The 55,450-nt window shown below is 55.2% G+C and carries 59 protein-coding genes and 3 tRNA genes (1 of these 62 cut by a window edge); 37 read left to right on the top strand and 25 right to left on the bottom strand.

The window, feature by feature from the left end; translation table 11 throughout:
- The 3 genes from BJL95_RS19915 to BJL95_RS19905 all read left to right on the top strand — a co-directional run.
- Positions 1–763, top strand: partial view of an ABC transporter permease gene (locus BJL95_RS19915; protein WP_071160449.1) — the 3' portion only. The gene continues 428 nt to the left of window position 1, outside the view; 763 of the gene's 1,191 nt are visible here — the last part of the coding sequence; its start codon lies beyond the left edge, outside the window; it ends in the stop codon at positions 761–763.
- Entirely contained in the window at positions 760–2,565 is a 1,806-nt protein-coding gene (locus BJL95_RS25820; RefSeq protein ID WP_071160447.1) for an ABC transporter ATP-binding protein, read from the top strand. Before BJL95_RS19915 ends, BJL95_RS25820 begins: the two co-directional genes overlap by 4 nt.
- 114 nt (positions 2,566–2,679) lie before the next feature.
- Entirely contained in the window at positions 2,680–3,459 is a 780-nt protein-coding gene (locus tag BJL95_RS19905) for a hypothetical protein (protein ID WP_139306350.1), read from the top strand.
- Between the two features lie 1,815 nt (positions 3,460–5,274).
- On the opposite strand, the gene BJL95_RS19890 is transcribed toward BJL95_RS19905, so the two are convergent.
- Complete coding sequence (locus BJL95_RS19890; RefSeq protein WP_071160440.1) at positions 5,275–6,018, bottom strand: YkgJ family cysteine cluster protein; 744 nt, start codon at positions 6,016–6,018, stop codon at positions 5,275–5,277.
- A 537-nt stretch (positions 6,019–6,555) separates the two neighbouring features.
- On the opposite strand from BJL95_RS19890, the gene BJL95_RS19885 reads away from it, so the two are divergent.
- Positions 6,556–7,488 (top strand): PEP-CTERM sorting domain-containing protein, encoded by a 933-nt coding sequence (locus tag BJL95_RS19885; RefSeq protein ID WP_071160438.1) that lies wholly within the window; start codon positions 6,556–6,558, stop codon positions 7,486–7,488.
- 56 nt (positions 7,489–7,544) lie between these two features.
- Positions 7,545–8,186, top strand: a complete 642-nt coding sequence (locus tag BJL95_RS19880) for a phage tail protein (RefSeq protein WP_071160436.1) — start codon at positions 7,545–7,547, stop codon at positions 8,184–8,186.
- A gap of 227 nt (positions 8,187–8,413) precedes the next feature.
- Here the strand turns inward: BJL95_RS19880 and BJL95_RS19875 are convergent, their stop codons facing one another.
- Positions 8,414–9,028: a hypothetical protein gene (locus tag BJL95_RS19875; RefSeq protein WP_064029269.1), complete on the bottom strand. Its 615-nt coding sequence runs from the start codon at positions 9,026–9,028 to the stop codon at positions 8,414–8,416.
- 57 nt (positions 9,029–9,085) lie between these two features.
- Entirely contained in the window at positions 9,086–9,421 is a 336-nt protein-coding gene (locus BJL95_RS19870; RefSeq protein WP_064029561.1) for a DUF1508 domain-containing protein, read from the bottom strand.
- A gap of 481 nt (positions 9,422–9,902) precedes the next feature.
- On the opposite strand from BJL95_RS19870, the gene BJL95_RS19860 reads away from it, so the two are divergent.
- Complete coding sequence (locus tag BJL95_RS19860; protein ID WP_071160432.1) at positions 9,903–10,442, top strand: hypothetical protein; 540 nt, start codon at positions 9,903–9,905, stop codon at positions 10,440–10,442.
- A 145-nt stretch (positions 10,443–10,587) separates the two neighbouring features.
- Here BJL95_RS19860 and BJL95_RS19855 read toward each other — a convergent pair whose 3' ends face one another.
- The 5 genes from BJL95_RS19855 to BJL95_RS19835 are packed head-to-tail and all read right to left on the bottom strand — an operon-like array spanning position 10,588 to position 16,548.
- The gene (locus BJL95_RS19855) at positions 10,588–10,806 is read right to left on the bottom strand and encodes a formate dehydrogenase subunit delta (protein WP_064029275.1); all 219 of its coding nucleotides are present in this window, start codon (positions 10,804–10,806) and stop codon (positions 10,588–10,590) included.
- 3 nt (positions 10,807–10,809) lie between these two features.
- Positions 10,810–11,649, bottom strand: coding sequence for a formate dehydrogenase accessory sulfurtransferase FdhD (fdhD, locus tag BJL95_RS19850; protein WP_071160430.1), 840 nt, complete (start codon positions 11,647–11,649; stop codon positions 10,810–10,812).
- A gap of 13 nt (positions 11,650–11,662) precedes the next feature.
- Positions 11,663–14,512 (bottom strand): formate dehydrogenase subunit alpha, encoded by a 2,850-nt coding sequence (gene fdhF / locus BJL95_RS19845; protein ID WP_064029280.1) that lies wholly within the window; start codon positions 14,510–14,512, stop codon positions 11,663–11,665.
- Between the two features lie 21 nt (positions 14,513–14,533).
- Positions 14,534–16,072, bottom strand: coding sequence for an NADH-quinone oxidoreductase subunit NuoF (locus BJL95_RS19840; RefSeq protein WP_071160427.1), 1,539 nt, complete (start codon positions 16,070–16,072; stop codon positions 14,534–14,536).
- Entirely contained in the window at positions 16,072–16,548 is a 477-nt protein-coding gene (locus BJL95_RS19835; RefSeq protein WP_071160425.1) for a formate dehydrogenase subunit gamma, read from the bottom strand. The genes BJL95_RS19840 and BJL95_RS19835 overlap by 1 nt, the downstream gene beginning before the upstream one ends.
- 240 nt (positions 16,549–16,788) lie before the next feature.
- Between BJL95_RS19835 and BJL95_RS19830 the strand changes: the two genes are divergently transcribed.
- On the top strand, positions 16,789–16,974 hold the full coding sequence (locus BJL95_RS19830) for a bacterioferritin-associated ferredoxin (protein ID WP_064029286.1): 186 nt from the start codon (positions 16,789–16,791) through the stop codon (positions 16,972–16,974).
- A gap of 74 nt (positions 16,975–17,048) precedes the next feature.
- Here the strand turns inward: BJL95_RS19830 and BJL95_RS19825 are convergent, their stop codons facing one another.
- Genes BJL95_RS19825 through BJL95_RS25310 form a run of 5 tightly spaced genes read right to left on the bottom strand, consistent with a single transcriptional unit; the run spans position 17,049 to position 19,295 of the window.
- On the bottom strand, positions 17,049–17,996 hold the full coding sequence (locus tag BJL95_RS19825; RefSeq protein WP_071160423.1) for a peptidylprolyl isomerase: 948 nt from the start codon (positions 17,994–17,996) through the stop codon (positions 17,049–17,051).
- 1 nt (position 17,997) lies between these two features.
- Positions 17,998–18,273, bottom strand: coding sequence for a BolA family transcriptional regulator (locus BJL95_RS19820; RefSeq protein ID WP_071160421.1), 276 nt, complete (start codon positions 18,271–18,273; stop codon positions 17,998–18,000).
- Entirely contained in the window at positions 18,270–18,572 is a 303-nt protein-coding gene (locus BJL95_RS19815; RefSeq protein ID WP_064029293.1) for a YciI family protein, read from the bottom strand. The genes BJL95_RS19820 and BJL95_RS19815 overlap by 4 nt, the downstream gene beginning before the upstream one ends.
- The gene (locus BJL95_RS19810) at positions 18,572–19,114 is read right to left on the bottom strand and encodes a septation protein A (RefSeq protein ID WP_064029296.1); all 543 of its coding nucleotides are present in this window, start codon (positions 19,112–19,114) and stop codon (positions 18,572–18,574) included. Before BJL95_RS19810 ends, BJL95_RS19815 begins: the two co-directional genes overlap by 1 nt.
- 28 nt (positions 19,115–19,142) lie before the next feature.
- Entirely contained in the window at positions 19,143–19,295 is a 153-nt protein-coding gene (locus tag BJL95_RS25310) for a hypothetical protein (protein ID WP_175463763.1), read from the bottom strand.
- A gap of 279 nt (positions 19,296–19,574) precedes the next feature.
- Between BJL95_RS25310 and BJL95_RS19800 the strand changes: the two genes are divergently transcribed.
- From BJL95_RS19800 to BJL95_RS19785, 4 genes are all read left to right on the top strand, one after another.
- Positions 19,575–19,880, top strand: a complete 306-nt coding sequence (locus tag BJL95_RS19800; protein ID WP_071160417.1) for a DUF1244 domain-containing protein — start codon at positions 19,575–19,577, stop codon at positions 19,878–19,880.
- Positions 19,877–20,608, top strand: a complete 732-nt coding sequence (locus BJL95_RS19795) for a class I SAM-dependent methyltransferase (protein WP_071160415.1) — start codon at positions 19,877–19,879, stop codon at positions 20,606–20,608. The genes BJL95_RS19800 and BJL95_RS19795 overlap by 4 nt, the downstream gene beginning before the upstream one ends.
- Before the next feature lie 61 nt (positions 20,609–20,669).
- Positions 20,670–22,406 carry an SPOR domain-containing protein gene (locus BJL95_RS19790; RefSeq protein ID WP_071160414.1) on the top strand — a complete coding sequence of 579 codons (1,737 nt, stop codon included), beginning with the start codon at positions 20,670–20,672 and terminating at the stop codon, positions 22,404–22,406.
- A 5-nt stretch (positions 22,407–22,411) separates the two neighbouring features.
- On the top strand, positions 22,412–23,323 hold the full coding sequence (locus tag BJL95_RS19785) for a 5'-nucleotidase (protein ID WP_071160413.1): 912 nt from the start codon (positions 22,412–22,414) through the stop codon (positions 23,321–23,323).
- Here the strand turns inward: BJL95_RS19785 and BJL95_RS19780 are convergent.
- Positions 23,301–24,803 carry a hypothetical protein gene (locus BJL95_RS19780; protein ID WP_139306349.1) on the bottom strand — a complete coding sequence of 501 codons (1,503 nt, stop codon included), beginning with the start codon at positions 24,801–24,803 and terminating at the stop codon, positions 23,301–23,303. The two genes, BJL95_RS19785 and BJL95_RS19780, sit on opposite strands and share 23 nt — an antisense overlap.
- A gap of 128 nt (positions 24,804–24,931) precedes the next feature.
- Between BJL95_RS19780 and lnt the strand changes: the two genes are divergently transcribed.
- The 5 genes from lnt (at position 24,932) to BJL95_RS19755 (ending at position 31,420) form a co-directional block, all read left to right on the top strand.
- The gene (gene lnt / locus BJL95_RS19775) at positions 24,932–26,425 is read left to right on the top strand and encodes an apolipoprotein N-acyltransferase (protein WP_071160566.1); all 1,494 of its coding nucleotides are present in this window, start codon (positions 24,932–24,934) and stop codon (positions 26,423–26,425) included.
- A 118-nt stretch (positions 26,426–26,543) separates the two neighbouring features.
- Positions 26,544–28,061 (top strand): alkaline phosphatase, encoded by a 1,518-nt coding sequence (locus BJL95_RS19770; protein WP_071160411.1) that lies wholly within the window; start codon positions 26,544–26,546, stop codon positions 28,059–28,061.
- A gap of 62 nt (positions 28,062–28,123) precedes the next feature.
- Positions 28,124–28,840 carry a hypothetical protein gene (locus BJL95_RS19765; protein ID WP_071160410.1) on the top strand — a complete coding sequence of 239 codons (717 nt, stop codon included), beginning with the start codon at positions 28,124–28,126 and terminating at the stop codon, positions 28,838–28,840.
- A gap of 281 nt (positions 28,841–29,121) precedes the next feature.
- Positions 29,122–30,561, top strand: a complete 1,440-nt coding sequence (locus tag BJL95_RS19760) for an alkaline phosphatase PhoX (RefSeq protein ID WP_071160409.1) — start codon at positions 29,122–29,124, stop codon at positions 30,559–30,561.
- Positions 30,562–30,694: 133 nt separating this feature from the next.
- Entirely contained in the window at positions 30,695–31,420 is a 726-nt protein-coding gene (locus BJL95_RS19755) for a PEP-CTERM sorting domain-containing protein (protein WP_139306348.1), read from the top strand.
- Between the two features lie 74 nt (positions 31,421–31,494).
- Here BJL95_RS19755 and BJL95_RS19750 read toward each other — a convergent pair whose 3' ends face one another.
- Both BJL95_RS19750 and BJL95_RS19745 read right to left on the bottom strand, forming a co-directional pair.
- The gene (locus BJL95_RS19750) at positions 31,495–32,268 is read right to left on the bottom strand and encodes a ParA family protein (RefSeq protein ID WP_071160408.1); all 774 of its coding nucleotides are present in this window, start codon (positions 32,266–32,268) and stop codon (positions 31,495–31,497) included.
- 58 nt (positions 32,269–32,326) lie between these two features.
- Complete coding sequence (locus BJL95_RS19745) at positions 32,327–32,815, bottom strand: zinc ribbon-containing protein (RefSeq protein ID WP_071160407.1); 489 nt, start codon at positions 32,813–32,815, stop codon at positions 32,327–32,329.
- A 91-nt stretch (positions 32,816–32,906) separates the two neighbouring features.
- Here BJL95_RS19745 and leuS point away from each other — a divergent pair, with 91 nt between their 5' ends.
- From leuS to holA, 3 genes are read left to right on the top strand one after another with little or no spacing between them, the layout of a single operon-like run.
- A complete protein-coding gene (leuS, locus tag BJL95_RS19740; protein WP_071160406.1) occupies positions 32,907–35,495 on the top strand; it encodes a leucine--tRNA ligase in 2,589 nt (862 codons plus the stop codon).
- Positions 35,488–35,997: an LPS assembly lipoprotein LptE gene (lptE, locus tag BJL95_RS19735; protein ID WP_254786853.1), complete on the top strand. Its 510-nt coding sequence runs from the start codon at positions 35,488–35,490 to the stop codon at positions 35,995–35,997. The genes leuS and lptE overlap by 8 nt, the downstream gene beginning before the upstream one ends.
- A 2-nt stretch (positions 35,998–35,999) precedes the next feature.
- A complete protein-coding gene (gene holA, locus BJL95_RS19730) occupies positions 36,000–37,025 on the top strand; it encodes a DNA polymerase III subunit delta (RefSeq protein ID WP_071160405.1) in 1,026 nt (341 codons plus the stop codon).
- Between the two features lie 33 nt (positions 37,026–37,058).
- Here the strand turns inward: holA and pepA are convergent, their stop codons facing one another.
- Complete coding sequence (gene pepA, locus BJL95_RS19725; RefSeq protein WP_071160403.1) at positions 37,059–37,877, bottom strand: flocculation-associated PEP-CTERM protein PepA; 819 nt, start codon at positions 37,875–37,877, stop codon at positions 37,059–37,061.
- A 263-nt stretch (positions 37,878–38,140) separates the two neighbouring features.
- Between pepA and BJL95_RS24240 the strand changes: the two genes are divergently transcribed.
- Positions 38,141–38,311, top strand: coding sequence for a rubredoxin (locus BJL95_RS24240; protein ID WP_082885552.1), 171 nt, complete (start codon positions 38,141–38,143; stop codon positions 38,309–38,311).
- 80 nt (positions 38,312–38,391) lie between these two features.
- Here the strand turns inward: BJL95_RS24240 and BJL95_RS19720 are convergent, their stop codons facing one another.
- Positions 38,392–40,143 carry a proline--tRNA ligase gene (locus BJL95_RS19720; protein WP_071160401.1) on the bottom strand — a complete coding sequence of 584 codons (1,752 nt, stop codon included), beginning with the start codon at positions 40,141–40,143 and terminating at the stop codon, positions 38,392–38,394.
- Between the two features lie 170 nt (positions 40,144–40,313).
- Between BJL95_RS19720 and BJL95_RS19715 the strand changes: the two genes are divergently transcribed.
- Positions 40,314–40,952: a response regulator gene (locus BJL95_RS19715; RefSeq protein WP_064029334.1), complete on the top strand. Its 639-nt coding sequence runs from the start codon at positions 40,314–40,316 to the stop codon at positions 40,950–40,952.
- A gap of 25 nt (positions 40,953–40,977) precedes the next feature.
- On the opposite strand, the gene BJL95_RS19710 is transcribed toward BJL95_RS19715, so the two are convergent.
- From BJL95_RS19710 to BJL95_RS19700, 3 genes are all read right to left on the bottom strand, one after another.
- Positions 40,978–41,883 (bottom strand): NAD(P)-dependent methylenetetrahydromethanopterin dehydrogenase, encoded by a 906-nt coding sequence (locus BJL95_RS19710; protein ID WP_064029336.1) that lies wholly within the window; start codon positions 41,881–41,883, stop codon positions 40,978–40,980.
- 45 nt (positions 41,884–41,928) lie between these two features.
- Positions 41,929–42,837 carry an NAD(P)-dependent methylenetetrahydromethanopterin dehydrogenase gene (locus BJL95_RS19705; protein ID WP_064029338.1) on the bottom strand — a complete coding sequence of 303 codons (909 nt, stop codon included), beginning with the start codon at positions 42,835–42,837 and terminating at the stop codon, positions 41,929–41,931.
- Positions 42,838–42,924: 87 nt separating this feature from the next.
- On the bottom strand, positions 42,925–43,719 hold the full coding sequence (locus BJL95_RS19700) for an inositol monophosphatase family protein (protein ID WP_071160399.1): 795 nt from the start codon (positions 43,717–43,719) through the stop codon (positions 42,925–42,927).
- Between the two features lie 95 nt (positions 43,720–43,814).
- Between BJL95_RS19700 and BJL95_RS19695 the strand changes: the two genes are divergently transcribed.
- The 6 genes from BJL95_RS19695 to BJL95_RS19670 all read left to right on the top strand — a co-directional run bounded on the left by BJL95_RS19695 (position 43,815) and on the right by BJL95_RS19670 (position 48,114).
- Positions 43,815–44,543: an RNA methyltransferase gene (locus tag BJL95_RS19695; RefSeq protein ID WP_071160563.1), complete on the top strand. Its 729-nt coding sequence runs from the start codon at positions 43,815–43,817 to the stop codon at positions 44,541–44,543.
- A gap of 7 nt (positions 44,544–44,550) precedes the next feature.
- Positions 44,551–45,300, top strand: a complete 750-nt coding sequence (gene cysE, locus BJL95_RS19690; protein ID WP_071160397.1) for a serine O-acetyltransferase — start codon at positions 44,551–44,553, stop codon at positions 45,298–45,300.
- Between the two features lie 179 nt (positions 45,301–45,479).
- On the top strand, positions 45,480–46,064 hold the full coding sequence (locus BJL95_RS19685) for a class I SAM-dependent methyltransferase (protein ID WP_083386174.1): 585 nt from the start codon (positions 45,480–45,482) through the stop codon (positions 46,062–46,064).
- Between the two features lie 123 nt (positions 46,065–46,187).
- A complete protein-coding gene (gene iscR / locus BJL95_RS19680) occupies positions 46,188–46,673 on the top strand; it encodes a Fe-S cluster assembly transcriptional regulator IscR (RefSeq protein ID WP_064029346.1) in 486 nt (161 codons plus the stop codon).
- A complete protein-coding gene (locus tag BJL95_RS19675) occupies positions 46,673–47,788 on the top strand; it encodes a cysteine desulfurase family protein (protein WP_071160393.1) in 1,116 nt (371 codons plus the stop codon). The genes iscR and BJL95_RS19675 overlap by 1 nt, the downstream gene beginning before the upstream one ends.
- Positions 47,789–47,790: 2 nt before the next feature.
- Positions 47,791–48,114, top strand: coding sequence for an iron-sulfur cluster assembly accessory protein (locus BJL95_RS19670; protein WP_064029351.1), 324 nt, complete (start codon positions 47,791–47,793; stop codon positions 48,112–48,114).
- Positions 48,115–48,318: 204 nt separating this feature from the next.
- Here BJL95_RS19670 and BJL95_RS19665 read toward each other — a convergent pair whose 3' ends face one another.
- The gene (locus BJL95_RS19665) at positions 48,319–48,657 is read right to left on the bottom strand and encodes a hypothetical protein (RefSeq protein ID WP_064029353.1); all 339 of its coding nucleotides are present in this window, start codon (positions 48,655–48,657) and stop codon (positions 48,319–48,321) included.
- 184 nt (positions 48,658–48,841) lie between these two features.
- Between BJL95_RS19665 and def the strand changes: the two genes are divergently transcribed.
- The 8 genes from def (at position 48,842) to BJL95_RS19625 (ending at position 52,608) form a co-directional block, all read left to right on the top strand.
- The gene (def, locus tag BJL95_RS19660; protein WP_071160391.1) at positions 48,842–49,378 is read left to right on the top strand and encodes a peptide deformylase; all 537 of its coding nucleotides are present in this window, start codon (positions 48,842–48,844) and stop codon (positions 49,376–49,378) included.
- Positions 49,378–50,295 (top strand): quinoprotein relay system zinc metallohydrolase 2, encoded by a 918-nt coding sequence (locus tag BJL95_RS19655; RefSeq protein WP_071160389.1) that lies wholly within the window; start codon positions 49,378–49,380, stop codon positions 50,293–50,295. The genes def and BJL95_RS19655 overlap by 1 nt, the downstream gene beginning before the upstream one ends.
- Before the next feature lie 25 nt (positions 50,296–50,320).
- Positions 50,321–51,154, top strand: coding sequence for a quinoprotein dehydrogenase-associated SoxYZ-like carrier (locus tag BJL95_RS19650; protein ID WP_071160387.1), 834 nt, complete (start codon positions 50,321–50,323; stop codon positions 51,152–51,154).
- Entirely contained in the window at positions 51,151–51,495 is a 345-nt protein-coding gene (locus tag BJL95_RS19645; RefSeq protein ID WP_231883677.1) for a DUF2845 domain-containing protein, read from the top strand. The genes BJL95_RS19650 and BJL95_RS19645 overlap by 4 nt, the downstream gene beginning before the upstream one ends.
- Positions 51,496–52,076: 581 nt before the next feature.
- Positions 52,077–52,268, top strand: a complete 192-nt coding sequence (gene csrA / locus BJL95_RS19640; protein ID WP_064029361.1) for a carbon storage regulator CsrA — start codon at positions 52,077–52,079, stop codon at positions 52,266–52,268.
- A gap of 10 nt (positions 52,269–52,278) precedes the next feature.
- A tRNA-Ser gene (locus BJL95_RS19635) sits at positions 52,279–52,369 on the top strand.
- 60 nt (positions 52,370–52,429) lie between these two features.
- A tRNA-Arg gene (locus BJL95_RS19630) sits at positions 52,430–52,506 on the top strand.
- 26 nt (positions 52,507–52,532) lie between these two features.
- Positions 52,533–52,608: transfer RNA gene (locus tag BJL95_RS19625), tRNA-Asn, on the top strand.
- A 143-nt stretch (positions 52,609–52,751) separates the two neighbouring features.
- Here BJL95_RS19625 and BJL95_RS24235 read toward each other — a convergent pair.
- Both BJL95_RS24235 and BJL95_RS24230 read right to left on the bottom strand, forming a co-directional pair.
- Positions 52,752–53,369 carry a hypothetical protein gene (locus BJL95_RS24235; protein WP_083386173.1) on the bottom strand — a complete coding sequence of 206 codons (618 nt, stop codon included), beginning with the start codon at positions 53,367–53,369 and terminating at the stop codon, positions 52,752–52,754.
- Positions 53,370–53,463: 94 nt separating this feature from the next.
- Positions 53,464–53,652, bottom strand: a complete 189-nt coding sequence (locus tag BJL95_RS24230; RefSeq protein WP_175463762.1) for a hypothetical protein — start codon at positions 53,650–53,652, stop codon at positions 53,464–53,466.
- A 135-nt stretch (positions 53,653–53,787) separates the two neighbouring features.
- Here BJL95_RS24230 and BJL95_RS19610 point away from each other — a divergent pair, with 135 nt between their 5' ends.
- Entirely contained in the window at positions 53,788–54,081 is a 294-nt protein-coding gene (locus BJL95_RS19610) for a transposase (protein WP_071160381.1), read from the top strand.
- Positions 54,082–54,227: 146 nt separating this feature from the next.
- Here the strand turns inward: BJL95_RS19610 and BJL95_RS19605 are convergent, their stop codons facing one another.
- Complete coding sequence (locus BJL95_RS19605; protein WP_071160380.1) at positions 54,228–54,518, bottom strand: hypothetical protein; 291 nt, start codon at positions 54,516–54,518, stop codon at positions 54,228–54,230.
- Positions 54,519–54,680: 162 nt separating this feature from the next.
- Between BJL95_RS19605 and BJL95_RS25975 the strand changes: the two genes are divergently transcribed.
- Positions 54,681–55,450: calcium-binding protein (locus tag BJL95_RS25975; protein WP_139306347.1), on the top strand; the 770-nt coding region annotated here is incomplete at its 3' end.

Raw genomic sequence — 55,450 nt, 5'->3', positions numbered from 1 at the left:
ACCCTATGCTCCCGGCGATTATTTACGCGATCTGGGCAGCAAGGGCCTGGAGGCGCCGTTCGCCAGCGCGGGCCACACGCATTGGCTAGGCACCGAGGAAAACGGCGCCGACGTGTTGAGCCGGATGATCCACGCCAGCCGCATTGCGCTCAGCATAGGCTTCATCGCCACCGGTATCGCGCTAGCCATCGGCATCGTGGTCGGCGGACTGATGGGCTATTTCTCCGGCATCGTCGACATGCTGGGCATGCGGCTGGTCGAAATCTTCGAAGACATTCCCACGCTGTTTTTGCTGCTGACCTTCGTCGCCTTCTTCGGCCGCAGCCTGTACATGATGATGGTGATTATCGGCGTCACCGGCTGGTCCGGTTATGCCCGTTACGTGCGCACCGAGTTTCTGAAATTGCGCAAGCAGGACTACGTGCAGGCCGCGATTGCCAGCGGCTTGCCGCTGCCGTCTATCCTGTTCCGCCATATGCTGCCCAACGGCGTCGCGCCGTTACTGGTCGCGGTCAGCTTCGGCGTGGCCGGGGCGATCTTGTCGGAAGCCACGCTGAGCTTTCTCGGGCTTGGCGTGGTCGATGCGCCGTCCTGGGGGGCGATGCTGGATCAGGCGGTCAAGTCTTCGACCTTCAATTGGTGGATGGCGGTGTTTCCGGGCGGCGCGATTTTCATGACCGTGTTTGCCTACAACCTGATCGGCGAAGCCTTCAGGGATGCGATCGATCCGAAACTGGCGCGCCGCAACGGAGGCGAGTCGTGAATCGGCCCTTGCTGCAAGTCAAACACCTGCGCACCTATTTACAAACCGGCGGCGAGCCGGTCAAGGCCGTCGAGGACGTCAGCTTCGATATTCCGCAAGGCGAAACCTTTTGTCTGGTCGGCGAATCCGGCAGCGGCAAGTCGATCAGCGCCTTGTCGGTGATTCGCCTATTGCCGGACGGCATTGCCGGCCATCCGAGCGGCGAAATCATTTTCGACGGCCGCGACCTGCTGGCCTTGCCCGACGCCGACATCCGCCAGGTGCGCGGTGCTCAGATCGCGATGATTTTTCAAGAGCCGATGACTTCGCTGAATCCGGTGCTTAGCGTCGGCGAGCAAATTATCGAAGCGTTGCACCTGCATTTTCCAAACATGAGCGCGGAAGAAGCGGAGCAACGCGCGGTCGTGGCGTTGACCCAAGTGCAAATCCCCAACCCCGGCGAGCGCTTTCGCGATTACCCGCACCAATTGTCCGGCGGCCAGCGCCAGCGGGTGATGATAGCGATGGCCCTGGCCTGCCGGCCCAAGCTGTTGATCGCCGACGAACCGACCACTGCGCTGGACGTCACTGTGCAAGCCGAAATCCTGCGCCTGATGCGGCAATTGCAGGACGACACCGGCATGAGCATGCTGTTCATCACCCACGACTTCGGCGTCGTCGCGCAAATGGCGCACTGGGTCGGCGTGATGCAGTTCGGTCGTCTGGTCGAGGCCGGCCGCTGCCGCGAAGTGCTGGGTAGTCCGCGACATCCGTATACCCAAAAGTTGCTGGCCTCGGTGCCGGAAAATCTCGCCAAACCAGAAGCCTCCGCACCGCCAACTACCGTTCGCGCTGAGCCCGTCGAAGCGCCAGCTATTGAAGGCTCTCACCGCGCCTGCGCTGAGAGCAGCGTCGTCAAACTAAGCCGCTTGCTGAGCGGAGTCGAAGCAAACGGCGTTAGCTCCGCTCAGCCGGCGATTTTCGCGAAGACAAGTTCCGGCAATACGCCGTCCCAAGTGGCAGTGCAGTCTCAAGCCTTAATCCAAATCCGCAACCTGAAAGTCTGGTTTCCGGTGCGCAAGGGCTTGTTGCGCCGGGTGGTCGATCACATCAGGGCTGTCGATGATGTGAGCCTGGAGATTCCGCGCGGCGAAATCGTCGCGCTGGTCGGCGAATCCGGCTGCGGCAAAACCACGCTGGGCCGGGCGGTGTTGCAACTGGAGCCGCCGACCGCCGGGAGCATCAAGATAGCCGGCCGGGAACTGGTCGGATTATCCGCAAAAGAATTGCGGCCGATGCGCCGGCAGATGCAGATCGCCTTTCAAGACCCGCAATCGTCGCTGAATCCGCGCCTGCTGGTCGAAACCACGTTGACCGAACCGATGCAGGTGCACGGCATCGGCGCCAGCCGCGACGAGCGCATCGCGCTGGCCGAGCAGTTGCTGGACGACATGCAGCTGGGCCGCGAGTCGCTGTGGCGCTACCCCCACGAATTCTCCGGCGGCCAGCGCCAGCGCATCGGCTTGGCGCGGGCCCTGGCCCTGAATCCGGAATTCATCGTCTGCGACGAAATCACCAGCGCGCTGGATGTGTCGGTGCAGGCGGAAATCCTGCAACTGCTGTTGGACATCCGCCGCCGGCGCAATCTGACTTTGCTATTTATCACCCACAATATTGGGGTGGTGGAGTATTTGAGCGACCGGACGGTGGTGATGTATCAGGGGAAGATTGTTGAAGAAGGATTGACTGCTAAGGTTTGTCGGGCGCCGGAGCATGAGTATACGCAGAGGTTGTTGGGGGCGGTGCCGAGGTTGGTGGTTTAGGGGGCTGGAATGATAGATAGAAATCCTTTATTTATTTGTTAGCCGTCTATGTCGCGAAATCCCTATATTACTGTTGGGCAGGAACCGAGCCTCCGACATTCGGTTTTCGTGTTTATGGACATACTTGGCTATTCTGAACTGATTGTGCAGTCGCAGAATACAGGAACACAGCAAACAGTATTAAGGGACCTTCACAAGGCCCTGTCTGAGAGTCGGCGTCGGCTTGAAGGTCATGATCTTCCGATTGAATTTAGAAAACTCGGCAAAAAAGACTTCTTTGCGTTGAAGGCCTTCACAGACAATATTGCTATCGGGTGGCCAGTACACTCTGACGCCGAAGTAGAATTAGGAAGTGCTTGTATGAAGCTAGCCTATTTCCAGTTTGAAATGGCAATTCAAGGTTATTTTGTTCGGGGCGGTATTTCCCTGGCGCTAGCCTATATAGACGAAGTAGCTGTATTTGGTGATGCTCTGACCGAAGCCTATCATGGTGAAAGTAAGCTAGCCCGCGATCCAAGGATAATATTGACTCAGTCAGCCGTTACCGCTGCAAAGAAACACCTTGATTTTTATTCTAAACCTAGCTTCTCACCCCATGTGCGATTCCTTCTCAAGGACGCAGATGGACAATGGTTCCTCAATTATCTTCACTCTGTTCTCATTGCAGAATATGAGAATGGTCCGTTCTACTCCGAATTTCTTCGGCATAAGGCCGCAGTCGAAGTGAAACTTGCTGAGCACTCCGCAAATCCATCTGTTTGGGCTAAATATGCTTGGGTTGCGAATTACCACAACTACTTTTGCGATCTCCATTCAAAATATTTCGATGAAAAACATTGTGTTAATGTCGAGTTATTTAAGTCGCCCCCTTCTCTTATTGTCGACGAAGATTAACTTGGGGGCAGGGTAGGATCACTTTTTGTGCCCACGTGGGAAGGGCCATAGGATGTGCTGAACAAAGTGAAGCGCATCGGTCGAGTGACCGTTTGTATCGTGTTGAATTGCCACGACCTGTTTTAATGTCGGGTCTCGGTCCGACAGCCGAGTTTCTTTCTTTTGTTTGGCCAAAAGAAAGAAACCAAAGAAAAGGCCACCCCATGCCGCTTCATCCTGCGCGCCGGTGATTTTGGCGAGGGTTTTCGGAAGGGCTGTCCTAGCCCTCCGAAAACGAGCGGCATCCCTGCCGCTCCCCTGGTGGGCAACTCTCGCCAAAATCCCCGGTGCTCGGCGCGGCATCAGGGGGGAGAAAACCGTCCCGAAATTTAACGTTGCGTAGGGTGGGCACGGTCTTTGTGCCCACGCGAAAATAGCCCGCGTAGGTACGATTAGGTCGTAAGGCTCTATCCCGCCCACCTGTTGAGATCATTCAGCCTGAGGCATCCTGTGATTTTTTGATCAGGAGTAGCGATGGCCGTTACATCGAAATGGCGTCAGCATATTGAAGAATGGCAAGGCAGTGGTTTGTCGCAGGTTGAGGCCCATAGGATGTGCTGAACAAAGTGAAGCGCATCGGTCGCGTGACTGTTTGTATCGTGTTGAATTGCCAGGATCTATTTTAATGTCGGGTTTCGGCCCGACAGCCGAGATACTTTTCTTTGCTTGTCCAAAGAAAAGTATCCAAAAGAAACGACACCCCATGACGCTTGTTCACTCGGCACATCCTTGTGCCTCGCCCTTCGGGTGCTATCGCATGCAAATCGGCTATCCTGCCGATTTGTCCTGCGCGCCGGCGATTTCGGCGAGGGTTTTCGGAAGGGCTGTCCTAGCCCTCCGAAAACGAGCGACATGCCCGAAAAGCGGGGCAGGCTCTCCCTGCCGCTCCCCTGGTGGGCAACTCTCGCCAAAATCCCCGGTGCTCGGCGCGGCATCAGGGGAGAAAACCATCCCGAAATTTAACGTTGCGTAGGGTGGGCATGGTTTTTGTGCCCACGTGGGAAGTCGGGTTTCGTGTCTTGTTATCGCTGACGCGACTGATGGTTTTTGTGTCGGTTTGCGAGGAGGACAAGGCTGTAAGGCGCAATTCGTAGGGCGTCAATAGGCGAAGCCGTATTGCGCCGTATTGCGCCGTATGTTGGCCTTAAATCATTCGGCGCATTATGCTATCGCCAATGCCCTACAAAACTGGCTATCCGGGCTTTCTTCTGAAAGCATCGGGCTTTTTTCTCAAAGGTTCTCCAAAATAACTCGGGCATTCTCACGGCGAGCTCGAACGTTGGAGCAATTTTCTATAAGCGCCGAGTTCCGAACGAGAATGGCCGACAAATTTTATAGATCGATGCGGTTTTCCGGCAAAACCGCAAAGCTTTTTTCTCGGCCATTCTTTGAAATAGCTGCGGCATTCGCGCGGCAAGCTCGAACCTTGGAGAAATTTTCTATAAGCGTCGAGCTACGGACGAGAACGGTCGACAAATTTTATAGAGCGCTGCCGTTCTCCGACAAAGTTGCCGAGGTTTTATACCCGTCGCAGTTGTGTAGGGAGGGCACGGTTTTTGTGCCCACGCGGAAATAGACTTCTAAGTCTTGTATCGCTAGCGCGACGGCTGGTTTTAATGTCGGTTTGCGGTCCGAGAGCCCGCGATACTGCCTCGACCCCCTTACGCCCTGCGGGTCGCGGGATTGTGATCGCACGGTTCGTGCTCGACGATCAAAATGGCTTGGCGTCGAGCGAGTCTTTGGTGACGACGGCAGGCGAGGTGCGCATAGCCGCTGCTACGGATTCGCTAGATAGTTAAAAAATTCCCGCAGCCAATCCTGACCGCGTTTTTTCGGAAATTGGTTGGGATGCCGCTTGACCCATTTCAGCGCGTAAATCATCGGCACCGAATCCAAATCCTTGATGTGGTTGGTCCGCCAAAGCTTGCGGACGATCTTGGATACTTGAAACTTCAACTCGATGTGCTTGACGTGTTCCGGCGTCGGATTTCGGCAATGTTCGGCTGGCGAGGTGACCAAATACTCCCGACAAGCCAGCGGCCGAACCGGGTGAATCGAACAGCTTTCCGCTTCCAAAAACGGGCAGGCCACGCCAGAATGAAAATAACGTAGCGCGTGCGTCTGGACCGCTTCGTGCGTCGTTCCCTCTGCCAGCATCCGTTCCAATTGGCCCAGCCAGTCGATCTCGTCCAGTTTGGCGCAGCCGTCGGCAAATCGTTGCTTGATCGCCGAACGCCTCGGCTCGGGCATTTGTTCAACCAGTCCGGCGATCTGATAGGCCTCGAACTCCGCCAACGGTACCACTTGCCGGCAGCAAGCGCCGCAGCCGGCTTGGCAGGAAATGGTTTCGTTGTCCGCGACGAATACCTCGACCGCGGTTTCGACGACGGCGTTGTTGATGCGATGCAGCGCCGGCAGGATCGCGACCGGCGTGACTTTTTCCGCCGGTGCGCTGAGTTCCAATTCTATCGGTTTGCCGTAAAGCGTCAGTTTGATGTTGGCGGGCGTGGTTTTGCGCATAGGCTCTGCTCAAGGAATCGGAAAACTGTCTCCGGTATGCCGGCGACGATGGACGGCAAGCGGCGGGTGCTTGGGGTTATTTACCGTTCGCCAAGCGCTACCAGCATAGAAGCTTTTACGAAAAATCGATACTTCGGCTTGCAACTCTCCGACAGCGCCACGGATTGCCTTGCTGAATAGCCTCTTATGACGGCATAACCAAGGTTTTCATACCTCGCCGAAAGCGCTCGCTCCGGACATACGGCATTTCGTAAACAAGACGGCATCTCGTGGCGATATCCAGAAATTCCAGCCGGCCTAGTCGGTGGCGGTCGGCGCCAAAACCAAAAAATAACTTTCAAATACAGCCGCTTAAAAATTTAAAAATCCGGCGACCGGCTTTGGCACGGCAATTGACTCTATTCCTTCGAACTCAACCGTAAGGCGAACAAATCCGGTAAAGCCCCGAGAACGCGGCGGTACCGGCCTTGTTGACCCGGATATTCAACATATTGCAACCCATTCGACCCTATAACGAAATCATTCAAGAGGCGCGTCATGAAAACCATAGAAAGCACACTATCGAATCCCCAAGCATCGGCTGGCAAACCATCATTCAAACGACTTCGCTTCGGCGTTTCCGCTCTGGTTTTGGCCATCGGCGGGCTGGGGATGGCCCAACCGGTCGCGGCGGCCGTGTTCAATCCATTCATCAATATTACCGGTAAGGTGGAATTCGATAGCTTAGGCACGCCGACCTTACCGACCAACGCCACCCAAAACGGGGAATTGATCCGCGTCGTCGGCGGCGCGACCACCACTACCAGCTTAATCAACGATCAGATTGTCGGCGACGACCCGCTGAGTGGAAGTTTATCCGACATCGGCGATGGTTTCGGCATCAAGCTGCACGCCGAAGGCGGTTCGAAAGACGAGCCGTCGTTTATGAGTTCGCTGTTCGGCGACTTGGCCTTGTCCATCAAAAACAGCTCGGCGGTCGACACGTTTTTGGTGAGCTTGAAATTCGATTTCAGCCATTTGGTTGCGGCTCCCGAGACCAAAACCATCAAAGGTAACGGCGATTTTGCCCAATCGATAGTACAGCTCCATAAAAAGGACAACAGCGAATTGCTGTTCAGCAAACTCATTTCGGATACGGTATTCGGCAACGAAGCCCGACCCGCAAGCGCGCCGGACCAAAATACGGCCAGCGGCTACGGCGGAAAGTTGGTCGACAGCGGTTCGCGCTTGCTGACCTTCATTCTACACCCCGGCGAATTGCTGGAACTGGGCGACGACAGTCCGGAGTTAACGTTGTTCGGCGGTGCCGATCCGGGCGCTTTCTTCCTGGCGGACACGTCAGCCTTTCTCAGCGTCGCCGAGGTCACTCGACAAACCACCAACACCGTGCCGGAGCCGGAAACCTTGCTGCTGATGGCGATCGGCTTGCTGTCGTTCGGCCTGTCCAAACGCCGCGCAAGCACTTGCTAAAACAACACGCTTTAAATCGACGAATTACTCAACATCACTGAATAAAGGTACTTCCCATGTCTAAAAAATCCTTGAAAACCCTATTGGCCCTGACCATCGCAAGCTTGAGCGGCTCCGCCGCCGCCTGCGGCTCGCAACCTTATATCGGCGAAGTATGCACCTTTGCCACCACCTATTGCCCAATCGGTTATGCAGAAGCCGACGGACGCTTGTTATCGATAGCTCAAAACCAGGCGCTGTTCGCCTTGTTAGGCACTACTTACGGCGGTAACGGACAAACGACATTCTCATTGCCGGATTTACGCGGCCGCAATCCGATCGGCGTCGGCGTCGGCCCGGGCTTGGCGCCGGTCGATTTGGGCGAGATCAGCGGGCAGGAGAACGTAACATTATTCCAGCCGAATATGCCGTTTCATAGCCACGCGGCTAATACCATCGTCACCGCGAAATTGCATGCCGTCAACAGCAACGGTAACAGCACCAATCCGAGCGGCAAGTTTCCGGCCGTCTCCGCGAATCGGGATAACATTTATTCCAACTCGCCCTCGAACGCTGAGTTGGCGACGGATGCCGTTACCGTCAACGCCAGCACGACGGTGGGCGCTAGCGGAGATAGCCATCCATTTTCAGTACGCAATCCCTACGTCGGCATGCGTTATTGTGTCGCGACTGTGGGCATCTTTCCTGGACGCGAGTAGCATCAAACCCCCAAGAGCGCGGCTCAGGCCGCGCCTTTTGTGTTTGCGGGTAAGAGACGTGGTCCTATTGGTATTAACAGGAAATTGATGGATGTAAGGTTGCGGCAGAGGAAGTATTCTAGACTTAAAGCCATCGAACAGCTGCTGAGTTAACTGGCGGTCAGGCGCGGTACCGACAGCGCCCCCTTGTCGTCGCGATCTACGGCGAAACGGCTGGACCGTTCAGTCTAGCCGGTACTTTCCAGGCGCCGGGGCTCGGCTTTCGCTTCGCCGGTTTCCAGCAAACCATAAAACGGACGAAACGCCATCATCAAGGCTCGGTAAATGGCAAAGGCGTCGGTCGGATCTTTTTGCTTGAGTTCGGCGATTTCGTTCAGGTAACGATGTAGCATTTTTACCAGATTCTCGATCGTCATCGCCAGCCAGGCGTCGTTGGTAATCCATTTGTCGATAAATTCGTCCAGGCGGGCGAAAGTCATTTTCAGCAAGGGATAGGCGGTTTGGGTTTCCTTGAATTCCCGAAGCGCCACGTACTCGATGTAAGCCCGGTCTGAGGCTAGTCGCGGTCGGTTGGTAATCGTTAAATACGTGGCTTTGTAGTCAGCATGGAGGGTGTCGAATTTCTCGCAAAATTCGGCTTCGCTGGTCATTTCTAACCACGGTTGAAGAATCGTCACCGTGATGGCGTAGCATTCGTCGATCGCGTCCGCCATCTTGTCGAATTGTTCGACAAAGTCAGGCTTTTTGAGCTCGTCTTTAATTAAGCTTGCGATCGCGGCCAACTCGCCCGCGGTGACGCAAACTGTCGCCAATTCCCGAACAATTTTAAGTTCGCCTGCCATGGTGTCGATACCTCATTGCTGTCTGGTAGAAAATGAACAATCGCCCCGATACGAGGCTTATGCGGTCAAATCGACGATTTCGGCGATGCAGGCATTGTCCTTGACCGTGTGCAGGGCGTTGTCGAACAGCATGTTCGAGTTATATAAAACGCTTTTAACAATGATGTTACCCACCGTATCCTTGATGACAAAGAAGGTATCGCCCTCTGGTACCCGGCTGGCGGCGATTTGGTGGCTCATTAACGAACCGGTGCGGACTTCTTTAATGCCCTGTATTGCTTCTTCCTTATTGGGGTAATCGCCGCTCATCAATATCAGTTCGCCCTTGCTGCTCAGGAAGTTGAATACATATTGATTGTCTTCGTTGGTTTTCAGTTCAAAGGTCGCTGGCATGATCTGCTCCGGAGTTGGTCGGTTGAAGGGGGGCGTCGCCGGTTGAATGCCGGGTTTCCAAGTCCCGATACGCTTTAAGACAGCGAGGCGGACGGAGAACCTGGGTACGGCGGTGGGCGCTAGCTATCCAAACGCAAGCATTGTGCCAAGAAAAAAAACATTTAAAATCAATAGGCAATCTGGATGTGCTGGCGCAATTGTCGGGTTCGCGACACAACAACGGCGGCGGTTCGATTACGAAATAGGGCATGCTTTAGCGGAAACTTAATAGCTTGGTTGCCGGACAAGAAGCTACGCTTGGCGTGGGTTTTGAAAATGATGGAATTTGTCTTCTCCGGAAGAGGTTGGCTTAGGTTGAACCGGCGCGAATGCGGCTCGCGTTTCAGGGTTAACGGCACTTGGTGGATTTTCAAGAAATGCGGATTATCCGAAGCTACGCTAAGCTTCGCTTTCAATACCCGGTTCGGACTTTTTTGTGCTTATGAAGCTCCAAGTCTTGCTACTCTTTACGGTTATAACCGCTACATCGGCCGAAGGCGCTGAATTCCTTGAGACTCATCTTGAAGAAAATGGAGCGAGATTGACACTTACCCGGTCCGACGGAAGTAACTTTCCAGCGCCGAGGATCGAAGATCAAGATGGCTTTAGTAAGCCTGCAGTGTCCGCCAACAAGCGATACGCCGGTTGGTTAGCCATGTATCGGAATCAGGGAACTTCCTATCCGCAGCCCATCCTTCTTGCCGTCTTGGGGCCGGAGAGCCGTCTGAGAAGATTCACAGGGGATTTCGGCATGATCTACGGTTGGTGCTTTACGGGCGATAGCAGGAGTGTGGTCTATAAGTACCAGTTTCCGCACGGGGTTTCGCCCATCGGCTTTGAAATGCGGCGTCTGGCGGATGGCAAGCTTCAGCGAAAGATTCAGATTACGCCGATCGCGCCCGATGCGAACGAAGATGAGGTCATTGGCGGGAGCGCGCCAGCCTGGACACAGTGCGCTCAAGCAAGCAGCATTGCGGAATAAGGAGTAGCGGGTTTTTAAAGGCGCAATTTGCGGAGAGTCTTGCTTGATATGCGCATTCCGTTCGCGGGGGATGCGGCGGCACACGTCGCCAAAAAAGCCCGATCCGTTTGCCGCGGATCGGGCCAGTTTGGGTGTTATAAGCCTATCAGGGTTTTTGCGAGATGCGCTTGACCGCTTCGGCGACGATGTCCAGCAGTTCGTTGCCGCCGTGCTGCAAGTATTCGACGATTTGCTTGCGCATTCTGGGTTCCCAGAAATTGCGGATGTGGGTTTCGACGCCGCTGACCGCGACATCGTGTTCCGGCTCGGATTGGAAAAACGCGCCGATGTTATTGGCCATTTTGACGAGATTGCTGTTATCCATGAGTTATGCGGCAGATTCTTGATAATGTTGTAAACGAAAGGGGTGGGTATAAATCGTGTGGTTTTCGTTGCGGGTGAAGCCGACCAAGGTCAGGCCGCATTCGTCCGCCAGCCGTATCGCCAGCGCGGTCGGTGCCGAAATGGCCGCCAGTAGCGAAATGCCGACGCTGGCGGCCTTTTGGACCATTTCGTAGCTGGCGCGACTGGTTACCAATAGCCAGCCGGCAGAGAAGTCGCAACCGGTTCTGGCGAGCGCGCCGATCAGTTTGTCCAGGGCGTTGTGGCGGCCAACATCTTCCCGCACCATCGCTATGCCGCGTTCCGGCTCCAGCCAGGCGGCGGCATGTACCGCGCCGGTCAGCAAATTCAGCGCTTGCTGCTGCTGCATCGCTTCGAAAGCCCGGCTGAGCAGCGCGGCGTCCAATATTGAACCATCGCCGACCCGGCGGGCCGGGCGGATGGCTTGTTCCAGCGTGGTTGCGCCGCACAGGCCGCAACCGGTGCGGCCGGTCATGTTCTTGCCCTTGCCGTGCAGATTGTCGAAGCGTGCCTCCGGGATCTGCATACGGACTTCGACGCCTTTGGCGCGCTGCACTACTTTGACCGAAAGCAGTTCGGCTGGGTGGCGGATGATGTCTTCCGTCAGGCTGAAGCCGAGACCGAAGTCTTCCAGATTTAGCGGCGTGGTGAGCATGACAACGTGAGGGATCGTGTTGTAGACCAGCACTACCGGTACTTCCTCGGCCACGTAGTCTTGCTTTCGGCTATGGATGGGGCCGCGCCAGCTATCGAACGTGCCGGTTCGATAGCTGGTCCAGCCCAGTTCCTCTGGGACCGGGTCCATGTTGCCTCGGTTTTTAGCCGGCGCCGATGCGGTTGTCCAGCAGCGATTGCTGGTCGTCGGAGAAGGCGCGGTATTCACGTTGCCAATCGGACGGTTGAGCGACCTTCGCCACGTGTACCGCCGTCACTTTGTATTCGGGGCAGTTGGTCGCCCAGTCCGAGTTGTCGGTGGTGATGACGTTGGCACCGGAATGCGGGAAGTGGAAGGTGGTATAGACCACGCCCGGTTGCATTCGGTCGGTAATCAGCGCCCTCAACACGGTTTCGCCGGTGCGGCTCTTGACGCCGACCCAGTCGCCGTCGGCCACGCCCAGGACTTCGGCGTCGTGAGGATGGATTTCCAATTTGTCTTCGGCGTGCCAAGCGACGTTGTCGGTGCGGCGAGTCTGCGCGCCGACGTTGTATTGCGACAGAATACGGCCGGTGGTCAGGATTAGCGGGTATTTGCTGCTGGTGCGTTCCGCTGTCGGAATGTATTCCGTCAACAGGAAACGGCCCTTGCCGCGCACGAAATGGTCGGCATGCATGATTGGCGTGCCGTCCGGCGATTCGTCGTTGCACGGCCACTGGATGCTGCCCATCTCGTCGATTTTCTCGTAGCTGACGCCGGCGAATTGTGGGGTCAGGCTGGCGATTTCAGCCATGATTTCCGACGGGTGACTGTAATTCATCGGAAAGCCCAGCGCATTGGCCAAGTCTTGGGTGACTTGCCAATCTTCCTTGCCGCCCAGCGGTGTCATCACCCGGCGTACCGGCGAAATTCGCCGCTCGGCGTTGGTGAAGGTGCCGTTTTTCTCCAGGAACGAAGAGCCGGGCAGGAATACGTGGGCGAACTTGGCGGTTTCGTTTAAGAAGATGTCTTGCACCACGATGCATTCCATTTCCCGCAAGGCATGATGGACGTGGTTGATGTCCGGGTCGGATTGCGCGATATCTTCGCCTTGCACGTACAGGCCCTTGAAGCTGCCTTCTATCGCTGCGGCGAACATGTTGGGAATGCGCAGGCCGGGCTCGGACGCCAATGTCACACCCCAAGCCGCTTCGAATTGCGCGCGGGTGGCGTTATCCGAGACGTGGCGGTAGCCGACGAACTCGTGCGGGAACGAGCCCATGTCGCATGAGCCTTGCACGTTGTTTTGACCGCGCAACGGGTTGACGCCGACGCCTTCGCGGCCGATGTTGCCGGTGGCCATCGCCAGATTGGCGATGCCGATCACGGTCGTCGAACCTTGGCTATGCTCGGTGACGCCCAACCCGTAGTAGATCGCGCCGTTGCCGCCGGTCGCATACAGGCGAGCGGCGCCGCGCATCGCTTCGGCGGGTACGCCGGTCAATTCGGCGACGGCTTCCGGCGAATTTTGCGGCAGGGCCACAAAGGTTTTCCATTTGTTGAACGATTCGACGTCGCAACGTTCCAGCGCGAATTGCTCGTTGATCAAGCCTTCGGTAACGATGACGTGGGCCAGCGCGGTGACGACGGCGACATTGGTGCCGGGACGAAGTTTCAGGTGGTAGTCGGCCTTGACGTGTGGGCTGTTACGTACCAAATCGATGCCGCGCGGATCGACGACGATCAGTTTGGCGCCTTGACGCAGACGGCGTTTCATCAGCGAACCGAACACCGGATGGCCGTCGGTCGGGTTAGCGCCTATGACCAGAATGACGTCGGATTTCAATACCGAATCGAAGGTTTGAGTGCCGGACGATTCGCCGAAGGTGGTTTTCAAGCCGTAACCGGTCGGCGAATGGCAGACCCTGGCGCAGGTATCGACGTTGTTGTTGCCGAAGCCGGCACGGATCAGCTTTTGTACCAGATAGGTTTCTTCGTTGGTACAACGCGACGAGGTGATGCCGCCGATCGAATCCTTGCCGTATTTGGCTTGCAATTGTTTGAAGCGGTCGGCCGCGAATTGAATGGCTTCTTCCCAACTGACAACGCGCCAGGGGTCGCTGATTTTGTCGCGTACCATCGGCGTGGTAATGCGGTCTTTATGGGTGGCGTAACCGAAGGCGAAGCGGCCCTTGACGCAGGAGTGACCGTGGTTGGCCTGGCCGTTTTTGTCCGGCACCATCCGCACCAATTGCTCGCCCTTCATTTCGGCCTTGAACGAACAGCCGACGCCGCAATAGGCGCACGTGGTAATGGCGCTGTGCTCGGGCTGGCCGTGGTCGATCACGGCTTTTTCCATCAAGGTCGCGGTCGGGCAAGCTTGTACGCAGGCGCCGCAAGACACGCACTCCGATTCCATGAACGGTTGGTCTTGGCCCGGCGATACGTGGGACTCGAAACCTCGGCCGTCTATCGTCAATGCGAAGGTGCCTTGCACTTCTTCGCAGGCGCGGACGCAACGCGAGCAGACGATGCATTTGGAGGGGTCGAAAGAGAAATAGGGGTTGCTGTTGTCTTTTTCCGCTTTCAGGTGGTTTTCACCTTCGAAACCGTAACGGACTTCGCGCAAACCGACTTCGCCGACCGTGTCTTGCAATTCGCAATTGCCGTTGGCGGAGCAAGTCAAGCAATCCAATGGGTGGTCGGAAATATAGAGTTCGGCGATGCCTTTGCGCAGTTTGGCGAGCTTTTCGTTTTGGGTAACGACTTTCATGCCTTCGCCGACCGGTGTCGTACAGGATGCAGGGTAACCGCGCGCGCCTTCGATTTGCACCAAGCACATCCGACAGGAGCCGAACGGGTCGAGGTGGTCGGTGGCACACAGCTTCGGTATGCTGATGCCGGCTTCGGCGGCGGCGCGCATGACCGAGGTGCCGGCGTTGACGGTCACCTTATGGCCGTCGATTTCAAGGTTGACGGTTTGTTGGGACGCGCTGGCCGGCGTTCCGTAATCGACTTCGTTGTTGAGTGACATAAGCTACCTCCGGGGGATCGGTTAGGCTTTGGTGGCTTGGAGGCCAAAGTCTTCAGGGAAATGATTCAGCGCGCTCAACACCGGGTAGGGTGTCATGCCGCCCATGGCGCACAAGGAACCGCACGTCATTGTGTCGCATAAATCACGCAGCAGTTCGGTGTTCTTGGCTTTGTCGACGTTATCGAGGATACGGTCGATGACTTCGACGCCGCGAGTAGAGCCGATCCGGCATGGCGTACATTTGCCACAGGATTCTTCGACGCAGAATTCCATCGCATAGCGGGCCATGTCGGCCAGGCTGGTGGTGTCGTCGTGTACCACGATGCCGCCGTGGCCCAAAACCGCGCCGATCGCGGCGAAGGCTTCGTAATCGAGTGGGGTATCGAACTGGCTTTCCGGCATATAGGCACCCAACGGACCACCGACTTGCACGGCCCGGATCGGCCGGCCGCTGGCGGAGCCGCCGCCGTAGTCGTACAGCAATTCTCGCAATGTGACGCCGAATGCGGCTTCGAACAGGCCTCCGTGCTTGATGTTACCGGCCAATTGAATCGGCAAGGTACCGCGCGAACGGCCTAGCCCAAAATTTTTGTAGTATTCGCCGCCTTTATCCAAAATGACCGGAATCGAGGCCAGCGAAATGACGTTGTTGACGATAGTGGGTTTGCCGAATAGGCCGACGATGGCCGGTAGCGGCGGCTTGAAGCGGACCAGGCCGCGTTTGCCTTCCAGACTTTCCAGCAGCGATGTCTCTTCGCCGCATACATAAGCGCCGGCGCCGCTACGGACTTCCAGATGGAAGGTCTTGCCGCTGCCTTGAATGTTTTCGCCGAGGTAGCCGTTTTCATAGGCGGCAGCGATAGCTTGGTTCAGGGCAATTTTGGCGTGGGGGTATTCGATGCGCAGATAGATGTAGCCTTGGGTGGCGCCGACGGCCAAGCCGGCAATCGTCATGCCCTCGATCAACACGAAGGGGTCGCCTTCCATGATCATTCGGTCGGAAAAGGTGCCGGAGTCGCCTTCGTCGGCGTTGCAGACGATGTATTTTTGTTCGGCAGGGGCGTTTAACACGGTATTCCACTTAATGCCGGTCGGGAATGCGGCCCCGCCTCGGCCGCGCAGACCGGATTCGGTAACTTGTTTAACTATGTCGGCAGGTTGCAGCGCCAGCGCGTTTTTCAAGCCGCGGTAACCGTCGTGGGCCAGATAATCGTCCAAGCTGACGGGATCGGTGATACCGACGCGGGCGAAGGTCAGGCGGTTCTGGTTTTTAAAATAGGGAAGGGCTTCTATATCGCCCAGATATAAGGGGTGTTGTTTGCCTTCCAAGAGGCCGGATGCTAGCAGGGAGGCGACATCTTCCGGTTGTACTGGGCCATAGGCGACACGGCCGGCGTCGGTTTCGACCTCGATTAGCGGTTCCAACCAGAACAAGCCACGTGAACCGTTGCGGATGATTTCAATGTTTTGGCCGGCGGTATGCCGTTGTAGGGTCTGAGCGACAAGTTCAGCGCCCAATGACAGCGCTGTGGAGTCGCGGGAGATAAACAGGCGGGTCATTATTCGGTACCTTTAAAAGTGGCTAGCAACTGATCGAATTTTTCCGGCGACACTCGGCCGAACACTTCGTTATCTATGGTGATAGCGGGGGAGCACGCGCAATTTCCGAGGCAGTAAACCGGTTCTAGCGAAAACATTCCGTCTGCGGATGTCTCGTGAAAATCGATGTTCAGCGTTTGTTTTGCGTGGGTTTCCAGAGTTTTACTGTTCATGGACTGGCAGGACTCGGCGCGGCAGATGCGTATCGTATGCTTGCCCGGCGGGGTAACCCGGAAGTAATGGTAAAAACTAACGACTCCGTGAACTTCCGCCTTGGAAAGGTTGAGTGCCTTGGCGATATCCGGCACTGCGTCGGGCGGAATGTAACCCAAGGTGTCTTGAATACCATGCAGTATCGGCAACAGATTCCCCGGCATCTCTCGATGAGCGTCCAGTATCTTCAACACTGTGGGTTGTTGGGTTTGATAGTCTTGCATCACTGGCCCTGTAGTTAATGACAAAATAATTAGCACGCTATTTAAACATGAACGAAGCGAAGTTTGCAATTGGTTGTCATGCCTCAAAGCCGCGAATTTCCTCAACTTGGGGTGGCAATCGTCTGTTCGACCCGGTCCGGAATTTTTAGTTCTGATCGATTCAAAATCGAATTTTAGCGCTTTACTTCCAAATGATAATTGTTATCATTACATGCAGATTGTATTTGCCGAGAGGATTCCATGTACATTTGTGTTTGTAAAGCGGTCACGGATAGGCAGGTAGAGCAAGCTTTGAACGAAGGTGTATGCAGTCGTAAGCAGATTATGCAATGCACCGGAGCGGGTGGGGTTTGCGGTAAATGCACCGCCAGTATAAAAGCCTTGATCGACGAAAATTTGCGCAATCAACCGGCGCAAGCCGCTTAGGCTATAGAGGAACGGGTCCGGCTAACGCCGGAGGGGTGAAGGCACAGGGCTGGTTAGCCCTGTGCAATAGCGGACTATTTTGCTGCGGGGGCCGTTTCAGAAGGTTGGCCTTCCGCCGGTTTGTCGGCCGTTGGCGCCGGTGCTGGGTCGGTGGGCTCAGCTGCTTGAGGTGCTTCCGGTTGTTTTGCCGGTTCCGGCGGCAACATGATTTCGACCTTCGCACTTTTCCGCAGGTTTTCAATCATGGCCTGGGCTTTTTGGCGCTGCAGCATCGGCCGCAACTGTTCCTTGACGGCGTCGAACGGCGGCGGAGTAACCGCTCTGGAGTCTTCGCGGAATATCACGTGCCAACCGAATTGAGTCTGAACCGGTTGTTTAGTGTATTTGCCGTTTTCCAGCGCGACTACGGCTTCGGAGAATGGCGGCACCATGCGGTCGGCGGTAAACCAGCCTAAATCACCGCCTTCGGAACCCATTGGGTCGATAGAGTTTTTCTTGGCCAGCTCGGCAAAGTTGCCGCCTTTATCCAATTCGGCGATCAATTTTTTCGCCTCGTCTTCGGTTTTTACCAAAATGTGGCTGGCTTTGTACTCGTTGCCGGCATTGGCCATTTTGGAGTCGTATTCTGCCTTGATTTCTTCGTCCGAGACCGGATTGGATTTCAAATAGTCCTGTAACGCCGCTTGTGAAAGCAAGGAGTTACGAATCGTGGCTAGGCGCTCCATCACTTCGGGACTTTTATCGAGTTGCTTTTGCACGGCCAATTGAATCAGCAATTCGCGTTGAATCAATTCTTCCAGTAGCTGCTCTTTTGGGAAGGACTGGCCTTGGCTACGCTCGGAGATTTCTTTTTCCAGAGTCTCCAAGGTTTTTTTGCCGATGTAGGTGCCGTTGACCGACGCGACGGCGTCTGCTTTACTGACGGTCGGCGCGGCCGGCGCTGCTTCCTGAGCCTTCTCTTGGGTGCAGCCGTAGAGCAGAGCGGTACCGGCCAGGATCAGCGGGATGAGTTTTAATTTCATATCAAGAATTTCCTTTGCTGTTTTCGGTAGGGGTTAAGGCATTGATGCCGAGGGCGTGAATTTCGTCTTTCATCATGTCGCCCAGCGCTTGATAAACCAACTGATGCCGCTGGACCAACGATTTGCCGTCGAACGCGGTGCTCACTAGCGTAACGTAGAAATGCCCTCCGCCCTGATTGCCGGCATGCCCGGCGTGGGCGGCGCTTTGATCGATGATTTCGATTAAGTCGGGCTGAAAGGCGGCTTCGAGTTTTTGGCGAATGTTGTCGGTGGTCATTGGGGAAATACTTGTTTAAAAGGTTTGACGGTAACGCTGGCGTATACGCCAGCGGAAAAATACGGATCGGCATCGGCCCAGGTCCGGGCGCTGTCGAGATCGGCGAATTCCGCGACAATCAGGCTACCGCTGAAGCCGGCGTCTCCCGGATTGTCGCTGTCGATGGCCGGGTGAGGGCCGGCCAAGATCAAGCGCCCTTCGTCCTGCAAGCTTTGCAGTCTCTCCAAATGAGCCGGTCTGGCGGCCAAGCGCTTAGGCAAACTGCCCGGACGGTCTTCGGCGATAATCGCGTAAAGCATTATTTTTTGGTCTCCGGCGCAGGTACGTGCTTATACAAAAAGGCCATTTGCACGACGATGAAAACCACCATTAGGCCGGGTACGCCGAAGGTTTTGAAGCTGACCCAGTCGTCGGTGCTGTAATGCGCCATCACGTAAAGATTCAAAAAGCCGACGCCGATAAAAAACAAGGACCAGCTTAGATTCAACCGTTTCCAGATACGCGTCGGTAACTCAAGGTTGGCGCCCATCATGCGTTCGATAAAGGTTTTGTTGCCGATAAATTGGCTGACCAAAAACGCACCGCCGAATAGCCACTCGATAATCGTCAATTTCCATTTGATGAATTGTTCGTCTTGCAAGTACAGGGTGGCGCCACCCATCACCAGAATCAATCCTAATGTGATCCAGTGCATCGTTTCCACCTTGCGATAGAGTAGCCAATAGGCCGCGACTTGTACGATTGTCGCAACTATCACTACCGCCGTGGCCACATAAATATCGTAAAGTTTGTAAGCCACAAAAAATAAGACGATAGGAAAGAACTCTAAAACGGGCTTCATACGTAGGTCGGTAGTGAAAAAGAAACGGTTAGGCGTATAAATCGATTCCGGTTACCAGTTCGGCGACGCGTTGGCGATTCGATTGGTTAATGGTCTGGCTATAGGCATTCAAGGCTTTTCGGGCTTTAGGATCCGCGATCACGTCTTGTTCATCGATCTTACCGAGCGGATTCTTAGTCAAAACCGAGTCGATCGTTGCCGGCTCGGATGGTTTTGTCACGAATGCGGGCGGCTTGCCCGTATTGCTTTCCAACGTTGCCCGCGACCGATTTTGCTCCGCATTGCCCGGCGACGGCTTCTGGTAGCCGGTCGGATAAAATGCCAGAGATGAACTGTGTATCGTGTTCACGGAGCGATGCAGGGGCCAAATCGACGGAAGCGCATTGTAGATTCTTTAGCCCCAATTGTACATGAGGCGGCTGGTATTGCTGGTAAAATGCGGCTTTTACGGGAGGAATTCATGGCAAACGACATTCACATAGAGCTGGAAGCCGCCGCGTTCCGGCAATTGCTTGAGCATCTGCAAACCCATACCGAAGTTCAGAATATCGAACTGATGTTGCTGGCCGATTTTTGCCGTAATTGTCTCGCGAAATGGTACGCCGCCGCCGCCGCCGAACGCGGCGCGAAAGTGGATTACGAACAGGCAAGGGAAATCGTGTACGGCATGCCCTATCGGGAATGGAAGGAGAAATTTCAGATCGAGGCCACGCCGGAGCAGTTGGCGGCCTACGATGCCAAGTTGAAATTAAAGGTGGCGCCATGACGGCCGATACGCCTTTCGACGCGATGTTTTCCGGCGTAATTGGCCGAGAATATCAAATGCTGAAGCTGATTTGCCCGTTCGCGGCCGAAATGAGCCGTTTGGTCGGTGCCGAAGTCGGCACATACTGTCGCACGCGGGATACGCTGGCGCAAGTTGTCGAATTGGGCGGCGGTACCGGCATTACCACGTTATCGATCTTGACGGCCGCCGACAATTTGACGGTATTTAGCGTGGACAACGAACCGACGATGCAAGCGCAAGCCCGCGAAAGCTTGAGTCACTGGGCCGACCTGGGCCGTCTGGCGTTTTGTGGCGACGACGCCTTGACCGCATTGCGCGGGTTGGCGACGGCCAGTGTCGATGTCGTGGCATCGGCATATACCTTGCATAATTTTCAATGCGATTACCGCCGCGATGTATTGGTGGAAATTTACCGGATTCTGAAAAACGATGGCCGATTCGTTTGCGGCGACCGTTACGCCTTGGACGACATTCCGGCGCATACCCGCAATACCCAGCGCGAGGTGGCCGGATATTTCGAGACCTTGACCGGTATTAACCGCCTGGATTTGCTGGAACACTGGATCATTCACCTGTTCAGCGACGAATCCGAGGATCACATCATGCGCGAAGGCTTGGCGCTCAGGCAGATGGCCGAAATCGGGTTTCGCGAACTGACGTTGACGCATCGCCTGGACGTCAATGCGCTGGTCACCGCTGTCAAATGAATCGGCGTGACCGGCCGCGGCGGCGCGGGCGTTGAACCTCTGAATACGGAGAAAAACCGAAATGGCCGAGCCGACGACTAAAAAGCCCAAGAAAACCCTGGATGCGTTTGCCGACGATTTGGACGCGATGCTCAATATCGGCGAAACCGCTTCCGAGCAGGTCGGTTTGATCGACGACGACGAAGCGATCGATCGCTTGTTGGTCGATCACGAAGTGGTGGCCGACTCGGCTGCGGCGGAACGCGACGAATTTGCCGACATCGACGCCTTGCTGGCGGCCGAGCAAGCTCAGCCGGATCTGGATCTCGCCGCCGCAAAGTTGGGCGACGAGTTCGACGCGGCCATCGACATCAATCCCAAGCACGAACAAATGCTGGACGACGAATTCGCCGATTTGGTCGATGTCGGGGTTGAGGCCAAGTTGGAAGAATTGGAACTGGATGTCGAGCCGTTTCCGGAACCGGATGTCGCCGACCGGGCTATCGCGGCCATCGACGACGAATTCGAAGTCGGCGAAACGCCTGAATTAGTGGTAAGTGACGAACGGGACGAATTGGACGCCATGCGAGAGATCGACGAGTTTTCGGACACTGGAGCACCGGCTGGCAACGCCGAATTTTTGACGGCCGATTTCGACATTTCGGCGGACGACGAGTATGTCAAACCCATCGAAGCCGAACCGGAATCTGCGCCTATTGTTATCGACGAGTTTGGCGACGACGATGTCGCCGATCTGGCGGCAGGGTTCGCGTTGGGCTCGGCGAGTGTCGAGGACGCCCCGCTCGCCGAACCGTCGGGCGATGACGACGAATTCGAGTCGCAGACCGCCGCCCAAGCGCCGCCGGCCGATTCGATACCCGTGCCTCCCTCGCCTGAGCCGGTCCCGGTGGTTGCCCCGGCGCCGGTAATCCAAATGGTGGATCACAGTGCCGAAATCGCGGCGCTGACCCACCAAATCGATGAATTAAAACGCCACCAGCGCCAGATCAAGGCGGATATTCTGGAAAAGGCTGAAAAAGCCCAATTGGCGACGTGCCTGGAAACTGTCGACGGTTTGCAGACCGAGCAGAAGAAAACCAAACGAGGCTTGGACGCGGTCGCGAACAAAAAACCGGTCGCGGCCTACGTCGCCAACGGCGTGGCGGCGTTGGCGCTACTGCTGGGTACCGGTTTGGGCATACAAGGCATGATCGCCAAGTCGCAAGTCGGCGAGTTGGTGACGATCATCGGCAAATTGCAGGAGCAAGTCGTTAATGCCCCGGCCGCCAACGCCGCCGACCAGGAAATGCTGCGCAAGCAGTTGGACGAATTATCGGTCGGAAATGGCGTGTTGGCAGCCCAGATCGCGGAACTGAAAAAAGCCCAGGGCGGTGGCGGAGGACAGGCGGTCGGTGGCGATGTCGGCAAGCAGCTGGCCGAACTGGGCAATCGCGACATGCAAATCGGCGCCGCGATCGAAGCCTTGCAGTCTAAAGTCGGCGCGTTGGAAAAAGCTCGCCCGCTCGCCGCCGCGACGCCGACGGTCAAGCCCGAGAAGAAAAAGCCGGAACCTGTTCCTGAAAATTGGGCGGTCAATTTGACCGCATTCAAGCAGGATTGGTATGCCAAGCGTAAGGCCGAGGAATTCGCCGGCAAGGGCGTTCCGGCCAAGGTCGCGAAAAGCGATGCCAAGGGCGAAACCTGGTACCGGCTGAGCGTTGATGGCTTCCCCAGCCAATACGAGGCGGCCGCCTATGCCGCCAAGGTCAAGAAAACCTTGAATCTGGACGCGGTTAGCGTGTTCAAGGTCAAGGATTGAGCGGCATGCCGGCCGACAAGCCCAATCAAAAACTGGTGGTGGCGGTATCGTCTCGCGCCTTGTTCGATCTCGACGAGTCGCATCGGATTTTCGAAACCCAAGGCAAGGAAGCTTTTTGCCGCTATCAGATCGAACACGAGAACGAAATTCTCGAGCCGGGTTTCGGATTCGCGTTGGTTAAAAAGTTTCTCGATCTGAACCTGGCTTTCCCGGACGAACCGCTGGTGGAAATTATCTTGCTGTCGCAAAACAGCGCCGATACCGGGTTGCGGATATTTAACAGCATCGCCCATCATCAACTCAACATCACCCGGGCCGCCTTCACCAGCGGCGTCTCGCCTTATGCGTATATTTCGGCGTTCGGCGCCCATCTGTTTTTGTCCGCGAATGGCGACGATGTGCGCAAGGCGCTGGATGCCGGTTGCCCGGCGGCGACCATCGTATCCGGCGCGGCCAGCAATCCGACCTCCCAATTGCGGATCGCGTTCGACGGTGACGCGGTCTTGTTTTCCGACGATTCGGAGCGCATCTACCAGCAACACGGCTTGGCGGCATTCGCGGCCAACGAACGTCACGAAGCCCATACGCCGCTGCCGGGCGGGCCGCTCAAAGCGTTTTTAAGCGCCCTGCACCGGATACAGACCCATTTCGGTCCGGAAACCGCGCCGATCCGCACCGCGCTGGTGACCGCGCGGGCCGCGCCCGCCCACGAACGGGTGGTGCGGACCTTGCGCGCCTGGGAAATTCGGATAGACGAGGCCTTGTTCCTCGGTGGCATGCCCAAGGGGGCGTTTTTGAAAGCCTTCGGCGCCGATATTTTCTTCGACGACCAAAAAGGCCATTGCGACTCGGCGGTGCTGCATCAGGTGGCCGCCGCTCACGTCCCCAACGGGATTACGAACCGGCCCGAATCTTGAAACGGTTAAACCACGGATTGTGCTCCACGCAGGCTAGCAGTGTCACGGATTTGAAATGAGCCAGCGCGATGTCTGTTTGGGTGCCGTATTTGCCGGGCGGCAGGATGATTTCCGCAGACGCGCTTTCGGCGTCGATCAATAAAGCGCATTGCTGTCTGCCCAGTGGGTTGTCGATCGCGTAAGGTTCGATTTTTCCGGGTATCGGTTCCAGCAGCAACAAGCTGGCATCGTCAAACAGCGTTTGTTGGCGGATGATCACCAATTTGGCGGCGAGTTGCTCGCGATACAGTAAGGCGATATCGCCGTTGCCGAAGCTGCCGGTCGTGCTTTCCGCCACCAGGAATTGCTTGCTGGTCGAACGCAGCAGGCGAACTTCGAAGCTGTCCAGATGGCCGGCGCCGTTCGACTTCGGCGATTGGTTGAAAAAGCTTTTCTCGTGTTCCAGCGGCATCAGCGTCATATTGTGCAATGTGGCACGGCTGCCATGATTTTGCTCGCTTAAGCGCATGATTTTGGAGAGCCGGTCTTCGCCCTGCAGATAGCCGCTCACTGCGGCGAAACCGGTCAATAGCCGGGCGGGCTGAGCGGGGCCGATGGTGAGCGACGAAAAGATCTGGTCGTAGCCCAACAAATGCTGAGCCAAGCGATTGCGGGTGGCGACCGCCATGTCGACGCTGATTTCGCCTTGTTGCAAGGCTCGCCCCAAGCGCTGGGTGGAGATCGCCAGCGAGTCCTTGGGCAACGGCCATTTCGGATGCCTGCGCGGTTTGGGTTCGCTGTCGGTCAATTCCCAATAAAAGTCGAAATCGCCGACATCGTGGCGGTTGAATTGCAGTAAATGCTGAGTCTGTCCGGCAAATTGGAACAGCTGATCAATTTCGGTTTCGGAGTAACGGTTGGGAGCGCAAAGTGTGAATAGCAGATTGCGTTTGAATACGGCGTCCAGTGTGCCGGCGTTTTTAAAATCAGCGACTTTGACGGAAATTGCTTGATTCAGCCAGCGTTGTTTTTCGGCGAGCAGATACAATTGCGCGGACTTTTTCCACAAACTCGCCGAGGGCGCTTCGTAAAAGCGGGCGCCGGTTCGCAGGCAAAAACCGGCCAATTGCAGCGCATAAAACATCGCTACCCGGCCGCGTTCCGCATCGTCGCTCAAGCCGGACGCGAGCCGAGCAAAAGCCAAGCTGGCGTGGCGAAACAGTTGTATCGCCAGTTTGGCGGCCTTGCAGGATTTGGCGTTCGCCGGCCATTCGGCGCGGGCAAAAACCGCCAAGCCTTGCGCCAGATGCAGTGTGGGCGGGACCATACCGATCATGGTTGCTAGCGGATTGTCGCCGCTTAGCGGTGAAGTACTCAAGGTCTTCCAGGCTTGGTTGAGGCGATTCGCCGCGTTGGCGGGCGGCAGCGAACTGAGCGATTGCAACCAGGCGGTTGCCGATTCGGATTCGAGCGGAAACGGCAGCGAAGTTTGGGTGGGCATGAATCGGCCGACGGAGCTATGACGAAATATTTCCAAGTTTAGCTTAGCTTGACGGTTCGCGGCGCGGCAATTTTGCGAGGCGAGGTTCGCCGCATACAATGGCCTCCATTTGCGTCGAAACCCATTCCATGTCCCAACTTCCCCGATGGACCGCCTACTTGATCGCGCCGACGGCCGGCGCGGCGCTGACCTTGGCGTTTTCCCCCTACGATCTGCCCTGGCTGGCCTTGCCGGCGCTGGCTTTACTGTACTGGACTTGGCTGGACCGATCCGCGAAGCGTGCCGCCGTACTGGGTTACGGATTCGGTCTAGGTCTGTTTGGTAGCGGTCTGTGGTGGGTTTACATCAGTATCCACGATTTCGGTGACGCCGAACCCGCCGCCGCTACGGCGTTGACCGGCTTGTTAATCGGGGCGTGGGCGGTTTTTCCGGCCTTGGCGGGCTACCTGGCGGTCAAGTTCAACGCCGGTGCCAAGGCATGGACCCGAGCGACGCTATTCGCGGCGGTGTGGGTCGTGGTCGAATATTTGCGCGGCGACTGCTTGCTAAACGGCTTTCCTTGGTTGTTGATAGGCTATGCGCAGTCGGATACGCCGTTGGCCGGCTACGCGCCGATCGTCGGCGTCTACGGCGTGGGGTTTTTGCTCGCGCTGTCGGCGTTCGCCTGGGTGGAGATCGTTGCCGGGACGATCCCTTGGCGGCGAGGTTTGCCGGTGGTATTGCTGATGTGGTCGGGTGGAGCGGTTTTGCGCGGCGTGGCCTGGACCGAGCCGGCCGGCGCGCGGTTTAAGGTGACTTTGGTGCAAGGCAATGTCGGCCAGGATCGAAAATGGGACATCGATCAACGTGCCGGCACTTTGAGCCTCTACCGGGATTTAACCGAAGCGCATTGGGATTCGGACGTCGTGATTTGGCCGGAAACAGCGGTGCCGGCCTTTTTAAACGAAGTGCAAGCGGAATTTATCGAGCCCTTGCGCTCCGATGCGCTGCGCCACGGCACCGAACTGGTGTTGGGACTTCCCAGCGGTGGACAGGGAAAGCACTATTACAATAGCGTGCTGGCCTTGGGCGAGAACCAGCAGCTCTATCATAAACATCATTTACTGCCGTTCGGCGAGTATTTGCCGCTACAACCCCTGTCCGGCTGGATCTTGGACCTAATGGCGATACCGCTCGGCGACTTTGCCGCCGGCGCCGACCGCCAGCCCTTGCTGTCGGCCGGCGGCTATCGATTTGTGACCACCATTTGCTACGAAGACGCCTTTGGCGAATTGGTAGCTCGCCAAATCGCCGATGCCGCCTACATCGTCAATCTGACCAACGACGCTTGGTTCGGCGACTCCGCTCAACCGTATCAGCACCTGCAAATGGCGCGGATGCGAGCCCTGGAAACCGGCCGCTATTTGGTCCGAGCCACCAACACCGGCGTGACCGGCTTCGTCGGCCCCGACGGCCGCATACTCTCCGTCGCGCCGAGCTTTACCGCTACCACAGTGACCGCCGACATCGTGCCGATGCGCGGCGTCACGCCCTACGCGCGCTTCGGGGACGTATGGGTGTTGGCGGTGTTAGTGGCTGGGGTGGGGGCGCTAAAGATAGGGTGGCTTGTCATAAAACCGTAACCAGTTTGTCACGGTACTTTCTCATTCCGGCTTTAGGCTGGCGGACGTTAACCGATTCGCCGCTTCCAAAAACCAAGGCGCTAGGCGAGGCGCCGCTATTCGCCCCCGAGGACATTCCATGCGCAACCCCCACCCTTTATCGTTGCTGTCGGCCGGTCTGGCAGCCGCGTTGTTGACTCTATCCGTCGCGGCGGTCGCCGAAACCACGGTCGAAAATGCCGACTATTGGCGGCAAAACGGCCAGCACAGCATTCGCGTCGCCGAAGACCTGCAACCGATCGATCGTCACGCCAAGAACGTAATTCTGTTTGTCGGCGACGGCATGGGCATCTCGACCGTGACCGCGGCCCGCATTTTCGAAGGCCAAGGTAAGGCCGACAATCGCGGTGGCGAGGAAAATCTGCTGAGTTTCGAAAAAGCGCCCTACATGGCTTTGTCGAAAACCTACAGTGTCAATCAGCAAACTTCCGACTCGGCGCCGACAATGACCGCGATGATCACCGGCGTCAAGACCAACGACGGTGAGTTGTCGGTCAGCATGGAAGTCGCGCGTAAGGAGAAAAGCGCGGAAGTCGTTAACCAATACAAAGTCAAAACCCTGTTGGAGCAGGCCGAGGAGCGCGGCCTGTCCACCGGTATCGTCTCGACGGCTCGGATTACCCACGCTACTCCGGCTGCTTGCTATGCGCACACGTCCGAGCGGGATTGGGAGTCCGACGCGCAAATGCCGGCCGACGCCACCGTTAGCGATATTGCCAAGCAATTGGTCAATTTCAGCTACGGCGACGGCCTGGAAGTCGCGATGGGCGGCGGTCGTAGCATGTTCCTACCCAATACCCAGACCGACCCGGAAGACACCGCCAGCAAGGGCGGTCGCAAGGACGGCTTGGATCTGACTCAGCAATGGCTGAGCCACTACGCCAAATCCGCTTATGTTTACGATAAAACCGGTTTCGATGCGGTGGACGCGAAAAGCACCGATCATCTGTTGGGGCTGTTTGAACGTTCGCACATGGAGTACGAAACCGATCGAGCCAACGACACCGGTGGCGAACCTTCGCTAACCGAAATGACCGAAAAAGCCATCGATATTCTGTCGAAAAACCGTAAAGGTTACGTGCTGATGGTGGAGGCCGGCCGCATTGACCACGCTCACCACGCCGGTAACGCTTACCGGGCGCTGGCGGATACCGTCGAGTTATCCAATGCGGTGCGCAAGGCCGTCGAAAAAACCGACGCCAAGGATACGCTCATCGTCGTCACCGCTGACCATAGCCACACCTTTACCATCGCCGGCTATCCGGGACGCGGCAATCCAATTACCGGATTGGTCAAGGAACCGGGCGCGACGGTCTTCGCCAAGGACAGCAACGGTTTACCTTATACGACGCTGGGTTACGCCAACGGCCCCGGCTACCGTGGTCCCAACCCCCGCCCGGATTTGACAGACGTCGATACATCACATCCGGACTTCTTGCAGGAAGCCGCGATACCGATGGCTAGCGAAACCCATGCCGGCGAGGACGTGGCGATTTACGCTTACGGCCCGAAAGCTCATCTGTTCCATGGTGTGCAAGAACAGAGCTACATCTACCACGTGATGGCGCGGGCGCTGAAATTGCCTGTCGGCCAGTAAGCGTTGGTTGACTGCGTTGTAGGGGCGCCAACCGGCGCCCCTTTTTTATGTTTGGAGTATCGATGTTGAAAACCGTATTTTCCGTTTGCTTGGTTTTGCTGATGAGCTTGACCGCATGTCAATCCCAGTTGCCGAGCCCTTTGCAAATTCAGGCGGTGGAGGCGATGCCGCCGCTGGCGGCCGAATTCGAAACCGAAGTACTCGAAACCGACACGCACGGTGACGAGACGACGCGAGTGTATCGTTGGCGTTTTGTCCGCCACGCTGATCGGGTGGAAACCCACAATCTGAGCGACGACAGCGGCGAAGTTTGGCGACGGCTGGCCGGCGGCGACATCGCTTATCAAAAAGTATTCCACGGTCAACGCCAAACCATCGACTATCAGCCGGGTGATTTGAAAGCTCTGGCGGCGGTGCCCGATTGGCGGGCGGTCGCCACCTTGCTTAGTCCCGCCGAGCTCGGTGGCTTACAGGCGGACGGCGAGGAATCCGCGCTGGGACGGGTCGCCTTGCGATACCGGTCGGGTCAGGGCGAAATCGAAGAACTTTTGTGGTTGAACCGGGAACAACTGCCGGCACTGATTCGACGCCAGGAGCACGGTCATCTGTTAGTCACCCGTTTGGTGGCACTATACCCGACTGGACAAGCGCCCTGGCCGGAACTGCGCGACGAGGACTACGGACACACAGACTATGCCGATCTCGGCGATAAGGAGGGCGATCCTTTTGTCAAATCGATCTTACCGACGCTGAAAGGCGGCCATCATCACGAGCATTAACTGGATGAGTTCGGTAATCAGGGGAGGGCGGTTGGCGGTCTGTCGTAGATTCGGCACACCGCGAGCTTGGTTAAACCGCTACTTTCGAGGTGCAATGGGAGTATTTGGTTCGTTAGACCGGATTAGCGTTTTGGCAAGGGTGGTGTAATACGTTTCATCAAATCTTAACCGAACTGAAACTTGAATTTCTTGTGTGCTGGTTAACATCTTTTTCGCAAGGGCGACAGGCCGCCTCTTGCTTTTTGAAAAAAACCAACGACCCGCACTAAAGGAATTTGATTATGAAAGAGTTTAGATTGACCCTGATCGCCGCTGCCGTGGCGTCTCTGATATCGCCGCTTGCGGCTAACGCCGCCGAAACGGCGTTCGACAATTTCACACCGTTGACCGCTTCCGCTGGCCCAGCCGCTAACGAGGCGTCACCGATAACACTATCCAGCCCTAACTTTACCCAGGTTTCGATTGCCGACCGTTCGACTCAACTGGCGCAAGGCCAGAGCAATAGCGGCAACTGGGACATGATTACCGCCAACGAAACCGGCCCGAACGCCGGCCGATATTTGTTCATGCCGTTCGAAACCGGCGCGGGCGGGGTGCAACGTATCGATTTGCACGATGCGAACTACAACACGCGCACCACCACCATCGTGGCGTCCGGGACGCAGGACTTTGTCTCCGGCGACGCTTCTCGTTGGGCTCCATGGGGTGGCTATTTGACCGCCGAGGAGTCTTGGGGAAACGGCAGCAGCAAAGGCCGCTTATTCGAAGTAACTAATCCGACCACCGCGACAGCAAACGGCGGCAACTTCGTGCAACGTAGCATTCTGCCGCGAGTGTCTCACGAAGGTTTGGCGTTCGATAGTGGTAACAACCTGTATTTCGTCGACGAGTTGAATGGCGGATCGATCTACAAATATGTTTCAGCCAATCCGCTTGCCGATAATGGCGACGATTTCTTCGCGGCTGGTCAAACTTTCGTCATGAAGGTCGGCGTCGGCGGACAATTCGAAGGCAATAACGGTCCGGCGATTACCGGAGCATTCTCTTGGGAAGCGATCACCGATGTCAACGGCGGCGTTCTGGCCGGCGTGTCGGTATTGGCCAGCGACGGCACCATCGACGGCCGTGCTTCCGCCGACGATAACGATGTATTGGCGACCGGCTTCAATCGTCCAGAGGACTTGGAATTTCAAAACTTGGGCGGAAATCAGTTGATCTACTTCACGACCACCGATTCCGATACCAACGCGAATACCACCGACGGCCGTAGCCGCATTTACAATTTCAACGTGGCGACACAGTCGTTGAGCTTGTTTGCCGATTCCAACACTATCGATTTGGCGACCGGTTTAGCAGTCGGCGGTGGCTTGCGGAATGCCGACAATCTGGCGATCGACGCCGAGGGAAATATCTATATCATCGAAGATCGCGATGGCGCGGTGGATGACGATATCTGGTTTGCCAAGGACATCAACAAGGACGGCGATTTGCTGGATGCCGGCGAAGGCTTGGCGCGTTGGGCGTCGAACGGTACTACGGGTTCCGAGTTTACCGGTTTGTATTTCGATAAGTTCAACCCGAATGTTGCGTACGTCAACATTCAACATCCAGCCAGCGGCGTGGACCGTACGATGCAAATCAACGCGGTGCCGGTTCCTGGCGCGGTTTGGTTGTTCGGTTCGGCCATCGCAGGCCTGATCGGCTTGCGCCGCCGGGGCTGATTCTCGTGAGCGGGCAGGGACGCCCACTCAGTCTTAATCTCCACCGCCCGTTAACACTCCGGTCGCTACCCGGTGATCCGTGCCTTCAGGTGGATAGCCGGGAATTGGCCGGCATTTCAAGCAGAGAAACGATATGAAATTTGGATTCAAAATGATGGCCGTGCTCGGCGCATTATCGGTTGGCCCCAGCGCCGAAGCCGCGGTGATAACCCAGTGGAATTTCAATTCCGATCCGGCCGACGCTGCCACCGGGACCGGTGTTACCACGCCCGCAGTCGGTATTGGCGGCGCGACATTGTTGGGCGTCACCGGCAGTTTTAGCAGTGGCGATGCCAGCGGCGGCTCGTCGGACCCGTCGAGCGGTGACGATAGCGGCTGGCAAACCACCGGCTACGCAGCGCAATCGGTCGGCAACAAAACCCGCGGCATGCAATACTTGGTAAGCACGCTGGGCTTCGAGAATATTACGGTCAGCTACGATCTGCGGCATAGCAACACCAGCTCTCGTTACGAACAAGTGCAATACACGCTGGACGGGGCTGTCTGGAACGACATTGCCCAATTCGACGGTAATGTCGGCGACACATGGTTTAACGGCCGTAGCGTCGATTTCAGCGCAATCGCTGGCGTTGCCGATAATCCTCTTTTTGGTGTGCGTATCGTCGCGGCATTCGCGCCGGGCGGCACTGGCTATCTGGCATCCGATGCGACCAAAACCTACGGGGCCGCCGGTACCTGGCGCTTTGATATGGTTACCGTATCGGGCAGTGAAATTGCGGCGGTACCGGTGCCGGGCGCGGTTTGGCTGTTCGGTTCGGCTCTGATTGGTCTGCTCGGCGGCGCGCGTCGCAAGGCTTGATCGCCTGTCGTAAACCCGCTGTTAGCAAGCAAAAAAGCCTCGGTCAAACGAGGCTTTTTTTGTTGAGCGCCGGCTTATTTATGAATTTCACTATGCAGCGCCCGATACTCTTCGGTTAATTTATGGCTGGGCGCGTAATGGATTAATGGTTGGGCGTCCGAGTGCGATTCGCGGACTTTGACCGAGGTCGATATCTTGGTTTCCAACACCGGCAGCCCTTCGGCGATCAATTCCTCGACGAGCTGGCGGGGCAGGTTGGCTTGTTTTTGGTATTGATTGACGACGATGCCTTCTATTTCCAGTTTGTCGTTGTGATCGGCCTTGACCTCGGCGATGGCTCGCATCAAGGTGTATAGCGCTTCGCGGGCGAAGGTGTCGCAATCGAACGGAATCAGGCATTTTTCGGCCGCGATCAGCGCGGATTGGCTGTAAAAATTCAACACCGGCGGCGTATCGATATAAATATGTTCGAAGCCTTCCAACTTTTCCAGCGCTTCCTTCAATTTGAAGATTTTGTAACGCGATTCCAAGCGGCCTTGCAGCGCTTCCAGATCCGGGTGAGAGGGGACGACATACAGGTTCGGAAACGGGGTTTCGTGTATCGCGCTTTCCAGGCCTTCCTTGCCGCCGCCGAACAGGCCGAGTCCCAGGTTGTCCTTAAAGAAATGCGCGATGGTCTTATCCGGGTCGCCGACTTTGGCACCCAGCAGGTACTGTGTGGAGTTGCCCTGAATGTCGAGGTCGATGACCAGGGTTTTTTTGCCTTCCACGGCGCTGATGGCCGCGAGATTGCAGGTGATCGTGGATTTGCCCACGCCGCCCTTCTGATTGAAAATCACCCTGCGCATGATTACCCTCGACAGTTAGCAAATAAAAGCCCGCATTATAAGGTTAACGCTTGTAATATCAACAGCGTGAGAACCGGGTGCCCTTGCATTCGGGACAATCGGGCAGCACGCTGGTCGATTTGAAGGCGATTTGCTTGCCGCAGGCATCGCAGATGAAGGTGCCGGGGCCGGTGACGTCGCCGCTTTGATAGGGGTGGTACTGCTTGGCTTCCATTTCCAGCGCCGCCAGTTTGACGCGGGTTTTGTCGGCGATACTCATAAACGCGTCGAGCGCGAAGTTTTCGATCAGTTCGAGGTCGAACTTCAGCCATTCCGACCACGAATCGTTTTGGTTTTCCTGTTGCGGCGAGGCGGCGACGTGTTCGACGTCGCGCATCACGTAATCGGCGATTTTATTGATTTCCTCTTGGGTATGACCGCCCAGCTCGCTGGTTTTTTCCTTGGCGATTTCCAACGCGTCGGCGACCGTATGCAGGGTATCGTCCATTGCTTCGTAGAGATGGCCCATCAGATCGTCGTACGCTTTGGTCAGTTTGCTTTCGCCCATGGTTGCTCCCGGTTGTTATAGTGATTTGAGGCTTTGGATTTACCCGCCTCTAAGGTATTCTAGCGCCTTTTTATAGCATAAGACGAGCAGGATGGAAGAGCATTACAACCCCACGGCCATCGAACAAAAAGTCCAAGCCGCGTGGGAAAAATCCGGGGTTTTCACGGCCGTTGAGAACACCGGCAAGGAAAAGTATTACTGTCTGTCGATGTTTCCCTATCCTAGCGGCAAACTGCACATGGGCCATGTGCGTAACTATACGATAGGCGACGTCATCAGCCGTTTTCAGCGCATGCAAGGCAAGCATGTGTTGCAACCGATGGGTTGGGACGCCTTCGGCCTGCCGGCGGAAAACGCCGCGATGCAAAACAAGGTGCATCCGGCCGATTGGACCTATTCCAACATCGACTACATGCGCGACCAGCTCAAGCGTCTGGGCTTCGGTTACGACTGGAGCCGCGAGCTGGCGACTTGCGATCCGGACTATTACCGTTGGGAGCAGTGGTTCTTCATCCGTTTGCTGGAAAAAGATCTGGTTTATAAGAAAACCGCGCCAGTTAACTGGTGCCCGCACGATCAAACCGTACTGGCCAACGAGCAAGTCATCGACGGTTGCTGCTGGCGCTGCGACACGCCGGTCGAGAAAAAAGAAATTTCGCAGTGGTTCTTGAAAATCACCGCTTACGCCCAGGAGCTGCTCGACGACTTGCAAAAATTGCCGGGCTGGCCCGAACAGGTGCGGGCGATGCAGGCCAACTGGATAGGCCGTTCCGAAGGCGTGGAGATGGATTTTGCCGTGGAAGGTTTCGAGTCGCCGATTCGAATTTACACCACCCGTCCCGATACCGTGATGGGCGTGACTTACGTCGCCGTCGCGGCCGAACATCCGGTCGCGCTGAAAGCCGCCGAAAGCAATGACAAGGTAAAAGAGTTTCTGGAATCCTGCAAGCAGATGGAAACCTCGGAAGCCGCGATGGAAACCATGGAAAAACGCGGCGTCGATTCAGGCTTCCAAGCCATTCATCCGCTGACCGGCGAATCGGTGCCGGTGTGGATCGCCAACTTCGTGTTGATGAGCTACGGAACCGGTGCGGTAATGTCGGTGCCGGCGCACGACCAGCGCGATTACGAGTTTGCCAAGAAATACGGTATTGCGATCAAGGAAGTCATAGCATCCGCCGACGGTAGCGACGACAGCGTGGCCGACAAGGCTTTTACCGACAAAGGCGTCTTGAAAAACTCCGGCGAATTCGACGGCCTGGATTTCAAACAAGCTTTCGACGCCATCGCCGCCAAACTGGCAGGCCTCGACAAAGGCGAGCGCAAAACCAACTTTCGCCTGCGCGACTGGGGCGTATCCCGCCAACGTTACTGGGGCGCGCCGATTCCGGTGATTTATTGCGACGACTGCGGTACCGTGCCTGTGCCCGACGAGCAATTGCCGGTGACCTTGCCGCGCGACGTGGTGCTGGACGGCTCGCAATCGCCGCTGGCCGCGCATCCGACCTTCCCGCGTGCCGACTGCCCGACATGCGGAAAACCGGCCCGGCGCGAGACCGATACCTTCGACACCTTCATGGAATCGTCCTGGTATTTCGCCCGTTACGCCAGTCAAGACTGCGGCACCGCGATGCTGGACCAACGCGCCAACTACTGGCTGCCGGTCGATCACTATATCGGCGGCATCGAGCACGCAATCTTGCATTTGCTGTATGCGCGCTTCTACACCAAATTGCTGCGCGACGAAGGTTTGATCGTCTGCGACGAGCCGTTCAAAAACTTGCTGACCCAAGGCATGGTGGTCGCCGAGACTTTTTATCAACACGACGAACACGGCCATAAAAAATATTTCAACCTGACCCAAATCGAAGTCGAGCGCGACGCCAAAGGCAAAATCGTCGGCGCCAAATTGCTGGAAGACGGTTCGCCGGTCACGGTCGGCGCGATCGAGAAGATGTCTAAGTCCAAGAACAATGGCGTCGATCCGCAGGTGTTGATCGACCAATACGGCGCCGACACGGTGCGTTTGTATACGATGTTCACGTCGCCGCCGGATCAATCCTTGGAGTGGAACGACGCCGGCGTCGAGGGCGCGTTTCGTTTCTTGAAACGCTTGTGGCGCCAGGTGTTCGTGCATGTTGAAGCCGGTTTGTCGCAAGCGGCGACCGATAAAGCCGCGTTGACGGACGATCAGAAAGCCATGCGTCGCCAACTGCACCAAGCCTTGCAGAAAGTGACCGACGACATGGCGCGGCGCCATACTTTCAACACCGCGATCGCCGCCAACATGGAACTGGTCAATGCACTGAACAAATTCGAGGACGATAGCGTTAACGGTCGGGCGGTGCGTCAGGAAGTATTGGAAGCGATCGTGTTGATGCTGGCGCCGATCATTCCTCACGCGGCGCAACAGCTTTGGAACGAATTGGGTCGCGATAGCGACATCGTTCTTGCAGCTTGGCCGGACGTCGATGAATCGGCATTGGTGCAAGATTGCATCGAGATGGTGGTGCAGGTCAACGGCAAGCTGCGCGGCAAATTGTCGGTCGCGGCTGCTGCGGCAAAAGAGCAAGTGGAGGCGCTGGCTTTGGCGGATTCCAACGTGCAGCGCTTTCTGGAGGGTAAGCCGATCAAAAAGCTGATCGTTGTGCCCGGAAAATTGGTGAATATCGTTGTTTAAGTTTAGCTTTCGGCTGTTGGCCGGCATTCTTCTAATCGCGGCGGGTATGACCGGCTGCGGTTATCATTTGCGCGGCTCGGTCGATATGCCGGAAGCGATGAAGAACGTTTATGTCTTCGGCGCTTCGCCGCAGCTGCAAAGCCAGATGCAGTCCATCGTGCGCGCGTCCAAAGGCAAGATCGTGGGCTCGCCGAACGATGCGGGTGTCGTGGTTAAGGTCTTGAAGGAGGACATGCGCCGCCGGACCCTGTCTATCGGCTCGACCGGTAAATCCAACGAATCGGAGCTGGAATATTATTTGCGCTTCCAGATGTACGATAACCAGGAAAAACCGTTGATGGAAGAGCAGACCATCGAGATGAGTCGCGAGTTTTTCAACGACCAAACCGCGATCTTGGCGAAGACCAACGAGGAACAATTGATCCGTTCCGAGATGTACAAGCAAGTCGCCCGCATGTTGTTGGCTAGGGCCAGGATAGCCGTCGACAATCAGAAAAAATAGCGATGCGTTTGAAGGTCGATCAACTCGCCGGCGCATTGCAAAAAAATCTGGCGCCGGTTTATTGGGTCGGCGGCGACGAGCCGTTGCAGGTGGGCGAGGCGGCCGACGAGGTCCGCGCCGCCGCTCGGCGGGCGGGCTATACAACTCGCGAAGTGGTATCGGTGGAAACCGGCAACGAGTGGCCACTTTTGATGGCCGAAGCGGAATCCCTGTCGATATTCTCCGACAAGAAGCTGATTGATTTGCGATTGCCCTCGGCCAAGCCTGGGATCGAGGGCGGTAAAGTACTGGTCGAGTATTGCAAGAAGATTCCTGACGATACGATTTTATTGATTACCGCCGGGAAACAGGAAGCGGCCGCGCAGAAATCGCAATGGTTTCAGGCGATCGAAAAGATCGGTGTGGTGGTGCAGGTTTGGCCGCTGCAAGGTCAAGAGTTGTTGCAATGGTTGCAACGTCGAGCCGAACGCAGAGGGATGCATCTGAGCAGCGAGGCCGTTAGACTATTGGCGTCCAGGGTAGAGGGCAACCTGTTGGCGGCGGCTCAGGAAATCGAAAAACTCTTCATACTGCATGGGGCTGTCACGATAGAAAAAGCGGCAATCGAGGGCGATGTCGCCGACAGCTCGCGCTTCGATGTCTTTAAGTTGGTCGAGGCGCTATCGGCGGGCAAGCTGAATCGCGCGGTCAGAATATTGCAGGCATTGCGCGCGGAGGGCGTCGCGGCCCCCGTGGTGTTGTGGGCGATTAGCCGCGAAGCGAGATTGCTTTGGCATCTTCACAGCGAAGCCAAGGTCGGTGGATTGTCCGAGGCGACCTTCAAAAAATACCAGGTTTGGGACAAACGTAAGCAAGCCGTTCAAGAGGCCATGGTTCGAATCAAACCGGCCGAATTGCGAGCCATTCTGTTGGCTTGCGCGGCAACCGACGCCCGCGTCAAAGGCCAAGTCACTGGCGACGAGTGGGAAGGGTTATTCGAAATTTGCCGGCTCTGGGTAAAGCCTTTAAGAACCGGAACCGCCGCCTAATTTGGAAACTGGCGGCGGTTTTGGTTTTGCGGATTAAGCGAGTTTGCGTTTGCCGCCGGCCATTAGAGCCAGCAAGCCGGTACCGAACATCCAGACTGCGGCTGGAACTGGAACGGCGGTAAGCTGTAGGTTGCCGTCTGAGGCAAATAACGCCCCACCAACTTTGCTTTCGCCTTGTACACTGTTGATCGATGTCAAGATAGACACGCCTTTGGTTTTGATAGTAAAGATTGCATCGCCCCCGGCTATGGTGTCTGGAGAATACACATTGTGGTCGTAACCGTTAAGTCCGCCTGTGAAGGAAAGACTCATGTCCTGGTATCCTGAGCCAGAATTGTTGCCGGTAATTTTGACGCTTCCTTCGCCACTCGCAATACTACCGTAAAGGATAGCCGACCCGTTGCTGAACCCAGAGTCCGTGGTGAAATTAAAATCTGGATTTGTGTCGAAATAAAGGCCGACGTTACCAGTGTCTATAGTAAACGTTTGGGTACTGCCATTATTGACGTAGCTCCCTGAAAACGTCGCAATGGCGGTCAATTCGTAACCCGATCCCGAACCAGTGGAATTAAGATTAGGCGCCGCGACTGTTCCAAAATCGAATGAGTGCGAAACAACCGCTGATTGATACCAGCCTTGCATGGTACCGGTTGTTGCGGATGTAGGAGAAAACTTAACCAAGGCTACTCCCAAGCCAAAATCATAGGTGTCGAACTGAGCTACAGTATCTTCGAATCCGTCGCTACCGACAGCCCGGGAGTAATCGGCTGTCCCTACCCATGAGTTAGCAAAGGCGAGCGGGGATGTCATCAGGAGTCCGGTGACGAGGATGGTGTGTTTGAACGTTTTCATCTAGTACCTCTGTTTAAAATTAATGTCCCCCCGGATTTTTATAACGCTTTTTGTGAATCAATGCAAATTACAGTTCTAAGACCAAGGAAATATGTTTTACAGTTCGAGATAGAAAAACCATCACGAAAATTTGTGTGAAGTTAGCTAGGAAGCTGGGTGAGTTTTGTGGCGTTTTAACCGGGTTGTTTTCGAGGTTTTTTCGGCCGGTCGCTTGGGCTAGAATGTCCGAGCTTGAATAACCGTAAACAGACGAGGACTTACTTATGGCAGAGTTTAGAAGGTACAAGTGTAAAACTTGCGGCCACATTTACGACGAAAAACTGGGTGATCCGAAAAGCGGCATTGCACCGGGAACCCTTTGGGAAGATGTGCCGGACGATTGGGGTTGTCCGAAATGCGGCGCGATCAAAGTAATGTTTACGCTGATGAAATAGCGGTTCAGCAATTGGACCGCCGTGGTATTTGCGGCGGTCGGCACCGAAAAAGGGCGCGACGGCGCCCTTTTTTGTAGGAGTCAGGCCAGCTTGGCTTTGATAAAGTCGACGAGGTCCCGCATCGCCACATCCTGGCTCGCGGCTTCCCCTCGGCCTTGGTACTCGACGCTGCCGCTATCCAGGCCGCGGTCGCCGATGACGACACGGTGCGGAATACCGATCAATTCCATGTCCGAGAACATGAAACCGGCTCGTACTTTTCTGTCGTCCAACAAGACTTCGATGCCGGCTGCAAGCAAGTCTTGGTAGATTTGTTCGACGGTATCGCGCAATCGGTCGGATTTATACATATTCATCGGACAGATCGCGACCTGAAACGGCGCCAATTCCTTCGGCCAGATAATACCGCGCTCGTCGTGGCCTTGCTCGATGGCGGCGGCGACTACCCGAGAGACTCCGATGCCGTAGCAGCCCATGATCATCGTTTGGTTCTTGCCGGCTTCGTTGACCACGGCCGCTTGCATCGCTTCGCTGTATTTACCGCCCAATTGAAAGATATGGCCAACTTCGATGCCGCGAGCGATAGTCAAGGTGCCGTGCCCGTCAGGGCTGGGATCGCCGTCCACCACTTGGCGAATGTCGCGGAATTCGATGCCGCTCAATGGTCGGTCGCGCTCCCAGTTGACGCCGGTGTAATGGAATCCGGCTTCGTTTGCGCCGCAGACGAAGTCGCTAAGGTTTTCGACGGCGAAATCTGCAATGATGGCGGTTATCGGCCCAGGAAACGGTTTGTCGCCTTCGGTAATCGGGCCGATATACCCAGGCCGGCAGCCTAGATGGGTTTCGATTACGGTATCGGTGGCGAAGTCGAAGGCGCCGATGATTTTGTTCAATTTGATCTCGTTCAGTTCGTGGTCGCCGCGCAACAAGATTAAATATTGGAAGTCTTTCGGCTGGCCTAACGGATCGTTACCCTTATGGGTAACGAGCAAGGTTTTAAGTACCTTTTCCGGCGACACGCTCAGAAACTCGCTGACCTCGGCAATGGTTTTCTTGCCGGGGGTGGCCGTTTTTTCGAATGTTTTTTCGGGTGCGGGTCTGTTCAGCGCGGGTCTTATCGTTTCGGCCTTTTCGACATTCGCCGCGTATTCGCTTTCGGTCGAAAAGGCAATCGCATCCTCGCCGGAATCGGCTAGCACGTGGAATTCGTGAGAAACCGCCCCGCCGATCGCGCCGGAATCGGCCATGACGGCCCGGAATTTCAGGCCGAATCGGTTGAAGATATTGGTATAGGTTTGATACATCACGTCGTAGGTCTGCTGCAAGGACGTTTGATCCAGGTGGAAGGAATAGGCGTCCTTCATGACGAATTCCCGGGAGCGCATCACGCCGAAACGCGGACGGATTTCGTCGCGAAATTTGGTTTGGATTTGATAGTAGGTCACCGGCAGTTGTTTGTAGCTTTTCAACTCGTGGCGGGCCAGATCGGTGATAATCTCCTCGTGCGTCGGGCCCAGGCAGAAATCCCGGTCGTGGCGGTCTTTCATCCGCGCCAATTCCGGGCCATATTTTTCCCAGCGACCGGTTTCCTGCCAAAGTTCCGCAGGTTGCAACGCCGGCATCAGTACCTCCAGCGCGCCGGATTTATTCATTTCCTCGCGGGTAATTTGTTCAACCTTGCGTAAAATGCGCAGGCCCAACGGTAGCCATGTGTAAATGCCCGCCGCCAGTTTACGAATCAATCCTGCCCGGATCATCAGTTTGTGGCTGGCAATTTCGGCGTCGGCCGGTGTTTCTTTAACGGTGCTGAGGGGAAATTGGCTAGTACGCATGGCGGCCTTCGAAGTAATTAACAAATCGTCTATTTTAACGTTTAAATTGGCGAACGACGACAAGGTTCGCCGATTTCGCGATCACTGTAAGGGGGCTTGGCATTGCCGCGACCGCCGAAATTTGGGAAACTTGAAAAAATAAAAAATCTCACCGGGAACGAAAGGGAAAAATGATTAAAGTCTTGCTGGTTGATGATCATGAGTTGGTTAGGAGCGGTATTCAGGCGTTGTTGTCGGCGGAAACGGACATTGCGGTTGTAGCGGTCTGCAATTGCGGCGAGCAGGCGCTGAAAGTAGTTGAGACGGATCCGCCCGACGTGATTCTGATGGATATCAATATGCCGGGAATGGGCGGCGTTGAAGCGTGTCGACGTATTCTGGCCGCGAATCCGCAAATCAGAATCATTGGAGTATCGGTGCATAACGATGGCCCGATTCCTCAACAATTGCTGAAATTGGGAGTGGTCGGTTTTGTCTCCAAAGGCTCGTCGACAGCGGAGATGGTGGCGGCGATTAAGGCGGTGGCGTCCGGTAAGCGTTACTTGTGTCAAGATGTCGCCAGTAATTTGGCGTTTCAGTTGTTACCAGGCGCCAACCCATCGCCTTTTTTGCAACTGTCTTCTCGGGAAGCCGAGGTGGCTCGCCTGATACTGAGCGGTAAAAGTATTCAGGAAATGTCGGCGTTATTGAAAATCAACGACAAGACGATCAATACCTACCGCTATCGTTTGTACGGTAAATTGGGAATCAAGAACGATGTGGAGCTGACCAGGCTCGCCGTCAAATATGACTATTTGGACGGCGTTTGATTGCCAATATTAGTGGAATCCGGGGTCAGACCAAGCCGCGCGCTTTATCGAACGCATCTCTGAAGTCGAGAAAGACCGGTTGTTCAGATTCCAAGAGCAACTTCAATAGCTCTCTTTGCAACTGATATTTGATGTTGCCGATCGCGAGCGCACCGACGCCAATCGCTCCAGCGGATTGCGCCGCAGCTGAAAGTGGTACGGAAGTATCGTTGGGAGCAACGCCTTCGATACCGGATGGTGGAACCGCGTTCACGTCTCCGGCGACTTTCAACTGCTTGGCGTTGGCCAGCACATTGGCGCTGACTACCCGGATTCCGGCCTTGGCTGTACAAAAGATGATATCGGCACTTTCGATTAACGCCGACTTTTCTTCGTCGTTACGTGCCACCGCAGCCGTCATTTTCGCGCCGAAGCGTCGATTGTACTGCTTGGTGGCATCTTTAGCGCTGTCCACAGACAAGTGATCCACCAGTACGGTTTCGGCGCCGTGGGTTGAGGCCAACACGCCGGTGGCAATGCCGACCGGACCGGTGCCGCCGAAAACCAGGGCTTTGCAATCTTTCAATTCCTTGCCGTGTTGGGTTTTCAAGGCTTTTTCGACACAAGCCACCAGGGCCGCCGCCGTGGTGCATGCGCCGCTAGGGTCGGCAAACACCGATACCTGAAACGGCGGCACCATCGCCGGTTTGCACGCTTGAAGCATGTCGATCGCCATGCCCATGTCTCGGCCACCGATGAAAATCGCGGTTTTCTTGACGCCGGACGGTCCTCTGGAAAAGATCACATCCTGCGTCAGGTTGTGGATGTTTTCCAGTTTGACGTTGGAGTAGGGCATTAGCACATCAAAACCCGCGTCGAGTGCCATGTTGATGTCAAACGGGCTGTTGTTTGGCATCGGGTCGAACATGTGGAGTATGCTGCGTTTCGGCATTGTTACCTTACCCTTGGTGATAGGCGGACATGATGACCAGCGCTGTTAGTTTGTCGATTTAATGAACTCGCGCGCGACATCGAACGCGTGTTCAAAGTGCAGGAACAACGGTTGATCGCTTTCCAACATACGTTTCAATAAACGGCTTTGCGCTTGGTATTTGATGTTGCCGATCGCCAGCGCGCCGATACCGACTGCGCCGCTGATAGAACCGGCCAGCGGTTTCCCGTTGTCGAAAGCGTCGACGCCGGCGATACCGGCCGGGGGTACCGCGTTCACATCGGCGGCAACTTTCAATTGCGGGGCTTTAGCAATCAATTCCGCGCTGAGCAATTCTATGCCGGCCGCGCCTGTGGCAAACACTACATCGGCGGTCTGCATGTATTCGGCTTTATCGGCGTCGGCGCCCGCCGAGATTGTGATCTTGCCGTCGCCGAATTCTTCGCTGCATAGTTCGGCGGTGCGTTCGGCCCGGTCCAATTGCCGGCCAATGATCCGAACGTTGGCACCGGCTTGCGCGGCAATTACGGCGGCGGCTTGGCCGACCGGTCCCGTGCCGCCCAGAGCCAGCACATTTTTGCCTTCCAGCGTGGTATCGAACTTGTCTGCCAATTCTTTTTCGACGGCGGCGACCATGCCGGCGGCAGTGGTAAATGCGCCGCTAGGATCGGCGAATACCGAGACTTCAAACGGCGGCACCATGGAGTTTTTCGCACTTTTCAGCATATCCATTGCTTGTTTGGTTTCGCGTCCGCCAATGAAAATCGCGGTGCGCAACAAGCCTTTCGGGCTGCGGGAAAATATCGCGTCTTGAACCAATCCTCTGACTTCGCTCGGTTCGACATTGATATAAGGCACTGCTGAAATCCAGCCGGCGTCCATCGCCATATTGACGTCGAACGGGCTCAAATTTTTGGCTGTGGTCAGCATGTGCAGAATAAAAGGTTTTTCCATGATGGCCTCTGGTATATGAATGTTAGCCGGTTAGTATATGAAAAAGAGTTTGGGATAACAATTCTAGGTGAATTGCCGAAGTTCGCACTATTTCAAGTGCGGCGGTACGTGCGGCTCTATCGCGGCGTACATTAACTGATGCATCTTCGGATTGCCGGTGATGATATTTCCCGACTGCAAGTACTTGTCGTTAAAGGAGAAGTCGGTCGCAACGCCACCGGCCTCCTGAACCAGCAGCACGCCGGCCGCGATGTCCCATTCCTTGACGCCGATTTCCCAGTACGCATCTAGTCGGCCGCAAGCCACGTAGGCCATGTCCAGCGCGGCCGCTCCGGCGCGGCGGATGCCGGCTGAATCGGCGCAAATGGCGCGAAACATGCCGAGATAGGGTTCGATATTTTCCATGGTCTTAAACGGAAACCCGGTGCCGATCAATGCTCCGCGCATTGAGTTCTGTTTGGTAACGCGGATGCGCCGGCTATTCAACATTGCACCGCCGCCGCGTTCGGCGGTAAATAACTCGTCCCGAACCGGGTCGTAAATCACGCCCAATTCCAGCTTGTTCTTGTTTTTTAACGCGATGGACACCGCGTACTGCGGAAAGCCGTGTAAATAATTGGTGGTGCCGTCGAGCGGATCGATGACCCAGACGTAATCGTTACCTTTGTGCTCGCCGCTTTCCTCGGCCAGAATGGCGTGCTCCGGGAAGGCCGCCCGTATGATTTTAATGATCTCTTGTTCGGCGGCTCGGTCGACTTCCGAGGCGTAGTCGTTGCGGCTTTTTTGGTTGACAGCGAGTTTCTCGATGTTTTGCGACGAGCGTTGGATCAAATCGCCGGCACTCCGCGCGGCGCGGACGGCTATGTTAAGCATCGGATGCATGGGAGCGGATTGGTAATGAGCAGTTGGAAAACAGCGATAGAATAACAAATGTTTTGTTAGAATCGCCGGTTTTTTAGTCGGCCGGGGAATGGATGTTGTTGTCGAATTTTAAGGTCGTGTTGGTGGAAACCTCGCATCCCGGCAATATTGGCGCCGTGGCGCGAGCGATGAAAAACATGGGAATGTTTGAATTACGCTTGGTGGCTCCTAAATATTTTCCTCACGCCGACGCCACAGCCCGCGCCTCGGGTGCCGACGATGTGCTTAGGCACGCCGAAGTCTACACTGGCTTGAGCGAGGCGATCGCCGACTGCCAATTGGTGTTGGGGGCCAGCGCTCGCGATAGAACGATCAGTTGGCCGACGGTCGCCGTCAGGGAAATGGCCGAACGCTGGGGTGGAGCGGCGGCGGCCGATCAAAATGTCGCGCTGGTGTTCGGCCGGGAAAACTCCGGTTTGACGAACCAGGAGCTGGATCTTTGCCATTACTTGCTGAGGATTCCGTGTAACCCGGACTACAGTTCATTAAATCTCGCGGCGGCCGTGCAAGTCGCTTGCTATGAATTATACGTCGCCTCCGGACGCCAACACCGGAGTGGAGTCGGCGATCAAGGAGAGGAGCCCCTGGCCAGCGCGGAACAAATGGAAGGATTTTACGAGCATCTGTTGCAGACGATGGCGGATATCGGATTCCTGCATCCCGAACGCTCGCGATCTATCATGCGCCGTTTGCGGCGCCTGTTCAATCGTGCCCAGCTCGACACCAAGGAGTTGGATATTTTGAGAGGCATTTTGCGCTTCTCGCAAAACCATAACGCCAAGTGAGCCCACGATGCTAGCCAGACTTAAAGAAGACATCCACTGTGTGTTCGCCCGCGATCCGGCCGCGCAGTCGGTTTTCGAAGTCGTCACGACCTATCCTGGCTTCCATGCGGTGTTGATCCACCGCTGCGGCCATTGGCTGTGGCTACACGGTTTTCGCTGGTTGGCTAGGTATTTGTCGTTTTTGGCGCGCTGGTTAACCGGCATCGAAATTCACCCTGGAGCGAAAATCGGGCGGCGGTTTTTCATAGATCACGGCATGGGCGTGGTAATCGGCGAGACTGCGGTGATCGGTGACGACTGCACTTTGTACCACGGCGTGACCTTGGGCGGCACCAGTTGGAGCAAGGGCAAGCGACATCCGACCTTGGCGAATGGCGTAGTGATTGGGGCTGGCGCCAAGGTTCTAGGCCCGATTGAGATTGGCGAAGGTGCCAGGGTGGGTTCTAATTCAGTCGTCGTCAAGTCGGTGCCGCCGGGGGTTACCGTGGTTGGGATTCCGGCGCATTTGATTGACTCGAAGTCCAAGCAACGGGCCAATCGCGACGCGATGGCTCAGAAAATGGGTTTCGATGCCTATGGTGCGACCGGCGACATGCCGGACCCGATCGCGAACGCCATTAACCTGATGCTGGATCACATTCACCAATTGGATAAGCAGGTGGAAGAAATGCGCGAGCGATTGCGCGCCTCCGGTGTCGAATGTAGAGAACAAGCTGCGTCGAATTTGCAGGCTTGCGAAATCAAGGATCAGCAATGAAAGATCCTTGGTTTGGCCGTGTTGAGGATTTGTCTTAATGATTTTAAGAGACATTAAGAAAGCATTGCAGCCCCTCTTGCACACGCCACTGCATCCGCAGTGGTTGGTTTGTGGTCGCAATCTCAAATTGATCGAGTGGTTGTAAGGCTTCGGGGCGATGGCATTGTGTCGGCTATCGGTTGCGCCGGTTGTTGGCCCGAGCGATTTTTGCCGGGGAATTGCCATTACGTTGGGCTCGTCCTGAAACTGCAACGGAGTGGTACCGAACAGCACCGGATATATTTGCCGACGCCGGCCGGCTACCGATTGCGACACAGAGTGTCTATGTCGCGTTGTTGCTGGATGTCCTAGAGCATTTGGATTCTGTCGATCATGCGATTGAGGAAATCGCCAGGATTTTAAAGCCCGGCGGTCGGTTATTGCTTCAAGTGCCTTTTCTATACCCACTGCATGACGAACCACGCGATTTTACGCGGCTTAGCCGACACGGTATTTCTAATCTTCTTCAACGTTACGGGTTGGTGGTTGAACAATGCTTAGCGGTCGGTACGCCAATGGAGACCGCCGGTTTGCTCACAAACATCGCGATCAGCAAAGTCACCTGGGATTGGGTTTCGAGGAATAGTCCTTTAATGCCACTGATTCTGGTGATTCCGTTTTTCGTTGTAATCATCAAACTGGCAGCCAAAGTTCTCTCATGGCTGGCTTACGACAACGATTTTATGCCTTTCAGTTATCAAGTTTCGGCTAGCAAGCCTCATTAAATGTGCCTTGAGTTTCGGAGAGTAGACTGCCAAAAATGCATTCTTATGTAGAATACTTGACCGTTTTACTGGGTTTATTTATAGTCGCGTTTACAATAATCATTAATTTGTAAGGGGTTTACCATGCGGCTAACTACTAAAGGACGTTATGCAGTGACGGCGATGTTGGATTTGGCATACCACAGTCAGTCCAACCCGGTGACGCTGACTGATATCGCGACCCGTCAAACCATTTCGCTGTCCTACCTTGAACAATTGTTCGCGCGCTTGCGCAAGGCCGGAATGGTCAAAGGCGTGCGTGGCCCTGGCGGCGGCTATACCTTGAGTCGCAACGCTCGCGAAATCAACATCGCGGACATCATTGAGGCGGTCGACGAGCCGGTTGACTCCACTAAGTGCGGCGGCAAAGCGAATTGTCACAATGATCAGCCTTGTCTGACGCATGATTTGTGGATGGGGCTCAGCGAGCAGATTCGCGAATATTTGAAGGAAATCAGCCTTGGCCAGTTGTTGGAGCGTGACCTGGTCGGGGAAGTCGCAAAACGCCAAGCTCGGCAGGTTGAGCACGTCATTGATATGCAGCCGATCAAGGAAAAACTCAGCGCTTAATGATTTATTTCGATCACAACGCGACCACGCGTTGCGACGAACGAGTGTCTGAAGCCATGCAGCCGTACCTGAATGCGATGTACGGCAATCCGTCCAGTCTTTACAAGCTTGGACGCATGGCACGAAGCGCGATCGACAGTGCGAGAAATCAAGTCGCTGCTTTGGTGGATGCCGAGCCGGACCAGATTGTCTTTACCAGCGGCGGCACCGAGGCAAACGCATTAGCGCTGGTGAATGCTTGGGAGCGCGGCTTGGCGATCTCTGCAATCGAACACCCGTCGATCTTCGAAAACGCCGACCATCACCGGCGTCTGTTTCGTGATGTGCGAGTTTTGCCGGTTAGTGCTGGCGGCACCGTGATGATCGATGCGATAACGGCGATGACTTGGCAAGCCGGAGACTTGGCATCACTGATGCTGGCCAATAACGAAACAGGGGCGATCCAGCCGGTGGAAAAGATTGCCGGCCTATTAGCGGAGCGCGGCGTGGCGGTTCATACCGACGCCGTGCAGGCCCTCGGCAAGATGCCGGTCTCGTTTCGTAGATTGGGTGTGAAGTTAATGAGTCTGTCCAGTCACAAAATTTATGGGCCTAAGGGGTGTGGAGCCTTGGTGGTTGCCGCCGATTATCACTTTCGCGCTTGGCAGCGGGGTGGCGAACAGGAGTCCGGGCGACGAGCCGGTACCGAGAACGTTGCCGCGATAGTTGGTTTCGGTAAGGCCGCCGAGCTGGCGAAAAACGAACTGGATCAGCGCATTGGGCGGGTTCGGGAACTTAGGCGGCGTCTGGAGGCCGAATTAAGCAAGGTCCCTGGCGTCAAAATATTTGCCGAACACTCGGACCGCCTCGCGAATACTGTTCAGTTCGGCATCGCCGGCGTCAACGGCGAAATGTTACTGATGCAATTAGACAAACTCAATATGGCGGTGTCGAGCGGATCGGCCTGTTCGGCTGGCTCCGAGGTCATCAGTCCGGTGCTGACTGCGATGGCTGTCGAGCCGTTGTATGCCCGGTCCGCGATTCGGGTTAGCTTGGGTAAAGACAATAACGAAGCGCAAATCGACGAATTTATTGCCGGCTTAAAGTCGGCGCTTGCATTGAATCGGGAGTACTAATTATGACTGTTCAAGTCACGGAAAACGCCGCCAAACAAATTCGCAAACAGCTCGAGAAGCGTGGTTCTGGGCTAGGGTTGCGGCTGGGTGTGAAGGCTTCGGGGTGTTCGGGCTACGCCTATGTGTTGGATTATGCCGATCAAGCCGAGGCTGACGAGTTGGTTTTCGATCAGTTCGGTGTCAAACTGTTGGTCAAGCGTATTGATTTAGATAAATTGGACGGTATCGTCCTGGACTACGTTCGGGAAGGCTTTAACGAAACCTTTAAATTTTTGAATCCCAACGTCAAGGCCACGTGTGGTTGCGGTGAAAGCTTTGCCGTTTGAGCGATGCGTTAAAAACGTTCTGGAAGGTGTTTGTTTTTCCGGTATTGCTGATTGAGCGCAATTTGGAGTACCAAGTGCGTTGCTTTTCGATGAGTTTGATTCAGCCGGAAAAAATTTTAGTCCAAAGTTCAAGGAATATTTTCTAAAGCTGACCCCTTTCGGGGGTAAAGCGCCCGCGTACTTGGGCGGGCGCTAGAAGCGGCGTTATTTCATGTTAGCGCCGCAATTACCTTCCATTTTTTTGCCTTCGGCGGCTTTGTCCCCGGATGCCGCAGGTTTGTTTCCGGCGCATTTGCCTTCGGTAGCGGTTTTGTCGGGGGTTTTCTTCATCATTGCGGCGCCGCATTTGCCTTCACCGCAAGAGCCATCCTTCATTTTATCCGCCGCCGCGTCGGGTTTGGCTTCAGCAGTCAGCATGTACCCTGAGCCTAGATCGGTTAAAGCGAACGGATTGCTCTCGGCTTGTGCCGCATTCATACCCAAGGTTGGCAACAGGGATGCGCCGATGGCGATAGCGAACGGGGTTTTATGGATTTTTTTCATATAGTCTCCTGGAAAAGTCGATACATATTAAGCGGTTGTTAAGTCAAAACCCGCATTGTCGGCGCAAGCTTTTTAGTAATATCACAAAAATGCCCGGTAAAGTAAAGACGGGTTGGCGAGCTCTATTAGCGATATACTGCGCGCTCAACAGGTTAAGCTAACGTTCGGACATTTCGATTCTGACATGAAACCAATCACGCAAATTCAACTGCTGGGTTCCGAAGTGCTGCGTCGGCAAGCGCAGCCTGTTGATGATTTTTCCAGTAGCGAGTTCCACGAATTATTAGAGGAAATGCAGTCGGCAATGCTCGCCGAAGGCGGTGTGGGAATCGCCGCGCCACAATTGGGGGTGTCGCTGCAAGTTTTGATTATTGCGTCGCGGCCGACACCGCGTTATCCGCGGGCACCGGAAATGGCGCCATTGGTGATGGTAAATCCTGGGTTCGAAGTACTTAATGCCGAAATGCGCAAGGATTGGGAAGGCTGTTTGAGCGTACCCGGTATTCGTGCGCTCGTGCCGCGTTATCAATCCATTGATGTTCGGTATCGCGACGCTCATGGCGCCTCTCAACGCCTGGCGTTGCGTGACTTTCCGGCCAGAGTGTTTCAGCACGAATTCGATCACTTGTTGGGTTTGGTCTATTTGGATCGGGTCGAAAACAATCGGGATATCATTTCCGAGGCAGAGTTTTTCAATCGAGTAGCGGTGCAAGGTGAGTGATGAGAATAATTTGGATGATTTTCGGCTGGCTGACGAGCGTGTGTGTCTGGGCGGCAACGCCGTTGTCGGTTAGCGAAGTTGCTCCAGGGGTTTACGTACACTTGTCCGCGTACCATTGGCCGGATCGAGCCAACCATGGCGAGATCGCCAATATCGGGTTTATCGTCGGCGACAAATGCGTGGCGGTGATCGATAGCGGTGGTAGCCCTCGGCAGGGAATTGCCCTGCGCGACGCGGTCAAACAACTTACCGATAAGCCGATTTGCTATGTGATCAACACCCATGTGCATCCCGATCACATCTACGGTAACCGTGCCTTCAAGGACGAACCGGGCGTGCGTTTCGTCGGTCATCACAAACTGGCGCGGGCCATGGCGACCCGTGGCGAGCACTACCTGAGTCGGGCTGAAGAGGTGCTGGACATTCACGTCAATCGAGACGATATCATACCCCCGGACTTGCAGGTCAAGGATACGACGACCTTGAACCTCGGGAATCGCGACCTTGTGCTGACAGCTCATCCCACGGCGCACACCGATAACGATCTTAGCGTGTACGATAAAAACACAGACACTATGTGGCTAGCCGATTTGTTGTTTTTGGAGCATATTCCAGTCATTGATGGCAGTATCAGGGGCTGGCTAGCCGAATTGGAGCGATTGGAGCATCGTCGCTATCGCTTGGTGATTCCAGGACATGGTCGCCTGGTTAACGATTGGCCTGCGGCCATGCAGCCGGAAAAACGGTATTTGGCCGAACTGTCCGACGAGCTAAGAGCGATGATCAAGCAGGGCAAAACATTGGAGCAGGCGGTGTCTTCGGCTGGATTGGCCGCAAAAAGCCGTTGGCAATTGTTCGAACAGTTCCATCGCAAAAACGTTACCATCGCTTTCGCCGAGCTGGAATGGGAAGACTGATTGATTATCTGGGGAGATTTAAACCATGCATTATGTATCTCGATTGGCGGCCGCGTCGATTCTGTTGATTTCGGCGGTTAGCGTCCACGCGGAAGGCGACGACCTGACTTGGAATACGGTGTTGAAAGACCAGTTTTTCGCGGGCAAGAGCATTGAAGAAAGCTCGGACGTTATCGAGCTAGAAGCGCCGTATCGTGCCGAGGATCCGGCGATCGTGCCGTTGAAGGTCACGAGTAAGATTCCTCAGGCCAAAGACAAGTTCGTCAAAAAAATTTGGTTGTTCGTCGATAAGAACCCGTTTCCATTCGTTGGCGAATTCGAGTTCTTCCCGGAGAGCGGTAAAGCCGAGTTGGCGATGCGGGTCAGGGTCAATACCTATAGCAACATTCGCGCGGTTGCACAAACCAGCGACGGCAAGTTCACGATGACTAAAAAGTTCGTCAAGGCCAGCGGTGGCTGTTCGGCACCCATTGGAGCCGATTTGGACGAAGCGCTTAAGCGGATCGGCAAGGTTAAATTCCGTTTGGACGGAGGCGTGCAAACCGGGCAACCGACCTTGGCTCAACTAATGATCAGTCATCCGAATCTGACCGGCATGCAGATGGATCAGGTGACTCGCTTCATCCGCAAATCGCAGTTTGTCGACCAATTGAAGGTCAGTTTCAATGACAAGCCGGTGCTGAACGCTAAGATCGACATTGCAATTAGCGCGGACCCGAATTTTCGTTTTTATTTCGTCCCCGATAAACCGGGCGAATTGAAAGCGGAGTTTTCCGATATTTCTTGTGAGTCGCCGACCAGTCGAAACGTGTGTAGCAAAGGGACCAACTATGTCCAAAGCTATCAGGTAAGTCCTTGAGTCCGCTGATTCGCGCGTTTGTATTGGTTGGGGTGTCGTCGATAGGCCTTGTTGTGTCCGTTGATGCGCTGGCGATGCGTTGTGGGCATAAATTGGTCCGAATTGGTGACCACAAAGCCGATGTTTTGGCGAAGTGCGGTGAGCCGGATGGTGTGGAAGAGCGCACTGCCGTGCGCGGTACACGGTTTCGCCATCCTTACGGTGCATTGGAAATCGATCAATTCGAAGAAGTCGTTATTGAGGAATGGACCTACAATTTCGGGCGTAGGAAGTTTCAGCAACTTCTGGAGTTCGAAAACGGCGAATTAAAAAATATCCAAGATCTCGGGTATGGGTATTGAGCGAGATACGATTCCGACTTCAACGGCCGCAGGCTAGTCTACGAATTCGGGGTGGCAGAATATGTACGACGCATTTCTGCCTGCTTGGTTGGGGTAGCTTACTCGTGCTCGGATGCGAGCGACGTCTGTTTAGAAGAGAAGACTGCCCGAGAGCCTTGCTTCTTTGAGCGAGCCGCTAAACGACGCGAACCAAAGCTCTGCTTATTTTTGGTAAAAATCTGCCGCATTTTTTCGGCAGGTTGTGGATCGTGTCGTTTGTGGCCGCCATCTTGCCGGACGTTGAGCCAGGCATAGTAATCACTGGTGTTCCCTGCTCACTTCACTGAGCGCGGTCCCGGAGATGTCTTCTGTTGTGCTTGAATAAATCCGTGCATTACTCGGCTTCTTTCCCAAAGAAGACGGCGGCCTCTTTTTATATCTCGCGCGCCATGCGCAGTTCTGATAGCGTTTAAACAGACTCTAAGCTGCATTGACGTCAAGCTGGGGTGTAATAAGGCTTTCCTTTTTTTAAAAAGAGACTATAATTGTCGATTCGAGTATGTTGCAGTAACAAAGCACAATTGGACATGTAGGGAGATAGTATGCTTATCTTGACCCGTAGAGTGGGAGAGACCTTGATGATTGGTGACGATGTGACTGTTACAGTTCTCGGGGTGAAAGGCAATCAGGTTCGTATCGGCGTTAATGCTCCTAAGGACGTTTCGGTTCACAGGGAAGAAATCTACGAGAGGATCAAGAAAGAGCAATCCGAAGCGAGTAACGCGGAGAGTTGATAGAGTTTTAGGAGAGATGGCCGAGAGGCCGAAGGCGCTCCCCTGCTAAGGGAGTATGGGCCAAAAGCCCATCGAGGGTTCGAATCCCTCTCTCTCCGCCACTAAAATAAAAATAAGTTGTAATTTATTTTAAAATCATTGATAATAAGCGGCTCAAATAAGCGCCCGTAGCTCAGCTGGATAGAGTACACGGCTACGAACCGTGCGGTCGGGAGTTCGAATCTCTCCGGGCGCGCCATTTGAGTATTGGTATTACCGAATTAATCCCCTGTAGCTCAGTCGGTAGAGCGGGTGACTGTTAATCACTAGGTCGGCGGTTCGAGCCCGTCCGGGGGAGCCAAATAAATCAAGGGCTTACATGAAAATGTAGGCCCTTTTTTTTCATCTGAAGTTTTCCGGGCAACCTCTGGGCAACTTTCAAAAGTAATCCATACCCTTAAATCGAATGACTGACAGCAAAAATCTTTTTTTTGCGAAACAGATTTATCCCAGCATTTTTTCCAAAAATCCAAATCGTTTGGCAATGCCAAGTAGCGCAACATTAACACAACCGTCATGTTCAGCCCTGAGTCGCCAGTAAGTTTTCCAATGCATACCTTTTGGCTTGGTGCCGTTGGGATTTAAAATTCCACGATGCCAACCTAATTTGTCACGAATTTTATCGGCTCGCCGTGCAAATCGATCATCTTTTGTTTCCCTTTGGCAAGCGTATGCAAGTTCGTAACAATGGCGGCAAGCAAAAATACCAGCACTGCCAAGATAAAGTAATGCCACTCGACGGTTACACCCATCGGCCGGGCACCTAAACCAAGCACGCTGTCCACCATAATGACAGCCTGACCAGTCAAGATTTACTGGATAACGTTTATTTTCCCAGGCCTCACCTGCCCGCTGATGGCGATAATCGAGAATGACATAGCTTGCATGACCAAGTATTTGGATTGAGCCGATGTTCTCGCCATTGGACAACCAACTTGTAGTGAATGACATTCCTGGTTTTAAGCAACCATCCTGTTGCAATCGTCTTACATCAAGAGCTATAAAATCATTGGTTGTGTCTTTGCCGCCTTGATTCCGTCGTCCGTTACCTATACCGCTCATAAAATTCCCCAGATTTTGCCGAAATCATTAAGTAAATTGAATGACTGGTATTCAATAAAATGTGCGGAATACCAGTCATACCAAGCCCTACAGGCTATTCAGCAGGATTCGGATTTGCTCGATTTCTCAGCTCTTTTAGCTTTAAAAGCATCGCCAAAGTATGTTCAAATTTACGATCCAGGTGTATTTCGTAGCGATTTAGCTTTTCCATTCGCTGCGGATGCAGGCCTTCACCTAAAGTTTGGGCTTTAGTGGCCGGTTGATACCTTGCTTCTTTTTCCATTCGCATACAGATCGGTTCCAATGCTTCTCGAATAAATTGTTCTAAACCGTCTGCGGTAGCAGGATATTCTAAAGTGGACCCCGAAATCCGGACAGTAGTTTAAGCTATGCCCTGACTGAAAATAATAGGCGGGAAATGAGCGAAAGCAAACGGAAGATATTTACAGGTGCGCAAAAGGCCAAGGTTGCGTTGGAAGCGGTGAAAGGCACAAAGACGATCAATGAGATCGCCCAAGAGCACGGCGTACATCCCACCCAGGTCAGTCAATGGAAGAAGGAATTGCTGGATAATGCCGGCAGTCTGTTTGAAGGCAAGCGCGGCCCCAAATCGGTTAATGCGCAGAATGATCCAGACCGGCTTTACGCCAAGATCGGGCAACTGAATATGGAGCTGGACTGGCTTAAAAAAAAGTCTGGGATCAGCCTGTAGAGGCGCGCCAAACCTGGATAAGGCCCGATGATGAGTTGCAGTTATCCAGGCAATGCGCCTTGCTCAAGGTCACGCGTTCCGTGGTGTACGAGCAGAAGAAGCGTTTGCTGAAAGCCGTAGATGAAGATGAATGTCTGTTGCTGCGCTTACTTGATGAGGAATATACGCGGCACCATTTTTATGGTTCTCGGCGGATGACCATCAACTACACGCCCTTCATGCCGTTTTAACCACCAACCAAGTCGGGTTTTATTGATGCTGCCATCCTTTTCGCCGGCGATGTCTCTAATAACATCCAGGAAAGCCTCTTCATCAAAGCCTATGCGTTTCAATGCATCCCTAATCATGATCGGCTCGTTTTCAAAACGGTTATGCCAGCAATGCAGCATGTGGCCGAGTTGTTCGCGATCAGGATCATCAAGCATGCATTCAAACATGCAGACTGCCGGGTCGGGTAAACCAAGCCAGAGTAAAGGCTGGCGACATAGGTTTAACCAATCTGAATAAGTCGTAATGTTTTTACACTCCGTCTTTGGCTGACCAGCGCACAGCCAAGCGCGGATGATCGTCAATACAAGGGATATGAAGTGTCCACGATTATGTCTAACTTCCAATACACGCTCAAGCCTGAGTGCTGCTGCGGTTTGAAATGTTCAAGCCATCGCCGCTGCGTGATGGTCAGCGTGGCTTCGGATACCCTCTACGACGACACCGGCAACGACCTGCTGCAAGGTTTGGGCGGCAGCGACATCCTGCTGGCCAATCGCGGCGGCGACAATCTGCTGTACGCCGACCAACAGCAAGGCTTCCAAACGCTGTACGACCAAGGCCAAACCGCTGCGGGTACAGGTTTGCGCGGCGATCTGCTGGCCAGCGGCACCGGCAATGATCAACTGTTCGGCGACGCCGGCCGGGATGTATTGGCCGGCGGCGACGGCGCCGATGTGTTAGTGGGCGGCGGCGATGACGACGTGCTCTACGGCGACGGCGGTATCGCCAACCCAAACGGCAGTTGGTCCGTGACCCAAGTCGCCGAGCTGGACGAAGACGGTGTGGTTCATCACCGCCAGCAACTCAACGGGGCCGTCGTTCAGGCGGCGGCGTTGGGTGGTAACGATATACTCTACGGCGGCAACGGCAACGATCTGTTGGACGGCGGCCAGGGCAACGACGTGCTGGACGGCGGGGCCGGCCGCGACATCCTGCAAGGCGGCCTAGGTAACGACGTGCTGTACGCCGACGAACAAAACGCCGAAGCGGGGTTGGGCTCGGTCCCGGCCGATCGTCTGGGCGACTTTCTCAGCGGCGGTAGCGGTGACGACATGCTGATCGGCGGCGGCCGTTCCGACGCGTTGATGGGCGGCGAAGG

Source organism: Methylomonas sp. LWB (genome assembly GCF_001856095.1).
GTDB lineage: Bacteria > Pseudomonadota > Gammaproteobacteria > Methylococcales > Methylomonadaceae > Methylomonas > Methylomonas koyamae_A.
Note: the sequence above shows the minus strand (reverse complement) of the source record. Positions and strands in the feature narration are given on the sequence as shown.

Bases quoted from the DNA above. Each gene is read 5' to 3' on its own strand.
- BJL95_RS19905 (WP_139306350.1), top strand. From the start codon at position 2,680: ATGGACATACTTGGCTATTCTGAACTGATTGTGCAGTCGCAGAATACA.
- BJL95_RS19890 (WP_071160440.1), bottom strand. From the start codon at position 6,018: ATGCGCAAAACCACGCCCGCCAACATCAAACTGACGCTTTACGGCAAA.
- BJL95_RS19885 (WP_071160438.1), top strand. From the start codon at position 6,556: ATGAAAACCATAGAAAGCACACTATCGAATCCCCAAGCATCGGCTGGC.
- BJL95_RS19880 (WP_071160436.1), top strand. From the start codon at position 7,545: ATGTCTAAAAAATCCTTGAAAACCCTATTGGCCCTGACCATCGCAAGC.
- BJL95_RS19875 (WP_064029269.1), bottom strand. From the start codon at position 9,028: ATGGCAGGCGAACTTAAAATTGTTCGGGAATTGGCGACAGTTTGCGTC.
- BJL95_RS19870 (WP_064029561.1), bottom strand. From the start codon at position 9,421: ATGCCAGCGACCTTTGAACTGAAAACCAACGAAGACAATCAATATGTA.
- BJL95_RS19860 (WP_071160432.1), top strand. From the start codon at position 9,903: ATGAAGCTCCAAGTCTTGCTACTCTTTACGGTTATAACCGCTACATCG.
- BJL95_RS19855 (WP_064029275.1), bottom strand. From the start codon at position 10,806: ATGGATAACAGCAATCTCGTCAAAATGGCCAATAACATCGGCGCGTTT.
- fdhD (WP_071160430.1), bottom strand. From the start codon at position 11,649: ATGGACCCGGTCCCAGAGGAACTGGGCTGGACCAGCTATCGAACCGGC.
- fdhF (WP_064029280.1), bottom strand. From the start codon at position 14,512: ATGTCACTCAACAACGAAGTCGATTACGGAACGCCGGCCAGCGCGTCC.
- BJL95_RS19840 (WP_071160427.1), bottom strand. From the start codon at position 16,072: ATGACCCGCCTGTTTATCTCCCGCGACTCCACAGCGCTGTCATTGGGC.
- BJL95_RS19835 (WP_071160425.1), bottom strand. From the start codon at position 16,548: ATGCAAGACTATCAAACCCAACAACCCACAGTGTTGAAGATACTGGAC.
- BJL95_RS19830 (WP_064029286.1), top strand. From the start codon at position 16,789: ATGTACATTTGTGTTTGTAAAGCGGTCACGGATAGGCAGGTAGAGCAA.
- BJL95_RS19825 (WP_071160423.1), bottom strand. From the start codon at position 17,996: ATGAAATTAAAACTCATCCCGCTGATCCTGGCCGGTACCGCTCTGCTC.
- BJL95_RS19820 (WP_071160421.1), bottom strand. From the start codon at position 18,273: ATGACCACCGACAACATTCGCCAAAAACTCGAAGCCGCCTTTCAGCCC.
- BJL95_RS19815 (WP_064029293.1), bottom strand. From the start codon at position 18,572: ATGCTTTACGCGATTATCGCCGAAGACCGTCCGGGCAGTTTGCCTAAG.
- BJL95_RS19810 (WP_064029296.1), bottom strand. From the start codon at position 19,114: ATGAAGCCCGTTTTAGAGTTCTTTCCTATCGTCTTATTTTTTGTGGCT.
- BJL95_RS19800 (WP_071160417.1), top strand. From the start codon at position 19,575: ATGGCAAACGACATTCACATAGAGCTGGAAGCCGCCGCGTTCCGGCAA.
- BJL95_RS19795 (WP_071160415.1), top strand. From the start codon at position 19,877: ATGACGGCCGATACGCCTTTCGACGCGATGTTTTCCGGCGTAATTGGC.
- BJL95_RS19790 (WP_071160414.1), top strand. From the start codon at position 20,670: ATGGCCGAGCCGACGACTAAAAAGCCCAAGAAAACCCTGGATGCGTTT.
- BJL95_RS19785 (WP_071160413.1), top strand. From the start codon at position 22,412: ATGCCGGCCGACAAGCCCAATCAAAAACTGGTGGTGGCGGTATCGTCT.
- BJL95_RS19780 (WP_139306349.1), bottom strand. From the start codon at position 24,803: ATGCCCACCCAAACTTCGCTGCCGTTTCCGCTCGAATCCGAATCGGCA.
- lnt (WP_071160566.1), top strand. From the start codon at position 24,932: ATGTCCCAACTTCCCCGATGGACCGCCTACTTGATCGCGCCGACGGCC.
- BJL95_RS19770 (WP_071160411.1), top strand. From the start codon at position 26,544: ATGCGCAACCCCCACCCTTTATCGTTGCTGTCGGCCGGTCTGGCAGCC.
- BJL95_RS19765 (WP_071160410.1), top strand. From the start codon at position 28,124: ATGTTGAAAACCGTATTTTCCGTTTGCTTGGTTTTGCTGATGAGCTTG.
- BJL95_RS19760 (WP_071160409.1), top strand. From the start codon at position 29,122: ATGAAAGAGTTTAGATTGACCCTGATCGCCGCTGCCGTGGCGTCTCTG.
- BJL95_RS19755 (WP_139306348.1), top strand. From the start codon at position 30,695: ATGAAATTTGGATTCAAAATGATGGCCGTGCTCGGCGCATTATCGGTT.
- BJL95_RS19750 (WP_071160408.1), bottom strand. From the start codon at position 32,268: ATGCGCAGGGTGATTTTCAATCAGAAGGGCGGCGTGGGCAAATCCACG.
- BJL95_RS19745 (WP_071160407.1), bottom strand. From the start codon at position 32,815: ATGGGCGAAAGCAAACTGACCAAAGCGTACGACGATCTGATGGGCCAT.
- leuS (WP_071160406.1), top strand. From the start codon at position 32,907: ATGGAAGAGCATTACAACCCCACGGCCATCGAACAAAAAGTCCAAGCC.
- holA (WP_071160405.1), top strand. From the start codon at position 36,000: ATGCGTTTGAAGGTCGATCAACTCGCCGGCGCATTGCAAAAAAATCTG.
- pepA (WP_071160403.1), bottom strand. From the start codon at position 37,877: ATGAAAACGTTCAAACACACCATCCTCGTCACCGGACTCCTGATGACA.
- BJL95_RS24240 (WP_082885552.1), top strand. From the start codon at position 38,141: ATGGCAGAGTTTAGAAGGTACAAGTGTAAAACTTGCGGCCACATTTAC.
- BJL95_RS19720 (WP_071160401.1), bottom strand. From the start codon at position 40,143: ATGCGTACTAGCCAATTTCCCCTCAGCACCGTTAAAGAAACACCGGCC.
- BJL95_RS19715 (WP_064029334.1), top strand. From the start codon at position 40,314: ATGATTAAAGTCTTGCTGGTTGATGATCATGAGTTGGTTAGGAGCGGT.
- BJL95_RS19710 (WP_064029336.1), bottom strand. From the start codon at position 41,883: ATGCCGAAACGCAGCATACTCCACATGTTCGACCCGATGCCAAACAAC.
- BJL95_RS19705 (WP_064029338.1), bottom strand. From the start codon at position 42,837: ATGGAAAAACCTTTTATTCTGCACATGCTGACCACAGCCAAAAATTTG.
- BJL95_RS19700 (WP_071160399.1), bottom strand. From the start codon at position 43,719: ATGCATCCGATGCTTAACATAGCCGTCCGCGCCGCGCGGAGTGCCGGC.
- cysE (WP_071160397.1), top strand. From the start codon at position 44,551: ATGCTAGCCAGACTTAAAGAAGACATCCACTGTGTGTTCGCCCGCGAT.
- iscR (WP_064029346.1), top strand. From the start codon at position 46,188: ATGCGGCTAACTACTAAAGGACGTTATGCAGTGACGGCGATGTTGGAT.
- BJL95_RS19675 (WP_071160393.1), top strand. From the start codon at position 46,673: ATGATTTATTTCGATCACAACGCGACCACGCGTTGCGACGAACGAGTG.
- BJL95_RS19670 (WP_064029351.1), top strand. From the start codon at position 47,791: ATGACTGTTCAAGTCACGGAAAACGCCGCCAAACAAATTCGCAAACAG.
- BJL95_RS19665 (WP_064029353.1), bottom strand. From the start codon at position 48,657: ATGAAAAAAATCCATAAAACCCCGTTCGCTATCGCCATCGGCGCATCC.
- def (WP_071160391.1), top strand. From the start codon at position 48,842: ATGAAACCAATCACGCAAATTCAACTGCTGGGTTCCGAAGTGCTGCGT.
- BJL95_RS19655 (WP_071160389.1), top strand. From the start codon at position 49,378: ATGAGAATAATTTGGATGATTTTCGGCTGGCTGACGAGCGTGTGTGTC.
- BJL95_RS19650 (WP_071160387.1), top strand. From the start codon at position 50,321: ATGCATTATGTATCTCGATTGGCGGCCGCGTCGATTCTGTTGATTTCG.
- csrA (WP_064029361.1), top strand. From the start codon at position 52,077: ATGCTTATCTTGACCCGTAGAGTGGGAGAGACCTTGATGATTGGTGAC.
- BJL95_RS24235 (WP_083386173.1), bottom strand. From the start codon at position 53,369: ATGAGCGGTATAGGTAACGGACGACGGAATCAAGGCGGCAAAGACACA.
- BJL95_RS24230 (WP_175463762.1), bottom strand. From the start codon at position 53,652: ATGGAAAAAGAAGCAAGGTATCAACCGGCCACTAAAGCCCAAACTTTA.
- BJL95_RS19610 (WP_071160381.1), top strand. From the start codon at position 53,788: ATGAGCGAAAGCAAACGGAAGATATTTACAGGTGCGCAAAAGGCCAAG.
- BJL95_RS19605 (WP_071160380.1), bottom strand. From the start codon at position 54,518: ATGTTTGAATGCATGCTTGATGATCCTGATCGCGAACAACTCGGCCAC.